Here is a 56,690-nt window from a genome sequence, read left to right as displayed (position 1 = left end):
GACTCCCTCGCGCTGCTGACCCGGAAATGGCTCGACGCCAACGACATCGACATCCGCACGGGCGTGTCGGTGCAGCGCATCGACACCGCGACCCGCACCGTCGAGTTCGACGGCGGCGAGATCGCCGCCGACGCGATCGTCCTCGCGACGGGCGGACGCCCCCGCACCCTCACCACCACCGGATCCCGTCCCGATCTCGTCCACTACCTGCGCACTGTCGACGACGCGACCGCCCTCGCGGCACGCCTGACCCCGGGGTCGAGTCTCGCAATCGTCGGTGGCGGCTTCATCGGACTCGAGATCGCTGCGACGGCACGATCTCTCGGCGTGACGGTGACGGTCCTCGAACAGGCCGAACACCTGCTCGGAGGCATTCTCGGCGAGCGGGTCGGCGGCCACTGCGCCGATCTGCACCGCCGCAACGGCGTCGACCTGCGCACCGGCACGGGTGTCGCCTCGGTGACCACCTCCGACAGCGGCGTACGGATCGAGACCACCACCGGCGGGATCGTCGAGGCCGACGCCGTGGTGGTCGGTATCGGCATCGTGCCCAACACCGACATCGCGGCGGCGAGCGGACTGACCGTCGACGGTGGGGTCGTGGTCGACGCCACCGGACGTACCTCGGTCGAGAACATCTACGCGGCAGGCGACGTCGCGAAGCGCTTCTCACCGAGGGAAGGCCGGCACATCCGCGTCGAGCACTTCGACAACGCGAACCGGCAGGCCGCGGTGGTCGCCGACACGATCGCCGGACGGCAGTCGCTCTCCGACGACCCGCACTGGTTCTGGTCGGATCAATACGACACCAACATCCAGTTCGCCGGATCGGCTTCCGGAACAACCGAACTCGTCGTCCGAGGCGATGCCGGAAGCGGAGAGTTCTCCGTCTTCTATCTCGCGGGAGACGTATTGACCGCCGCCTTCGCGATGGACCGCGGCGAGGACATCATGGCGGCCCGCGAACTCGTCGGACGCCGAGTGGACGCGGCGCTGCTCGCCGACGAGGACACCGATCTGTGGGAGATGTACGAGGAGGTCGAGCCCGCATGACGATCACCGGCCTGAACCACATCGACGGCAACTGGGTACCGGCGGCCTCCGGAGCGGTCTTCGAACGCCGCAACCCGGCCGACGAGACCGATCTGATCGGCACCTTCCCGGATTCCGACAACGTCGACGTCCGCAACGCCGTCGGCGCACTCGACAAGGCCGCGCCCGAATGGGCCGCCACCCCGCCGGAACGCCGCGCCGCGATCCTCGAAGCGGCCGCCGACCACCTCGCCGCGCGCTCGGCCGAACTCGTCGACGAACTGATCCGCGAGGAGGGCAAGACCCGCACCGAAGCGTCGATGGAGGTGAGCCGCACCCCCATGAACCTGCGCTTCTACGCGGGTGAAGCGCTGCGCGCCACCGGTGCGACCTTCCCGGCCCCCGGATCCACGACGATCTACACCGTGCGCGAACCGATCGGGATCGTCGGTGCCATCACACCGTGGAACTTCCCGCTCAACATCCCCTCCCGCAAGCTCGGGCCGGCGCTCGCCGCCGGCAACACGGTGCTGTTCAAGCCGTCCGAGATCACCCCGCTGATGGGGCAGCGACTCGTCGAGGCCCTGCTCGCCGGTGGTCTGCCGCCCGGCGCGATCGCACTCGTCCAGGGCGACGGCAAGGCAGGCGCGGCCGTGTCCGGCGACGAACGGGTCGCGGCCGTGACCTTCACCGGCTCCACCGAGGTCGGACGCGCCATCCACCGCAGCGTCGGCCCCGACCGGCGCGTGCAGCTGGAGATGGGCGGCAAGAACCCCGTCGTCGTGCTGGCCGACGCCGACCTCGACGCCGCAGCCGCACTGATCGTCAAGGGCGCCTTCGGATTGTCGGGCCAGGCGTGCACCGGCACCAGCCGTGTCGTCGCCGTCGACGCAATCCACGACGAGTTGCTCGAGAAGGTCGCCGAACGCACCCGCGCCCTGCGGGTGGGACCGGGTTCGGGTGCCGCCGTCGACCTCGGCCCGCTCGCGAGTCGCGGTCAGCTCGACAAGTTCCTCGAGTACGTCACCATCGGCACGGACGAAGGCGCACGGCTCGTGTGCGGTGGCGCGCGATGCGACGACGATGCGCTGCGAGACGGATTCTTCGTGCGGCCCACAGTGTTCGCGGACACCGCACCGGGGATGCGCCTGCTCACCGACGAGATCTTCGGACCCGTGCTGGCCTTCCAGCGCGCCGGTTCCTTCGACGAAGCCCTCGCCCTGGCGAACGACACCGCCTTCGGGCTCAGCGCCTCCGTCGTCACCCGGAGCCTCTCGGACGCCCAGCGATTCGTCGCCGGATCGAGGACCGGACTCGTGAAGGTCAACCAGCCCACCACGGGAATGGCCATGAACGCACCGTTCGGCGGTTACAAGCAGTCGAGCACGCAGACCTTCAAGGAACAGGCCGGCCCCACGCTCATGCAGTTCTACCAATCCGAGAAGACCGTCTACCTCGCCCCCGACGCCTGACCGGCGAACACCCCTACACATGCCTGGAGGAAAGACCATGGAGTTCAAACGAGTGGCCCGATCCGGGCAGGTGCCCGAAGGCATCGTCCGCCGGTTCTACGCCGACGACTACGAGTTCGCCGTCTCCCGGCTCGACGGCAAGGCGTACGCGACATCCAACTACTGCTCGCATCTCGACTGCCTGCTCTCGTCCGGCAAGCTCGTCCAGGACGGCATCGGGTGCTCCTGCCACGGAAGCGCGTTCGACCTCGCAACCGGTGAGCCGATCTGCCCTCCGGCCACCGAGCCGATCAAGACCTATCCGTGCGAGGAGCGCGACGGGGAGATCTTCGTCGGGATCGACCCCGCCGAGCCGCCGGAAGGACCGCGCCGACGCAGGATGCGGTCGGCATGACCCGGCGCGCTGTACGACCGGCGACGCTCGCTACCGGGGGCATGGTCGCGTCGAGTCATCCGCTCGCGAGTCGGGCCGGGGTCCGCGTGCTCGAAGACGGTGGTAACGCCGTCGACGCGGCCCTGGCGATGGCGGCGGTCACGTGGCTGACCCTGCCCGGGCAATGCGGCATCGGTGGCGACGCCTTCGCCGTGGTGCGCGAACCGGACGGATCGGTGTGGACGGTCAACGGCAGTGGTTACGGACCCGACGGCGGCACACCGGATTTCTACCGGGAACACGGACTCGGCGCGATCCCGCTCGACGGGGCGCTCGCCGTCGCCGTGCCCGGTGCGCCCGCCGCGCTGGCCGCACTGCACCGGCGGGGAGCGAGCAGGTCGCTGCCCGAACTGTGGGCACCGGCCGCCCGTCTCGCCGGAAGCGGCCTGCCCTGCTCGGCGAAGACCCGGACCGATGTGCAGACCGCCCTCCATGCGATCCGCGGCGACGCCGGACTCGCCTCGGTGTACACCCCGGGCGACCGTTTCCCGCGCGTCGGCGACATACTGCCGCAACCGGATCTGGCCCGCACCATCCGTGCTCTCGCCGACGATCCGGGATCGTTCTACACCGGCGCGCTCGCCGAACGCTGTGTGGCTACGCTGCAGGGGGGCGGAGCACCGTTCACCGGCGACGAATGGCAGGCCGGGGCGACAGTGGACGCGGAAGCACCGCTCACCGCCACCTATGCGGGGCACGTCGTGCACCAGACCCCGCTCCCGACGCCGGGATGGATGGTGCTGCACCAGGCCGCCCTGTGCGACGGCGCACTCGGCACGCATCCCGTGCTCGGGGCGGCATCGATCGACCGGATGGCCCGCGCGGCCACCCTCGCCTTCGAGGACAGACTCCGCTGGTGTTCGTCGGACAACGACGGGGTCGCGCGGGTGCTCGACCCCGCGAATATCGCAGCGGGTCGCGCACGGATCGACGAGCGTGCACCGGCCGGGGCGTTCGCGGTCGCCGCCGGGGACACCACGTCGTTCGTCGCCGTGGACGCCGACGGGCGGGCGGTGTCGTTCATCCATTCGCTGGCGTTCACCTTCGGCGCGAAACTCACCGTGCCCGGCACCGGCATCGTGCTCAACAACCGGCTCGGTCGCGGTGCCTACCTGATCGACGGTCACCCCAACGAGGTTGCACCGCGCCGCAAGCCCCTGCACACACTCAACGCGTGGATCGTCACCGACTCGGCGGGCGAGCTGCGGCACGTCGGCAACACCCCCGGCGGCGACGGTCAGGTGCAGTGGAACATGCAGTTGCTGTCGCACCTGCTCGATCACGGTCTCGATCCCCAGGAGGCGGTCTCGGCGCCGCGCTTCACCGTCTTCCCCGGATCGGACGCCGACGTGCTCGGCGAACCGACCGCGTTGCGGATCGAAGGTGACGTCGCCGACGGTGTGTGCGACGAACTGCGCCGGCTCGGTCACCGGGTGGAGATGCTCGAACCACTGGGCGCCGACGGAAGCGCACAGGTGATCTCGATCGACGACCGCGGAGTGCTGTCCGGCGGCAGCGATCCACGACAGGAGGGGGTGGCGCTCGGTGTCCTCTGACAGTGCTCCGCAACGGGTGTCCTCTGATATTGCTGCTGTCGCACCGCGTCCGCAGGGCCGGTACGTCCCCGCCGTACTGGCCGGCGACACCGTCCGCACGGCAGGCATGACGCCCCGGCGCGACGGCGAACTGATACTCACCGGGCGGGTCGGTGCGGAGGTCACCGTCGACGAGGCACGTGCCGCCGCGATCGTCGCGGTGGGCAACGCGCTGGCGGCGATCCGTGCGGCGCTGCCGGAGGGCACACCGTTCCGGCCGGTCGAGATGGTCGTCTACGTCGCGACCGCGCCCGGGTTCACCGACCTGTCGGTGGTCGCGGACGGCGCGTCGAACGTGATCGAACGCCAACTCGGTGTCGCCGCACTACCGGCACGCACCGCCGTCGGCGTCCACACCCTGCCCGGTGGAGCGCCGCTCGAGATCGCACTGACCGCCGTGCGCGGATAAACGGAGGCCACAACCGGGAAACGAGGCTCACAACCCCGGTGGTCGGCCATCAGGGTTGCGAGCCTCGACTGTGGGTGGTCCACCTCGGCGACGAGCGCTCACCTCTTCGCGCCGATGTCCTCGAGTTCGGCTGCGAGATCGACACTCTCGGACGGTCGCTGCCACCGATACACTCCCCCGCCCTGGGCGTAGGAGAGGTGACCGCCGAGCGCGCCGCCGACACTTACGGCGCCGAGACCGACCAGGGTCCACACCGTCCCCGTCCGGTTGTGCCGTGCGCGACGCGCGCGATAGGACGTCGCCATGCAGATCGCCCCGATCGCATTGGATACAGCATGCACCGCGCCGACCCTGCGCTGGGGAACATCGAGGGTGGAGAAGTCGGCGTATCCGGTGATCACGGTCGGAACGGCCGCGGCCAGTCCGAGGGCGACGAGTTTCCGGGACGCGTCCCGCTGACCGGGCAGCGCATCCAACACGGCAGCGGAGATCCACGATCCGATCGGGACGGTGACGAGGAGAGGATGGACGGGGTGTCCGAGCCAGGAACCTCGGAGCAGGTCGTCGACGACGGAACCGTCGAGGACTCGCCGTATGCGCTGCGCGATGCGCTCGGCGGGCCGATCCACAGCGTCGAAGGATTCGACGGCGCGCAGGAGTTCGTGCAGGTTCATGATGGGGCGATACCCGTCGGCAGCAGATACGAATCGCCGGGTGACCGCGATGCGACGGCACCCTTCGATCGCCGGCCATGACGAGGGCGGCATTCGTATTTCTGTCGTATCCCGAGGGCACCATGTGGCCGTGACCGAAAGACCGTCGGGCTTCCCGAGGACTATCCGCAATTCCTGGACGAACTCGAAGCACAGGTTCGTCGAGCGCGTCTACGGGCTACACGCGCCGCGAATACCGAACTGCTGATCCTGTATTGGACGCTCGGGCACTCCCTTCTCGAGCGTCAACGTGTACACGGCTGGGGATCGAAGGTCGTCGACCAACTGGCCAGGGACCTGCGCTCCGAGTTTCCACACATGCGCGGTCTCTCGCGCCGCAATCTCTTCTACATGCGGTCCTTCGCGGACGCCTGGCCCCAGGAAACAGTGCAACAGCCTGTTGCACAATTGCCATGGGGACATGTGACGGTCCTTCTCGACAAGCTCGACAACCGAGAGCTTCGCGACTGGTACGCAGCTCGCGCAGCAGAACACGGGTGGTCGCGTCACGTTCTGACCCATCAGATCGCCGGGCAGTTACATCGCCGTGTAGGTGCCGCACCGTCGAATTTTCCGGACCATCTTCCTCCACAGGACTCCGACCTCGCACAGCAACTCGTCCGCGACCCGTACATCTTCGATTTCCTCGATCTCGACGAGCGGGCCGCGGAACGAGAACTCGAAGCGGCACTGATGACACGCCTCGAACAGGTACTCCTCGAACTGGGGCACGGGTTCGCGTTCATCGGCCGCCAGTACCACTTCACCGTCGACCACGACGACTTCTACATCGACCTGCTCTTCTTCAACTGGATTCAGTCGCGCTTCGTGGTGGTCGAGCTGAAGATCGGCCGGTTCGAGCCCGAATACGCCGGCAAACTCGGTTTCTACGTCTCCTGGGTGGACGAGAACCTGCGAGTCGCGGACCGGCACGCACCGACCATCGGGATCCTGCTGTGCGCGGGGCGCAACGACAACGTCGTGCGCTATTCGCTCGCGGGCACGACCGCTCCCTCGGCGGTTGCGAACTACACCTACGACACCCTGCCCGAACCCATCCGCGAACTCGTGCCTACCGACAGCGAACTCGCCGACACGGTCGATGCGACCTGGGACGAGCTCACGCCGGACCGCACCGACGGAGACGATCCGCAGAGCTGACACCGTTCGTCGGCAGCTCCGGACGCGGTACGACTATTTCTCGTCGAGCGGTTTCGCTCCCAGTACGTCCTTGAGCAGTTCGATGGCGACTTCCTCCGGATCGCGACGCGTCGACGGATCGCCGGGTGTGGCGGCCTCGGCGAACATCTCCTCGACGTCCGCCTCCGTCATCTGCGACGGGTCGGGCGGCGGCGCGTCGTAGCCCGGCCCCGGATCGTCGGGGAGATCGGGGGCTTCGGGCGGCGGGATGTCGTCGACGTTCTCGACGGACGGACGTGTGAAGGTCGGGGCTGCGGAAGCGGAAGCGGTGGCCACCGGCCGCTGCGGTGCGGCGGAGGCTTCGGCGGGCACAGCCGGCGCGGCGTTCTTCGCCTGACTCGGCCGGGAGAAACGGGGCTGACCTGCGGGGCGCGAATTCTTCTCGGGCGCCTGGGTTCTGACGGGCACCTCCGCAGCCGAACCGTGTACGCAGGTGACCTCGAACTCCCCACCGAAGACCTCGTGCAGCGCATCGGCGATGACTGCAGCGTTGCGCGGGTCGGCGAGTCGCTTCGCGAGCGGAGCGGAGTCGTGCACGAGCACGACGCGCGTGCCGTCGACCGAGCGCACGGTGGCGCCCGAGAGCATCACCTCGACGGTGCGGCTCCGTTCGCGGACCTTCGCGCGCACCTCCGACCACACGCCCCGCATCTGGGCTGCATCGGGACCGCTGGTCGCGCGGACAGGTTCGGGCTCGGGTTCGGGAGCAACCGGCTCCTCGATCTCGGGTGCAGGCGCGGGCGACGGAATCTCCTGCCCGACACCCTCGTCGGGCACACTCTGCGGCTGCGACACCTCCGGAACGACGGGAGGCGGCACCGCAGCGGGAGGCGGCGTCGGGGCAGATACCGACTGGGCCGGTTCAGGCTGCATCGGTGCCTGCGGGGCGGGGGCCTGCTGGACAGGGGTCTGCTGGACAGAGGCTTCCGGTTGCGGCCGAGTGGCCTCGCGAGGCGGCGCGGCAGGCGGCACCTCGCTCACTCGGCGCTGGGAGGGTCGCTGGAAACGCGCTGCGGGCTCGTCGGGCGAGAGGGGCGGTGTGGCAGGGGCGGACACGGGCCTCGGTGCAGCATCTCCGGCCGGAGGCGCGACGATACCCTGTTCGAGACGTTCGAGCCGTTGCAGCACAGCGGTTTCCGCATCGGATGCCGCGGGGAGCAGCATGCGCGCACACATCACCTCGAGCAGCAGTCGCGGCGACGTCGCCCCACGCATCTCGCCGAGCCCGGCGTGCACGATCTCGGCGTAGCGCGTGAGGGTGGCCGGACCCAGACGGGTCGCTTCGTCGCGCATCCGCTCGAGGACGTCGCCGGGTGCGTCGACGAGCCCACGCTCGGCGGCATCGGGCACCGACTTCATGAGAATGAGGTCGCGGAGGCGTTCGAGCAGGTCGACGGCGAAGCGACGCGGGTCGTGTCCGGCGTCCATGACCTTCTCGACGGTGCCGAACAGCCCCGCGCCGTCACCGGCCGCGAGCGAATCGACGGCCTCGTCGATGAGCGCCACGTCGGTGACGCCGAGCAGCGACAGGGCGCGGTCGTAGGTAACGCCTTCGGGTCCGGCGCCGGCGAGGAGCTGGTCCATCACCGACAGCGAGTCGCGAGGGGATCCGCCACCGGCGCGGATGACCAGCGGGTAGACCGCATCCTCGACCGGAATGTTCTCCTGGCCGCAGATCTGTTCGAGCAGCCCCCGCATCGCGGTGGGGGCGAGCAGCCGGAACGGGTAGTGGTGCGTGCGCGACCGGATGGTCGGCAGCACTTTCTCGGGCTCGGTGGTCGCGAAGACGAAGATCAGGTGCTCCGGCGGCTCTTCCACGATCTTGAGCAGGGCATTGAAGCCCTGCGTGGTGACCATGTGCGCCTCGTCGATGATGAAGATGCGGTAGCGCGACTCGGCGGGAGCGTAGAAGGCGCGGTCGCGGAGTTCGCGGGTGTCGTCGACACCGCCGTGGCTCGCGGCATCGAGTTCGGTGACGTCGAGATTGCCGCCGCCACCCGGCCCGAGCGACACGCACGACCGGCACGTACCGCAGGGCGTCGAGGTGGGGCCCGTCTCGCAGTTGAGCGAGCGGGCGAGGATACGGGCCGAGGACGTCTTGCCGCATCCACGAGGACCCGAGAACAGGTAGGCGTGGTTGATGCGGCCTGTGTCGAGCGCCGTGCTGATGGGCACGGTGACGTGCTCCTGCCCCACCACCTCCGCGAAGGTCGCAGGTCGATACTTCCGGTACAGAGCCACGCGCCGAGCGTACCGGCGGCGGCCGACACGCACGGAGGTCGGTCCGCCACCCTCTGTGGCCGAGACCACTCCTGCGTCGGGCGTATACCGAGATCCATCGCGCCTGACGCCCCGGCCCGGGCACGATCCACCCTGGCGATCCCCGAGCTCGAGGACGAAGGAGTCGTCACGGTCGAGGAGGAGGGCGGGCTCAGCCGCGAGCGAAGAGGCGGATGCGCTGCTCGCGGCTGCGCTCGAGATGAGCACGCATGTGCTCACGGGCCGCGGACTCGTTCCGCGCCCGCAACGCGCCGAGGATCTGCGCGTGCTCCCGGTTGAGCAGATCGGGTTCGCCGTAGTTGGACGGCGGCCCGGAGTCGTAGATCCGCAGCTGGGTGGTCAGTCGCACGAGCAACGTCGTGATCGTCGTGTTGTGCGCGGCCTGCCACAGCGCCTCGTGGAACCGGAAGTTCCCGATGCGCACCGCGGCATCGTCGGTGGCGGAGCAGCACGAATCGTGCAGCCGCTCGAGCCGGGCCATGTCGAGATCGGTGTGCCGGACCGCCGCGGCGCCGGCCGCCTCGGATTCGAGCGCGACGCGCGCCGCATAGATCTCGATGACGTCCTCGGGAGTACCGGAACGCACCCGGAAGCCGCGGCTCGCCCGTTCGAGCAGACCGTCGTGCGCGAGCCAGTTGAGCGCCTCGCGGATGGGGGTGCGGGAGGCCCCGTAGGTCTCGCTGAGCTGGGTCTCGTGCAGAGCGGCGCCGCGCGGGAACTTCCCGGCGAGGATGTCCGAGCGCAGGCGCAGGTACTGCCTGGAGGTCTGGTCGTCGCGCCCGGTGGGCGGTTCGACGAGAAGCGAGCTCTCCAGCTCGGCCGTCGCGTCCTGCTCGGTCATCTACACCCTCCGTAGGCATGCCGGTTACGTGCGCCGATTATGCCACTGTCAACGTGCGAATACTTGCGTATACGCTATCCGTCGTTTAGCGTCGGTCGGGCGAACACGACGAGAGGACCGAACGCGTGACCGAGGCGAGTTTTCGAGACGAGCAGGTGCTGATCAGCGCCGACGAGCTCTCGAACGATCCCGGTGCATACACCGTCCTGCACGCCACGGTCACCTTTCCGAAGCCCCGATTCGACGGCGACTACCGGCCGGAATCCGGCTACGCGACCTGGCGCGCCGCACACATCCCCGGGTCCCTGCACGCCGACCTGCTCGGTGGATTCAGCGCCCCGGACCCCGACCTGCACTTCACCCGTCCCACTCCGGACGCCCTCGCGGCAGCCCTGGCCGAACTCGGCGTGGCCCCCGAGGCCGACCTCGTCGTCTACGACGACGGTGGCATGACCTGGGCGTCCCGGCTGTGGTGGATGCTGCGCAACATCGGCGTCTCCGCCCGCGTCCTCGACGGCGGCTTCGCCCGCTGGACCGCACTCGACCTGCCCGTGGAGGCCGGCGACGCCGCCGAACGCCACCCCGCCACGCCTCGGACCGCGCGGACCGACCGCGGCCTGTGGCGCGACCGCGACGACGTGCTCGCCGTGGTGTCCGGCGACGCACCGGGCACCCTCGTCTGCGCGCTCGACGCCGCGCAGTTCGCGGGCACCGTCACCACCCGTTACGCACGCCGCGGGCACATCGACGGGAGCCGGAACCTGCCGGCCAAGAGCCTGCTCACCGACGGGATCCTGCGGAGCACCGATCGGATCGGCGAGCTGACCGAGCAGGTTCTCACCGACACGTCCCGGCCGCTGATCCTGTACTGCGGTGGCGGCGTCTCGGCCTGCCTGCTGGCGCTCGCCCTGGTACGGACGGGACACGACGACGTCGCCGTCTACGACGGCTCGCTCGAGGAGTGGACGGCCGACCCCGCCCTCCCCATGCGGACCCTCGGAGAAGAGAAGGGCGGCGCATGATGCGATGTCCGCGATCCTGACCGCTTCGTCCTCTCCCCTCCCCCGACAGGATCTTCCGTGACCACGATCCCCACCATCGACGATCTCGCCGCCACCCTCGACGCTCTGCGCGCGCGGACTCCGCTCGTACACTCGCTGACCAACATCGTCTCGGCCAACTTCCTCACCAACGTGCTGCTCGCCGCGGGCGCCAGCAACGCGCACATCGACAATGCCCATGAGGCAGGCGATTTTGCACGCATCGCCGGTGGAGTGCTCGTCAACCTCGGCACGCCCTTCGACGAAACCTCGGTGGCCTTCACCCGCGCGGCCGAGGCGGCGCACGAGGCCGGCACCCCCTGGGTCCTCGACCCCGTCGGTGTGGGCGGACTCGCGTGGCGCACCTCGCTCGCCGCCGACCTGCTGAAGTTCCGTCCCACCGCGATCCGCGGCAACGCCTCCGAGATCATCGCGCTGGCCGGTCCGGGTGGCGACACGCGCGGCGTCGACAGCGCCGACGAGGCCGCTGCCGCCGTGCCCGCCGCCCTGACCCTGCTCGATCACGCCGACGCCGTGTCGGCCTCCGGTCCCGTCGACCATCTCGTCGGCCGCGACCGCGAAGGCTCGATCGTCGGGCTACGCATCGCCGGTGGCAGCGCGATGCTGCCGCGCGTGACCTCCACGGGATGCTCTCTCGGTGGTCTCGTCGCCGCCTACCTCGCGGTCGCGGAGACCCCGCTCGCCGGCCTCGCGGCAGCACACACGCACGTCGCGGTGGCTTCCGAGATCGCCGAGGAGAACTCCACCGGCCCAGGCTCGTTCGCCGTCGCCTACCTCGACGCCCTGTTCACCGTGGACGCCGACACGGTGCGCGCCCGCGCCCGCGTCGAGCCGTTCGAACTCCCCTCGAAGGACACGAAGTAATGCCTGTCAAGACCTTCTGGTATCTCACCCAGGCCGACGGCGACTACCCCTGGAGCCCCGGCGGGTTGTACCCGGTGGACGGGCAGCGGCAGATCGAACTCGCGAAGACCATCGACGACGGCGGCTTCGAGGGCGCGCTCGTCGCCACCTGGCCGAACGATCCGTTCATCTCGGCGACGTGGGCGGCCGCGCACACCAGCCGGATGAAGTTCCTCGTCGCGATCTACGCGAACATGATGCCCGCGCGACTGCTCGCCGAGAAGGCCCTGACCTTCGACGCGTTCAGCGGTGGCCGCCTGATGATCAACTCGGTCAACGGCCGGGAGAACATCCTCACCAAGTACGACATGAACGTCGAGCACGACCGGCGGTACGAGCTCGGCGAGAAGTACTGGGACGAATTCCGCCGGATCTACGCCGAGGGCACCGAGTCGAACTTCCCGAACACCCCGTTGCGTATCGACGCGCCGGCCGACCGTGCGGTGCCGCTGTGGGGCACGGGCGACTCCCCCGCCGGCCTGCAGAACGCCGGCAAGATCCTCGACGCCTATCTGATCATGCTGCGCGAGACCTCGTTCGTCACGCAGAAGTTCACCGCTGCCCGCGCATCCGCTGCTGCGGAGGGACGCGAGTACACCGACTTCGGCGCACTGTCCGGTGTGATCGTGCGCCCGAGCCGGGACGAAGCGATCGAGCGGTTCCGGTCGCTGTTCGAGAAGGCCGGCATCGAGCAGATCCAGGACGTGCTCGACAAGGCGGTCCGCCGCCGCACCCACGGCAAGCAGGACCTGAAGACCTTCACCGCGCGCGACGCGCAGCGGCAGGGCTGGGTCGACTCCATCAACGCCGGCACGCTGCCCGAACCCGAGGACCTGTATCTCGGCGACGGCCTCTACGCGGGCATCACCGCGTGGTCACCGCTGGACATCTTTGCCACGGGTTCGTCGGCGGTCTACTACGTCGGCGCCCCGGACGAGATCACCGGCCACGTGCGCACCCTGCGCGACGCGACCGGACCGACCTCCCTGATCCTCGCCGGATGGCCGCTCATCGAAGAAGCGAAGAACGTTGCGGAGCACCTGATTCCGCGTTTCGAGAAGCTCTGACGGTAACGCCGGCGGGATCGGTCAGGGGGTGTCGACGAGACGGAACCCCGACCCGATCCCGTCGCGCGCGTCGATCTCGGCGAGGATCCGGTCGGCCCGCTGGTAGGCGGCGAATCTCGTATCGGGAACCTGCCGGTCGCCGGAGACCCGGGTCGGCGGGAACCGGTATCCCACGGACAGTCCCAGCCACTCACCCGTCTCGGCACGTACGAGCGGACCCCCGGAGTCGCCCGGTCGCATGAGCAACGGCGACGACATCAGGTTCTCGTCCACCCGCACCTCGCCGGTCGCGCAGGCCACCGACGTGCTTCGCCCTGCCGCGCAGTGTGTCCCGACCGGCAGCTCGCCCTCGTCGAACGCCGCCACCGACTCGAGCACCACACGTTCTCCGCGGTCGTTCGGCGCCGACGTGTTCGACCCCCGTACGCGGGTCTCGTCGAGGACGACCACCGCGTAATCGGCGATCTCGTCGGTGGGGAATCCGAGCGGATCGATCGAACCCGTACTCGCGACATCCGTTTCGGCACCGATGGCACCTCGATGCTGTTCGTCGACCTTCCAGACCGGCGACGATCCCGTTCGATAGCAGTGCCCCGCCGTGATGGCGACCAGACGACCCGCGTCGTCGTGCCCGACCGCCGCGACCGAACACCAGCCCGGTGTCGGCTCCGGCGAGAACGAGATCCCGTCGCCGGGCCGGAGGACGACCCGGTCGTCTCCCCCGCCCGCCGAAGCCACGCCCGACGCTCCGGAAGCGAATGCGGCAGCGGCACAACACACTGCGAATGCGCGTCTCACGACTTCTTCGCAGCCTTCATCGACTTCTTGAACTCGCGCACCTCACGCAACGACTGCTCGTCGACGACGTCGGCGATCGACCGGCGCGCGCCTTCGTGCCCGTAGTCGCCGGCAGCTTCCCGCCACCCTTCGGGCCGCACGCCGATCTGCTTGCCGAGCAGTGCCAGGAAGATGCGTGCCTTCTGGTCGCCGTAACCCGGCAGCTTCTTCAGCCTCCGCAGAACTTCCTTGCCGTCCGGGTGGCCGGACGTCCACAATGCTGCGGCGTCGCCGTCGTAGTCCTCGACGATCGCCGCGCACAGCGCCTGGATCCGCTGACCCATCGACGTGGGGAACCGGTGTACGGCCGGTTGCTGCGCACACACCGCGACGAACTCGTCGGGATCCGCCGACGCGATGCGGTGCACGTCGAGACCACCGAGACGGTCGGCGAGCTTCTTCGGTCCCGCGAACGCGACCTCCATCGGCACCTGCTGGTCGAGCAGCATGCCGATGAGAAGGGCCAGCGGATCCTCGGCCAGCAGTGCGTCGGCGTCGGGATCTCCGACCAGGTTCAGCGTCGATGACATGACGACGATCATGCCCTGCGCGTCAGGGCCGGCGCCACACGACCACCGCGATCACGATGCCCAGGGTGAGGGCGATCGACGTGGTCAGCGCATGCAACCAGTGCGGGAAGAGAGTCGGTTGCGACGTTGCCGGAACGGCGGCCAGCGCAGCGAACAACGCCACGACGGCGATGACCGACGCGGCCGCGGACCACCCCTGGGCGAGGCGGGTGTGCCTCGCCCCGCGCAGCTCCGCACTGTGCAGCAACGCGTGCTCGACGACTTCCACGATCTCGGACAGTTCCGCGTCGAGTTCCGCCATCTCGGCGGCGACCCGGCCGGCCATGAGGGCGCGCAGCTGGGTGGGGTGCGTCCACGAGTGGAACCGGTCGTCGTGGAGCGATTCCTTGCGCAGGAGAAGGCGGTCCATCCGGCGGGCCTGCATGATCGCGATGTCGTCGAGAACGGTGGCCAGCCGATCCCCGCGGAGCCCGTCGGGGTGGCGCAGACGGTCCATGATCGTCCAGTAGTCGGCCGAGGCCCGCGCTCGCACCGCCACCCACGGGATGAGCCCGTAGATCATCTCGCGAGTGCCGTGCCCGACATAGTCGCTGCCGAGAGAGGTGGCCTCGAGGTCGAACAGCACCGCACCGGAATCCTCCCGCACAGCGAGGGCGGCGCCCGGCTGCACGGGCCGGTCCACCAGCGGCACGCGGTCCCATCCCCACAGCACACCCCAGGACCGTGCCGCGGCGCGAGCCTCCGGACCGATACGCGGTCCGTCGACGAGAGAACGGACGCGCTCGCCACCGCTGGAGAGCACTTCCACGACCATCCCCTCGACGACCTCCCGATCACCTACTCCCCGGTGGCGGTGGACGACGAGTTCGTGGAGGGGACGGAACGTCGTCGGCGCGCACAACCGCCTGTTCAGACCCGGGAACACATCGTTCAGGCAATCGTCGGCCGTCAGCTCGAAGGGTGCGAGGAACTCGCCGAGCACGGGACGCAGACCGGCTCCGTCGCGGTCCTGCAGCGGGTCGCTCCGCCAGTCGATCAGCGGGGAGCCGTTGTCCGTCAGCGATTCCAGCGCCAGCACGAGGCCGTGACCCGGAACGTCCCACAGCGACACGCACGTCGCGGGGTGACCCACATACGGCCGGGTCGCATCCGGGGCCTCCCGCAGCGAACCCGTCGACGCGCCGAACGAGACGACCGGCCGTGCCGGGTCGACGATGTGCCGGAAGGCGAGCAGGCACGGCGGACGCACACCGTGGTCGGTATCGGGGTGATCGGCGATGCGTGCGGGAAGGAAGGGCTCCATCTTCTCGACGGGCGGAACTCGCGGCGGCGTCTCGGGCGCCGCCTCGATGTCGAGCGCCAGGAGGAACACCTTCAGTACGCCGACACACCCCGTGACAGATCCGACGGCCGATACGCCGACTCCGGAATCCACGAGCGCGCGGTTTTCCATCACACTCACCACTTCCGAACCCGCCGCACGGTATGCGGCGACCCTGACCCGCGAGTATGTCAGGTCGGGAGGGGAAAGCAAGTCGGTGTGACGCCGGGTCACGAAAACGCTCCGAACAGGGTGGTTCGGGGTTGTCCACCGCCCATCCACGTGTTGTCCACAACTTTATCCACAGGCTGGGAACAAACTCACAGACTCTGCCGCCGGGGAGGTACGCAACACAGAAAAGAGGCTCGCAACACCGGCAGTCACTGCTGGTGTTGCGAGCCTCGTCCTCGCGTTGCGGGCCTGTCGGCGCACTACTTACGGGCGAGCGCCTTCTCTGCTGCGGCGAGCAGCACGCAGGTCGCGACACCGTCCATGGCCTTCTCCAGCTCACCGAGCGAAGGGAAGCTCGGGGCGAGACGGATGTTCTTGTTCTCGGGGTCCTTCTTGTACGGGAACGCCGAACCGGCACCCGTCAGCGCGATCCCCGCTTCCTTCGCCAGGGCGATGACACGGGCTGCCGTGCCCTCGACGACGTCGAGGCTGATGAAGTATCCACCCTCGGGCTCGGTCCACGACGCGACCTTCGACGCACCCAGGCGTTCCTCCAGGACGCGGCGGACCAGCGCGAACTTCGGCGCGAGGATCTCGCGGTGCTTCGCCATGTGGGCGCGCACACCCTCGGCGTCGCGGAAGAAGCGCAGGTGGCGCAGCTGGTTGACCTTGTCGGGGCCGATGGACTTGATGCCCAGGTACTTCTGGTACCAGGCGAGGTTCTCGGTGGAGCTGCCGAAGAAACTCACGCCTGCGCCGGCGAAGGTGATCTTCGAGGTGGACGCCAGCGCGAACACGCGATTGGGGTGACCGGCCTGCGCGGCCAGGCCGAGGATGTCGATCGCGGGCGCGAGGTGCTCGGTGAGCGGATGCACCGCGTAGGCGTTGTCCCAGAAGATCCGGAAGTCGGGAGCGGCCGCCGGCATCGACACCAGCTCGCGGGCGACCTCCTCGGAGTACACCGCTCCGGTCGGATTCGAGTAGGTGGGCACCGTCCACATGCCCTTGATCTGTGGATCGTTCGCGACGAGATCGGCGACGAACCGCACGTCGGGGCCGTCCTCGCGCAGCGGCACGGGGATCATCTCGATGCCGAGCGACTCGGTGATCGCGAAGTGCCGGTCGTAGCCGGGTGCCGGGCACAGGAACTTGACGACCGACTCCTGCGACCACGGGCGCGGCGAGTCGACCGTGCCGTGCAGCAACGACCAGACGACGAGATCGTGCATGATCTCGAGGCTCGCGTTGTTGCCCGCGATGAGGTTCTCGGCGGGGATGTTCAGTAACTCGGCGAAGATCGCGCGGAGCTCGGGCAGGCCCGTCAGACCACCGTAGTTACGGGTGTCGGTGCCGTTACCGTCGCGGAAATCGTCGGCACCGGGCAGCGACAGCAACTTTGCGGAGAGGTCGAGCTGCTCGGGCGAGGGCTTGCCGCGGGTCAGGTCCAGCGTCAGCTTCTCCGACTTCAACCGTTCGTAGTTGGCGGACTGGCGCTCGTGCTCTGCAACGAGTTCCTCATGGCTCATCAACCCGAACTGGGTCTGCGTAGGCATGCGGAGGGACCTTTCACCGTGCACGGCGACACGGGCATCGGCGGAAATTAAGAGGACCCCGCGCACCCGGCAGAGCCCGTTGACCCTTGCTGCCTTCCGGCCCTGGGGGAGTTCACAGGATGCGCGCCGCGCGGGATCCATCGGCAAGTGTAGAGGAACGTGTGCCCCGCGGCGAACCAGCCCCCGCAGAGCCCTCGGATTCCGGGTGCGACGTGCCCGTTTGGCAACTTGGGGTCACCATTCGGTATGCTTCCCCACGGAGGATTCGCCTAGTGGCCTATGGCGCTCGCCTGGAACGCGGGTTGGGTTAACGCCCTCAGGGGTTCAAATCCCCTATCCTCCGCCACGGAACCCCGTGGGACGCACAGCGTCCCACGGGGTTTCTGCTTTTTCACCCCCTGTGTTCGCGTGCCCGGCCGATCTCGGGCACGATGCGTCTCGTGACCGCGGACGACAATTTCCCGCTCTCCGGCGACGCCGACCACGAGCAGGCTTCGGTCTGGGTGGAGATGTTGGACCGCGAGATCGACGAGCTGTCCACGACCATCGAGAGGACCGGGCAGAAGGCCCGTGCCGAGCATCGGGTGGGCGCCGTGGACCGGGCGCGCCGGTTCGACGCGGAGGTCGAGCGGCTGGCCGCCCAACTCCGCGATCTCCACCGCATGCGCCGCAATCTCACCGACCGCTTCAGCTGATCGGGAGATCGCGGCGGTGCGCTACTCGCAGGCGCTGCGGTGCGCTACTCGCAGGCCACGCCGTCGCCGTCGCGGTCCATCTTCGGGCGGTAGCCGGGCTGCCCCGCGTACAGCGGCGCCGCTCCCGCGGCCCGGGCAGCCGAACAGTTCTCGAAGTACACACTCGCCGGAGCGGCGGGCTGCGCAGGCGCCACCGGTGCGGGCTCTGCGGGAGCGGGTGCCGGTGCCGGAGCAGGGGCGGGTGCCGGAGCAGGGGCGGGTGCCGGAGCAGGGGCCGGGGCCGTCGTGGTCGTGGGCACGACGGCGGGCGCTGCGCCGGCAGGAATTCCTCCTCCGCATTCGGTGAGGACCCGTGCCATCGCATCGTGCTCGGCCTGCGTCACCCACAACCCGTAGATCGCCTTGACCTCGATCTGCCGCGCGACGTACGTGCAGCGGTAGGCGCGGTTCGGCGGCAGCCAGGTGGCGGCGTCGCCGTCGCTCTTCTGCTGGTTGGTCGGCCCGTCCACCGCCTGGAGATTGCGCGGATCGTTGGCGAAATCGGCCCGGGTGCCTGCGTCGAGTTGCTGCGCGCCCTTCTGCCACGCGTCGGACAGCGCGACGACGTGGTCGATCTGCACCGCGGTGGAGGTGTCCTGTCCGCGCGTGAACGCGATCGTCGTCCCGGTGTACACGTCGTTCAGGGTTCCCGACGCCACGACGCAGTCGCGGGTGCCGGACTTGTAGACGATGTCGACGAGGTCGCGTCGCAGGATGTCGTTGCGGGTGTCGCAACCGTTGCGCCCGAACTCCACCGACACGTCGTCGCTCCACGCCTGACCGAACAGGTCGCGGCTGTAGCCGGTCTTGGGTGCGCGGCCCTTGATCGGCAGGGTCGCCAGCCGGGCCAGGGCATCCGACGAGGCCGCCGGGACGGCCGGGCTCCGGTCAGCGGGGCTCGGGGCGCTCGCGGACGTGGGGCGTGTCGTGCCGGACGGCGTCGTCGTGGAGGTCTCCGAACTCGGTGCCGGGGATTGTTCGGAGGTCGCCGCCGGCGCGACGGCGGTGTCTTCGACGGTCGAGTCGCAACCGGAGAGGGTCAGACCCACGACCGTCGCGACGACGAGAAGGGACAGCCGGAACGACAAGCGGGGCAAGGACATCGGGAGAACTCCTGAGAACGACGGTGCCGGACGGCTCCGCCTTGTCCATCGCGTTCACGGCGCCCGGTCGTTACAGCACGTAAGTGTCTCGGTAACTGCTGCCGACGTCGTCCCGGTCGACACGGTTCCTACTATCGTCCTGTGGTCGGTTACGGCAGGCAGTTGCAGGGACTCGCGATCGCATTGTCCTCTCTCGCAGGGTTCATCGACGCCCTCGGTTTCATCACCCTCGGCGGTGTCTTCGTGTCGTTCATGAGCGGGAACTCCACCCGTCTCGCGGTCGGCACGGCAGACGGCACGTGGAAGACGGTGGCCCTCATCGGCGGTGTGCTCGCGCTCTTCGTGCTCGGGGTGATCCTCGGCAGCGTCGTGGCGGAATCGACCGACCGCGACCGGCGGACGCGCAAGACCGCGGTCCTCGCGACGGTGACGGTGTTGCTGACGATCGGAGCCGCCGCCGTGTTCGCAGGCCGGACGCCGGTCGCCGTGATCGCGATGACGCTGGCCATGGGAACGGAGAACTCGGTGTTCCGCCGTCACGGGGAGACGACCGTCGCGCTCACCTACATGACGGGCGCGCTGGTCAAGATCGGGCAGCGGATCGCGGCGGCGTTCTTCGGTGGTCCGCGCTGGAGCTGGCTGCCCTATCTGGGTCTGTGGGGCGGCCTGGTGACGGGCGCGGTTCTCGGCGCGCTCGCCCACAGGGTGCTGGGGCTGCACGCCCTGTGGATCGCAGCGGCGTTCGCGGCCGCGTTGACGCTCTCGGTCCGTTTCCTCTCCGATCACGAACTCACCGGCGGGGTGTGATTCCCGCCCCCCGTACGTTCGTACGGTGGAGAGCTCGGTTACGGTGCTCCCCATGCGCACGCGCCCCTACGTCACCACCAGCCCCACAAGGCTCGCCGCGGCCCTGCTCGACGTGGCCGCGCGCAATGGTCTCGACGCGGCGAGCGTGCGGGAGGTGGCCAACGAGGCAGGGGTCTCGATCGGGGCGGTGCAACACCATTTCCCGACCAAGGACGAGATGCTCGCGTACTCGTTCCGCACCCTCTCGGACCGGGTGCTGAACCGGTTGACGAACGTCGATCCCGACATCGATCCGGCGCGCACCCTGTTCTCCGCGCTGAGCCAGCTGCTCCCGCTCGACGAGGAACGCGACAGCGAGGTCCACGTGATGTCGGCGTTCGCCGTGCGGGCGGTCACCTCCCCCACGCTGAGCGCCATCCGCACCGCCACCCTGTTCACGATCCGGACGGGCATAGCGCGCGTATTGATCCGCGCGGGAACACCCGACCCGGAGACCCGGGCCGCCCTGTTGCTCTCGGCCGCGAACGGGCTCGCGCTCGACGCGGCGGCCGGCCCCGATCTCTACCCGCGGGAGTATCTGACCCACGCTCTGCACGCCCAGGTCCAGCTCGTCCTCGACGGCGCCGACGCGCACTGACCCGCGCCCCGGATTCCGGGACGCGGGTCGGGAATACGGTCGCGCAGCGGGTCGGGAATCGACCGACCGCCCCGCGGTCAGTGATCGACCGACCGCCCCGCGGTCAGTGATCGACCGACCGCCCCGCGGTCAGTGGGCCGACCAGCCGCCGTCCATCGTGTACGACGCGCCGGTGACCATCCCGGCCTCGTCGGAGACCAGCCACGACACGAGCGAGGCCACCTCCTCCGGCTCGACCAGCCGGGGCACCGCCTGATCGGTGAGCAGCACCTCGGAGAGCACGCGATCCTCCGGAATGTCGTGTGCACGGGCCTGTTCCGAGATCTGCTTCTCCACCAGCGGGGTACGGACGTAACCCGGATTGACGCAGTTGCTCGTCACACCGCGGGGACCACCCTCGAGCGCGACGACCTTGGAGAACCCTTCGAGGCCGTGTTTGGCGGTGACGTACCCGGCCTTGAAGGCCGAGGCACGCAGCCCGTGGACCGATGAGATGTTCACGATCCGGCCGAAGCCCCGCTCGTACATGCCGGGCAGCGCGGCCTTCACGAGCAGGAAGGGCGCCTCGACCATGAGCGTCTGGATGCGGCGGAAGTCGGTGAGGGCGAAGTCCTCCACCGGCCGAACGACCTGGATGCCGGCGTTGTTGACGAGGATGTCGACGTCGAGACGGAGACCGTCGAGGCCGTCGGTGTCGAGCAGGTCGACGCCCCACGCCTCTCCCCCGATCTCGTGGGCGAGCGTCTTCGCGGCGACCTCGTCGACGTCGGCGACGGTCACTCGGACTCCCCGACCGGCGAGGGCTCGGGCGCAGGCCGCCCCGATCCCGCCGGCACCGCCGGTCACGAGTGCGGTGCGGGCCCTCATGCGGAGACCCCGGCGTTCTCGGCGGCCTTCTCCTGGGCCACCGTTTCCGCGTCCGCGGCGTCGATGTCGCGCAGCGAGATGCCCTTCGTCTCACGTGCCACGATCACCGCGACGATCGTGATCAGCGACGAGCCGAGCAGGTAGAAGGAGATCGGGACCGACGAGTCGAAGCGGCTGAGGAGGCTCGCGGCGATGATCGGGGCGAGCGACCCGGCGACGATCGAGGTGACCTGGTAGCCGAGCGAGACACCCGAGTAGCGCATGCGGGTCGGGAACATCTCCGCCATGATCGCGGGCTGCCCCGCATACATGAACGAGTGGAAGACGAGTCCGATGACGATCGCCGAGACGATCCACGCGCTGTTGCCGGTGTCCATCATCGGGAAGGCGAGGAAGCCCCAGGCACCGGCGGTGACGGCACCGATCATGTAGACGGGGCGTCGCCCCAGCGTGTCCGACAGGCGTCCGACCACCGGGATGACCACGAAGTGCACGGCGTGGGCGGCGAGCATCCACCACAGGATGTGGCTGGTGTCGGCACCGACGACGACCTTCAGGTAGGTGATCGAGAAGGTGACGACGAGGTAGTACATGACGTTCTCGGCGAACCGCAGGCCCATGGCCGTGAAGACGCCACGCGGGTAACGCTGGAGCACCTCGAAGACGTTGAACGAGGTCTCCTTCAGCTGCTCGGCCTCCTGCTGCGCCTCGAGAAAGATCGGGGCGTCGGTGACCTTGGTGCGGATGTAGTAACCGATCAGGACGATGACGGCGGAGAGCCAGAACGCGACGCGCCAGCCCCACGACAGGAAGGCCGACTCGGGCAGCGTCGTGGTGAGGACGAGCAGGACGATCGTCGCGAGGAGGTTGCCCATCGGCACGCCGGCCTGCGGCCAGGAGGCCCAGAACCCGCGCGACCGGTCGGGGCTGTGTTCGGCGACCAGCAGCACTGCGCCGCCCCACTCACCGCCGACTGCGAAGCCCTGGATGAACCGGAGCGTCACGAGCAGCGCCGGGGCCCAGTAGCCGATGGCACCGAAGGTCGGCAGGCAACCCATGAGGAAGGTCGCGACGCCGACCATGATGATGCTGGTCTGCAGCAGTTGCTTGCGCCCGAACCGGTCGCCGAAATGACCGAAGACGATTCCGCCGAGCGGCCGCGCGACGAAACCCACCGCATAGGTGACGAACGCCGCGATGATCGCGTCGAGTTCGTTGCCGCCGTCGGGGAAGAAGACCTTGGCGAAGACGAGGGTGGCGGCGGTTCCGTAGAGGAAGAACTCGTACCACTCGACGACGGTGCCCGCCATGGACGCACCGACGACCCTCCGCAATGCCGACGGTGAACTCTCCGGCCCACCCGTTCGTGCCTGTTCGACGCTCATTGCTGCACCCTCCCGGGACGATCTGTGACGGGGAACACTTCCACACGCATATGCCGAGTATCGATACGCACATATGCATTCACAATGACGCGATTCGCAGACACAATCTGCAAAACTGCACATATGAGCGTGCCCTCGGCCGATGACCTCCTCGTCCTGCTCGCCGTCGGGCGCAGCGGAAGGTTCACCAGCGCGGCCGACGACCTGGGCGTCAATCACACGACGATCTCCCGCCGGATCGCTGCACTGGAGCGAAGCCTCGGCGGTCGCGTGCTCACCCGGTCGGCGGCGGGCTGGGAACTGACCGATCTCGGCCGCGAGGCCCTCGACGCCGCCGAACGCATCGAAGCCGCGGTCGGGCGACTGCGGAACCCGAGCGGCGAGCGCCGACTCGAAGGCGTCGTGCGCATCTCCGCCACCGACGGTTTCAGCGCGTACATCGCAGCCCCGGCCGGCGCGCTCGTCCGGCAACGCCACCCGGGTATCTCCGTCGAGATCGTCGCCACCACCCGTCGCGCCTCGCAGCAACGATCCGGGATGGACGTCGAGGTGGTCGTGGGACGGCCACAGGTGCACCGCGCCGAAGCGCACCGTCTCGCCGACTACACCCTGGGTCTGTACGCCTCGCGCGACTATCTCGCCGCGCACGGCTCCCCGTCGTCGGTCCGCGACCTGCGCGAACACACCCTCGTGTACTTCATCGACTCGATGCTGCAGGTCGACGACCTCGACGTGGCGCGACGTATCGCCCCCGACATGCAGGATTCGATCAGCTCGACGAACGTGTTCGTGCACGTCGAGGCGACCCGTGCTGCCGGAGGCCTCGGTCTGCTGCCGTGCTTCATGGCCGACCGGCACCCCGACCTCGTCCGGATCCTGCCCGGCGAGGTCGAGGCACGTCTGGCCTACTGGCTCGTCGCACGCTCGGAGACGTTGCGCCGGCCGGAGGTCGCGGCGGCGGTTGCGGCGATCCGGGAGGTCGCCCATGCCCAGCGAGCGGTGCTCCTGGGTGTCGCTCGCTAGAGTGCACGGGTGTCACTTTCGGGCGAGGACGAGGCAGGAGCGGGCCGCTTCGCCCCGAGCCCCTCGGGCGACCTGCACCTCGGCAACCTGCGTACCGCCGTCCTGGCGTGGTTGTTCGCGCGGTCGACGAACCGCCGGTTCCTGGTACGCGTCGAGGATCTCGACCGGGTGCGTCCCGGTGCGGAGCAACGTCAACTCGCGGACCTCGCGGCGATCGGCCTCGACTGGGACGGCCGGGTGGTCCACCAATCCCGTCGCCTGCGTCTGTACGACGAGGCGATCGCGCGGCTCGAGCAGGCCGGCCTGACCTACGAGTGCTACTGCACCCGACGCGAGATCCTCGAGGCCACCTCCGCGCCCCACGCTCCTGCGGGCGCCTATCCGGGCACCTGCCGCGGCCTCACCGACGAGCAGCGCGCCGAACGCCGGGCCTCCGGCCGTGCCCCCGCGATCCGGTTGCGGGCGTCCGAGGAGTGGTTCACGGTCCACGACCTGCTGCACGGGGATTTCACGGGCATCGTCGACGATCTCGTCCTGCGCCGCAACGACGGAACCCCCGCCTACAACCTCGCCGTGGTGGTGGACGACGCCGACCAGGGCATCGACCAGGTGGTGCGCGGCGACGACCTGCTCACCTCCGCCCCCCGACAGGCCTGTCTCGCACACCTGCTCGGATTGCCGGAGCCCGTCTACGCGCACGTGCCGCTCGCGCTCAACGAGGAGGGCAAGCGACTGGCCAAGAGGGACGGTGCGGTGACGCTGGGCGATCAGCTCGCGCTCGGCCACACGGCCGCCGACGTGCTGGGCACGATCGCCGTGTCGCTGCGTCTTGCGGACCCCGGCGAGCCCGTGTCGCCGGAACTGTTGCTGGACCGCTGGAATCCCGCGCGACTTCCCCGTGATCCGTGGGTCTTCACGCCGGCGGGGGAAGGCATCCGACAGGACACGACGCGGACATAGCGGATGCAGATCCCGTGTGATGTACGTACTCTCTCGGAAGTGTCCGAACCCGGAGACGAGAGGCAGCGATGACCACCGGTGGTTACGACCCGAATCAGGATCCGCAGAAGCCGGGTGGTTATCCGCCGCCCGGCGGCTATCCGCCGCCGTCGGGCGGTGGCACTCCCCCGCCGGGTGGGAACTATCCGCCGCCCGGAAATTACCCGCCGCCCGGTGACTACCCGCCGCCGGGTAACTATCCCCCACCCTCGGGTGGCAACTACCCACCGCCGGGTGGGTCCTACCCGCCGCCGGGGAATTATCCGCCCCCACCGTCAGGGGGCAATTATCCGCCTCCGCCGGGCGCGTACGGCGCCGGGAACTTCGGTGGGCCGCCCACGAACCAGTTGAGTGTCGGCGACGCGATCTCCTACGGCTGGTCCAAGTTCAGTGGCAACGCGGGCGTGTGGATCATTTTCATGCTCGTCGCGTTCGTCATCCAGGGCCTGATCAGCGGCATCTTCAACGGATTCGACTTCACCGGCGACACGACCGAGTTCTCCGCCCTGAGCATCGTCGGCAGCATCGTCTCCGCGATCGTCGGTTACCTGATCCAGGCCGCTTTCGTGCGCGGGGCACTGGCCGAAACGGACGGGCAACGGCCCGCATTCGGCACGTTCCTGCAGATCGGCCCGATCGCCGCGGTCATCGTCGCGGGCCTGCTCGTGGGCATCGGCACGACGATCGGTCTCGTGCTGTGCATCATTCCGGGCCTGGTGTTCGCGTTCTTCGCGTGGTGGACGATGCAGTTCGTCATCGATCGCAACCAGGACGCGGTCACCGCGATCAAGTCGAGTGTCAACGCCGTGAAATCGAATGCGGGGACGTTGTTCCTGCTCGCACTCGCACTGTTCGGCCTCAACCTTCTCGGTGCTCTGCTGTGCCTGATCGGCCTGCTGGTCACGGTGCCGGTGTCGATCATCGCCGTCACGTACGCCTACCGGGTCACCACGGGTGGTCCCGTAGCGGCCTGACCCGGCTCGACGGCGCCCTCCCGTCGCACACCCCCCGAGGCATCTACCGACGCGCCACGGCACGCTGTACCGTGGCGCGTTGCCATGCCGATCGCGACAAGGGAGACATTTTGACGACAGGCGGATACCCACCACCTCCGCAGGACCCCCACGTTCCGGGTGGATACCCCGGTGGCGGTTCCCCCTCGTACGGTGGCACACCGTCCGACTACACCCAGCAGTTCCCGCAGTACGGTGCGCCCCAGAACGGGGCCCCGCAATACGGCGCACCCCAGTACGGCGCACCCCAGTACGGAACACCGCAGAACGGAGCTCCTCGGTACGACGCACCCCAGTACGGCGCACCTCAGTACGGGGCGCCGGCGGGCGACCAGTTCGGTGGAGGCCCGGGATTCCCCGGCCCGAACTTCGGCACCGGCACCCCGGGGCAGCTGTTGCCGCGTTTCGGCGCCCGCATCATCGACGGCCTCATCGTCGGCATCCCCATGGGGATCCTGAGCGTGGTCATGCTCCTCGCGAGCGGCGGAAGCGGCTTCGTGAACTTCTTCATGACGGTCGTCAGCGGTGTCGTCGCCTTCGGCTACTGGACCTACATGGAGTCCACCCAGGGCGCGACCCTCGGCAAGAAGCTCCTCGGACTGTCGGTCGCCGGTCCCGCGGGCGGCAACCCCACCCTCGAGCAGGCCGCCAAGCGCAACGCCTTCGTCGCGCTGCAGATCCTCACCGGCATCCCGTTGCTCGGCTTCCTCGTCGGTCTGCTGTCGTTCGCCGCATACATCGGTATCGCGGTCACCATCGAGCAGGACGGCAACAAGCAGGGCTTCCACGACAAGTTCGCCGGCGGCACCCAGGTCCGCAAGTCCTGATCTCACGCGTGTCACGGGCCCCGTCCTCGAGCGGACGGGGCCCGTTCGTCACATTTGGGGTGTTCGCGCACGTACAGACGGTCCGCAACTTCGTGATCGGCACGTCGTGATGCTTGGATGTGCGGGTGACCGAGCACGGACCGAACACCTCCCCCGCCCTCTTCGACCACGCCGCCTTCGCACGCGTGAGCCGCAGCCCGTACACGGGAATCGTCGTGCTGTTCACCGCGGTGCTGATGATCTCCAACATCTCCGCGACGAAGGGCATCGCTTTCTTCACCGACTCCGAACTCGGGTTCGGTCCGCTGCAGATCCTGCCGATCATCACCGACGGCGGATTCTTCCTGTTCCCCCTCGCCTACATCCTCGGCGACGTACTCAGCGAGGTGTACGGCTTCGCAGCCACCCGCCGCGCGGTGTTCTACGGATTCGGGGCGGTCGCGCTGTCCGCGCTGTGCTTCTGGCTCACGCAGCAGCTTCCGCCCGCCGACTTCTATGCCGGGCAGGAATCCTTCGAGAACGTGCTCGGGGTGGTGCCCCGGATGTTGATCGCCGGACTCGCCGGATACGCGGTCGGGCAGCTGCTCAACTCGTACGTCCTGGTCCTGATCAAGGAGCGCACGCGGGAGAAGTACCTGTGGGCGCGTCTGATCGGGTCGACCGTCGTCGGCGAGTTCGCCGACACCCTGATCTTCTGCTCGATCGCCGCGGGCGTCATCGGCATCACGACCTGGGGCGATTTCGTCAACTTCGTGGTCGTCGGGTTCCTGTGGAAGACGCTGGTCGAGATCATCGTGCTTCCGGTGACCTACCGCGCGATCGCGTACGTCAAGAAGCGCGAACCGTCCTACGCGTGACGGGTTACGCCCGATGACTCACGCCTGACGCCGGCTCGCGTAGAACCGGCCCAGGGTCTCGGTCTTGAACTCGGCGAAGGTGCCGTTCTCGATGCTCGTCCGGATGTCGTCGACGAGCCGCACCGTGAACCGCTCGTTGTGGATCGTGCACAACGTCGAGGCGAGCATCTCCTTCGCCTTGAACAGGTGGTGGATGTACGCGCGCGTGTAGTTCCGGCAGGTGTAGCAGTCGCAGTTCTCGTCGATCGGCGTGAAGTCGCGCCGGTGGCGACTCGTGTTGATGTTGAATCGGCCGTCCGGGTGGTAGATCGCGGCGTTGCGCGCGACCCGCGAAGGATTGACGCAGTCGAAGGTGTCGACACCGTGTTCGACGGCGACGAACACGTCGTCGGGTTCGCTGATGCCCAGCAGGTGCCGCGGCTTGTGCTCGGGCAGTTCCTCGGTGCACCAGCGCACGATCGTGCCGAGGTTGTGCTTCTCGAGCGCACCGCCGATGCCGTAGCCGTCGAACCCGCGGCCGGTCTCACCGACGATGGATTCGAGGCCCCGGCAGGCCTGTCGGCGCAGGTCCTCGTACTGCGCGCCCTGCACGACCCCGAACAACGCCTGATAGGGACGGTGGGCACGCTCGGCGGTGAGCTTCTCGTGCTCGGCGATGCACCGCACCGCCCACGCCTGGGTACGTTCGAGGGAGCGTTCCTGATAGCCGCGCGTGTTCATCAGTGTCGTGAGCTCGTCGAAGGCGAACATGATGTCGGCACCGAGTTCGTGCTGGATGCGCATCGACACCTCGGGGGTGAACCGGTGCCGCGACCCGTCGAGGTGCGATTTGAAGGTCACCCCGTCGTTGTCGACGTGCGCGAGCCGTTCCTTGCCCTTGGCGATGACCTCGTCGTTCTGGACGCCCACGGACTCCATCGCGATGACCTTCTTGAAACCGGCACCGAGCGACATGACCTGGAAACCGCCGCTGTCGGTGAAGGTCGGGCCGGGCCAGTTCATGAACTGTCCCAGCCCGCCCGCCTCGTCGACGATGTCGGAACCGGGCTGCAGATAGAGGTGGTAGGCGTTGGCGAGCAGCGCCTGGGAGCCGAGCTCGGCCATCGTCTCGGGCAGCACCGCCTTGACGGTCGCCTTCGTGCCCACCGGGATGAACGCCGGCGTCCGGATGTCCCCGTGCGGGGTGTGGATCGTGCCGGTGCGGCCGAGTCCGTTGTCGAGACGCGCTCCGACGGTGAAGAAAGGATCGGACGGGGTCGGAATGCTGGGATCGGTCACTTCCGTATCCAATCATGTCGCCACACCGAGACCGCGAACACGGCGACGCCGGCCAGCGCCAGCAGCACGCCGACCGCGGCAGGAGCGGTGTAGCCGAATCCGGCGGCGATCACGACCCCGCCGATCCACGCCCCGAACGCGTTGGCGAGGTTGAACGCCGCGTGGTGGAGCGACGCCGCGAGCGTCTGGGCGTCCTCCGCGACATCCATCAACCGCACCTGCAGGGCCGGACCCACCGCGGCACATCCGACACCCAGACCGAAGACCATCACGAAGGCGGTCCAGGGGTTGTGGGCTGCGGCGACGAACAGCGCGAGCAGCACCGCGAGCGAGGTGATCGACGCGAAGACGCCGGGGATCACCCCGCGGTCGGCGACCCGGCCGCCGACGGCGTTGCCGACGACCATGCCCACTCCGAAGAGCATCAGCGCGACCGGCACGAGCGATCTCGACACTCCGGCGACGTCGGTCAGCGTCGTGCTGATGTAGGTGTACACGGCGAACACGCCACCGAAGCCGATGACGGCCACCGCGAGGGTGAGCCAGACGGTGCTGCTCTTCAGCGCGCCGAGTTCGACCCGCACGCTGGTGGTCGGTATCGACAGCGACGGCACCCAGGCCGCGAGAGCAGCGACGGTGCCCACTCCGATCACCGCGACCAGCACGAACGCCGCGCGCCACCCGAACGCCATCCCGAGCCACGAGGCGGCGGGCACACCGACGACGTTCGCGACCGACAGCCCCATCATCACCAGCGAGACCGCCCGTGCACGGCGACCGGGACCGGCGAGATGCGCCGCGACCAGCGCGGCGACCCCGAAGTACGCACCGTGCGGCAGGCCGGCGACGAACCGGGAGGCGACGAGCAAGCCGTAGTTCGGGGCCAGCACCGTTGCGGCGTTACCGAGGGTGAACGCGACCATCAGCGCGACCAGCAGTGTCTTGCGTGGGACGCGTGCGGCGATCGTGGCGATCAGCGGGGCACCGACGACGACACCGGCCGCGTAGGCGGAGACGACGTGACCCGCGGTCGGTTCGGAGACGCCGACACTCGTCGCGATCTCGGGGAGCAGCCCCATGGCGACGAACTCGGTGGTTCCGATACCGAACCCGCCGAGAGCGAGCGCCCACATCACCGGCGTGCGCGCAGGATGTCCGGAGTCGGCGTGGGCAGGATCGTCGATGGGGCGGCCGGAAGCCGTGGTGGTCATCGGTGAGGAAACCTTCGATCGTCGATGGCCCCGGAGTCGGACGTCGTGCGGCCCGGGACGAGGGCGCCCTCGGGGAGCGGCGCATGGGCAGCTTCCATTCTGGGGCAGTCCGGCCACTCACTTCTTCTCGCGACGACGTGAGTTGCGCCATCTCGGGACCGTCAGGTGAGGAAGGTCGTATCCGCCCGTTCGGCTCTGCGCGCCTCGAGCCTCCTCGCGACGAACTTGCCGGCCTCGTCCACCCACAGCACCGTCGAGCCGACGGCCACCGCGAGCAGCCATTGCTCGGAGGTGAGCGAGGTGGTGTCCATGAATCCCTGCAGGGCGTCGAGTTGCACCACGCAGATCTGCAGGACGACGACGGCGATGATCGCGATCCAGATGGTGTGGTTGGTGAACGTCTGCGCCGAGAACACCGATCCGAGATCCGAGCGCACGTTGAACAGGTTGAAGATCTGGTAGAAGACGAACGTGGTGAACGCCAGGGTGGTCGCGAACAGCGGGTCGGATGCGCTGTCGGGGAACAGTTCCGGGCCGAAATGCAGAACCGCGACGGTGCCGGCCGTCATGACGATGCCGAGCCCGAGGATGCGCTGTACCCGGGAGCGTTCGAGCAGGGCCTCGTGGGCGGGGCGCGGGCGTCGCCTCATCGCGTCCGGGGCGGTCGGATCGACACCGAGCGCGAGGGCCGGCGGTCCGTCCATGATGATGTTCACCCACAGGATCTGCAGGGCACTGAAGGGTGCCCCGCCCGCGAGGCCGAGTACACCGGCCGTCAGGAAGATCAGGACGAAACCCCACGCCGTGGTGAGCTGGAACTTCACGAATTTGATGATGTTGTCGTAGATTCCGCGTCCTTCGGCGACCGCGGCGACGATGGTCGCGAAGTTGTCGTCGGTGAGGATCATGTCCGCGGCGCCCTTGGAGACGTCGGTGCCGGTGATACCCATCGCGACACCGATGTCCGACTGTTCGAGCGCCGGAGCGTCGTTGACCCCGTCGCCCGTCATCGCGACGATCTGCCCGTCGGCTTGCAGCGCCTCGACGAACCTGATCTTGTGTTCGGGTGCCACGCGAGCGAGGACACCGAATTCCTGTGCTCTGTCCCGCAGTTCGTCGTCCGTGAGTGTGTCGAGGTCGGCGCCGGAGGCCGCCGACCCGCGGATCCCGAGTTCCTCGGCGATCGCGGAGGCCGTCACCAGATGGTCGCCGGTGATCATGTGCACCGCGATGCCCGCCTCGTGGGCCACGGCGATGGCATCCTCGGCCTCGGTTCGCGGCGGATCGACGATGCCGACGACCGCGTGGACGGTCAGGCCGGACACCTTCTCCTGCAGTGCATCCGTGTCGCCGCGCGGGACGGCATCGAGATTGCGACCTGCGATCATGAGGGTGCGCAGGCCTTCCGACGCCAGTGACTCCACAGCCCGGCGGATCCTCGCGCGACCGTCGTCGTCGAGCGGCATCGGACCGGCGGAACCGGCGATCGACACGGCCCGGTCGAGCAGCACGCCCGGGGCCCCCTTCACGAAACAGCGGTATCCGCCGCCCGGCAGGGTGTGGAAGGTGGCCATGTACTTGTAATCCGAGTCGAACGGCACCTCCGCGATGCGGTTCAGCGCGGCGCGCGCACCCTCGACGTCGATCCCCCCCTTCTCGGCGAGCACCACGAGAGCGCCCTCGGTGGGATCGCCGACGAGCACTCCGTTCCTCACCGTCGCGTCGTTGCACAGACCCATACCGAGCAGTGCGTCCGTGAAATCCGGTGCGGGCAGGCCGTCGCCGACGAGGATCTTGCCGTCGGTTCCGTAACCGGTGCCGGTGACACGGAAAGCGCGACCGGCGACGAGCAGACGCTGCACCGTCATCTCGTTGAGCGTGAGGGTGCCGGTCTTGTCGGTGCAGATGTGGGTGGTGCTGCCCAGCGTCTCGACCGCGGCGAGCCGTTTGACGATGGCACCGCGGGCGGCGAGGCGTGAGGCACCCATCGCGAGGGTGAATGCGACCACGGCCGTGAGCCCTTCGGGAATCGTCGCGACCGCGAGCGACACGGCGGTGACGAGGAGGTCCGACCACGACTGTCCCCGCAGCAGACCGAGGACGAACACCAGCGCCACCGTCACGATCGCAATGATCGTCAAGGTCTGGGCGAGCTGACCGATGCGTCGTTGCAGTGGTGTCTGTTCGGTGCCGGCCGACCCGAGAAGGGTTGCGATGGAACCCATCTCGGTACGCATACCCGTGCCGGTGACGATCATCGCGGCGCGTCCCCGCGTGACCTCGGTGTTCATGAACAGCATGTCGGTGCGGTCGCCGAGCGGCGCATCGGGATCGTCGACGACATCGACCTGCTTGTCGACCGGCTGGGATTCGCCGGTGAGCGCGGCCTCGGCGACCTGCAACCGGACGGCGGTGACGAGACGGCCGTCGGCCGGGACGGTGTCGCCGGCCTCGAGAAGCACCACGTCGCCGGGGACGAGTTCGGCGCGGGGCACCTCCGTCCCGCGACCGTCGCGCAGCACCCGGCTGGTGGACACCGACATCTTCTTCAGCGCCGCGAGACTGCTCTCGGCCCGCGATTCCTGCACATCGTTCAGCACGGTGTTGAGCGCGATCACCGCGAAGATGACGACGGAGGTCTCCCATTCACGGGAGACAGTGGCGCTGACCACCGCCGCCACCACCAGTACCAGCGTCATCTTGTCGGCGAGCAGCGACAGCACCCGCCGCCAGGTCGGAACCCGTTTCGCCTCGTCGAGCAGATTCGGGCCGTGCTCGTCGCGGCGCCGCTCGACCTCCTCCGCGTTCAGTCCGCGTTGCGGGTCGACCGCGAACGCCTCGGCCACGTCGGCCGCGTCGCGGGTGTGCCAACTCGAGGTGGTCGCGGGAGCCTGTGCGGGCATCGGCACTCCTCATTCGGGGCTGCTCTCGGCGGATCGGGCGAACGCGGTCCTGACGGCCGGTCTCACCGTAACCGCCGGAGCGTTCCACTGCGCCGGAAGCCGGTTCGTGATGTGCTGGATACGGCAGCGGAACCGGAGGAGTGAACGCGATGAGCGACAACCCGAACACCGACGATCCCGTCGTCCCGCTCGACGAGGACCAGTGCTGGGACCTGCTCGCGACGGGCAAGGTGGGCCGGCTCGTCACCGTCGTGGACGGGCGGCCGGAGATCTATCCCGTCAACTACGTCGTCGACGAGCGCACGGTGTACTTCCGCAGCGGTGAGGGCAGCAAGCTCTCCGAACTGGCGGTGTACTCGCAGGTCGCGTTCGAGGTCGACGAGATCCACGAGGACTCGGCGTGGAGCGTGGTGCTGCACGGACACGCCCGGGTCCTGCGCAGTTTCGAGGATGCGGCGAGGATCGACGCCCTCGGACTGACCCCGTGGGTTCCCACCCCGAAATACGACTACGTCGCGTTGAAGGCCACCGATCTCACCGGGATGCGGCTCACGCTCGTCCAGCGCTGAGCAGTGGCACCCTCTGTGCAGCAGCACCGACTGCTGATGCGGTTCATGCTGCTCTCGGTGGCGACCGCGCTCGCGACGATGCTGCTGAAGGCGTCCGCGGCATGGATCACCGGATCGGTGGGTCTGCTGTCGGACGCGCTCGAATCCGGGGTCAACCTCGTGGCGGCGCTCGTCGGCCTCGCGGCGCTGCGCCTCGCCGCGAAACCCGCCGACGAGAACCACGACTTCGGGCACGGAAAAGCCGAATACCTCTCCGCCGCGGTGGAGGGCACCATGGTCTTCGCTGCCGCGACAGCGATTCTGTGGACGTCGGTGGAGCGCCTGATCTCACCGCAGCCGGTGACCGAGGTCGGCATCGGCCTCGTCCTGTCGGCCGCATCCTCGGCGCTCAATCTCGTGGTGGGTCTGCTGCTGATCCGACAGGGACGCGCACACCGGTCGATCACGCTGGTCGCGGACGGAAAGCACCTGCTGACGGACGTGTGGACCTCGGCGGGCGTGCTCGTCGGCGTCGCGCTCGTCGCATTGTCGGGCTGGGACGTGCTCGACCCGATCGTGGCGATCCTCGTCGCGCTGAACATCCTGCGGATCGGATTCGGGCTGGTGCGACAGGCCGTTGTCGGCATGCTCGACACGGTCCTGCCGCCGGAGGACGTGACGGCGGTGAACGCCGTCCTCGACCGCTACCGCGAACCGGGACGGGTGACGATCCTGCCCCCGCGGACCCGCGAATCGGGACGCCAGCGCTTCGTCTACCTCACGGTGCGGGTGCCGGGCGAATGGACGGTGCGGGCCGGGCACGACCTGCTCGACCGCATCGAGGCGGACCTCGCCGAAGCGCTGCCCGGCATCGTCGTGTTCAGCCATCTCGAACCCACCCGGGCACCGATCGAGCCCGGGCGGCCGGGCGGGATCACGCGGACGTGATCAAGCCCGCGCCGAGACCGAGCATGAGTACCGCCACGCCGCCGTCGAGGATGCGCCACGAGGCAGGCTTGGCGAACCAGGCGCGCAGATAACGGGCCCCGTAGCCGAGGGCGGCGAACCACACGACGCTCGCGGTGATCGCCCCGGCACCGAACCACCAGCGTCCGGGATTGCCGTAGTGGTTGGCCACCGATCCGAGCATGAGCACGGTGTCGAGATAGGTGTGGGGATTGAGCCAGGTCAGCGCCAGGCAGGTCAGCAGGGCCGCGCCGATGGTCACGGCGCCGCCCGGAGCGGCGGACAACGCGGACGGCTTCAGCGCGCGACGTGCCGCGAAGAGTCCGTAGCAGATGAGGAAAGCGGCACCTCCCCAACGGATCACGTCGATCGCGCCGGGTGCGCGGTCGAGGATCGTCGCGATCCCGGCGATACCCGCGGTGATGAGCAGCGCGTCGGATATCGCGCACACCGCGATCACAGGCAGTACATGTCGTCGCGCGATGGCCATGCGCAGGACGAAGGCGTTCTGCGCGCCGATGGCGACGATGAGGGACAGACCTGTGACGAATCCGGCGGCGACGAGTGACATGGCATCGACGCTAGGAATCCTGCCGAGATAAGAACAATTGATTTTGCTGTAGCTACATTAGAGTTCCTTCATATGGATCTCGACTTCGCTCAACTTCGCACTTTTGCAGCGGTATTGGACGAGGGCACCTTCGACGGTGCGGCGGCTGTTCTTCGCGTCACACCCTCCGCGGTGAGTCAGCGCATCAAGTCACTGGAGCAACACGTCGGTCGGGTGCTGCTGCGGCGGACCCGCCCGGTGACCGCGACCTCGGCCGGCGAGGTGGTGATGCGGCTCGCCCGGCAGGTCGCACGACTCGAACAGGATGCTTCCGAAGAACTCGGATTCGGAGCCGACGCCGGGAGTTACGCCACGATCCCCCTCGTCGTCAATGCCGATTCCATGTCCACCTGGCTGCTTCGGGCCCTCGCCCGGATGCCCGTGCGATATCGCGCCCTCTTCGAACTGCACCGGGAGGACGAGTTCCATTCGACGAATCTCCTGCGCGACGGCACCGCCATGGCCGCGGTCACCTCCGTCCCCGAACCCGTGCAGGGATGCACGTCCGAGAAGCTCGGCGCCATGCGTTATCACGCGATGGCCAGCGTCGACTTCGCCGAACGCTGGTTTTCCGGAGGCATGACCCCCGCCGCACTGCGCGAGGCCCCGATGCTCGCCTTCGACCGCAAGGACGACATGCAGGATCGGTTCGTGCGCACACGGACCCGCCGGAAGACGAACCCTCCCCGCACCTACGTTCCGGGCGCCCTCGAATTCGTCGACGCGGCGCGGCTGGGCCTGGGCTGGGCCATGCTTCCCGATGCGATGGTCACCGACACGACCGATCTCGTGAGCCTGGCACCGGACGACCCGATCGACGTGCCGCTGTACTGGCAGCGGTGGCGGTTGGACTCACCGGTGCTCGACGCACTGACCGATACGGTGCGGCGCACCGCACTCGAAGTGCTGCACTGAAATTCGGCAGACGCGGTTCCGGTCGCGCGGCCGTCCACGAAGCACACCACCGGGATCGTCTGCCCCGCACAGGGATATCGCCCGTTGCCGGAACGCCGCCGAAACCTGCCGCGGTCACTCCACGAGTGCTTTGAACTGCGCGTCGTACAGCCGCGCGTACGCGCCGGACGCCTCGAGCAACCCCTCGTGCGTGCCCTGCTCGACGATCCGTCCGTCCTCCATCACCACGATGCGGTCGGCGTTGCGGATGGTCGACAGGCGGTGGGCGATGACGAAACTGGTGCGGTCGTCGCGCAACCGCGCGGTGGCCTGCTGGACGAGCAGTTCGGTGCGGGTGTCGACGGAACTCGTCGCCTCGTCGAGGATGAGGATCGACGGCTTGGACACGAACGCCCGCGCGATCGTGATGAGCTGACGCTCACCGGCACTGAGGTTGCCGTCGTTCTCCTCGTCGATGACGGTGTCGTAGCCGTCGGGCAGGGCCCGCACGAAACGGTCGACGTAACTCATCCGGGCCGCCGACATGATCTGGTTCTCGGTGGCGTACGGATTGCCGTAGGCGATGTTCTCGCGGATGGTGCCGCCGAACAGCCAGGTGTCCTGCAGGACGATGCCGATGCGCGAGCGCAGCTCGTCGCGGGACATCGAGCGGATGTCGACACCGTCGACGAGGATCCGTCCCGCGTCGACCTCGTAGAACCGCAGGATCAGGTTGATGAGGGTGGTCTTGCCGGCGCCCGTCGGGCCGACGATCGCGATCATCTGGCCCGGCTCGGCCCGCAACGACAGGTTCTCGATGAGCGGCCGGTCGGGGGTGTACGAGAACGCAACGTTCTCGAACTCGACGAGGCCGTGCCGGCTCCACGGCATCGTCGGCGCCGCGACCTCCGGTTCCTCCTCCGGTTCGTCGAGCACGGCGAACACCCGCTCGGCCGACGCGGACGCCGACTGCAGCAGGTTGACCATCGCGCCGATCTGCGCGAGCGGCTGCACGAGCTGTCGCGAGTACTGGATCATCGCCTGGATCTCACCGAGCGACGCGGTGCCCGACGCGATCCGCAGACCACCGAGCACCGCGATGACGACGTAGCCGATGTTGCCGAGGAAGGTCACGAACGGCATCACCAGACCGGACACGAACTGCGCCCGATAGGAGGCCTGGTACAGCGATTCGTTGGTGTCTGTGAAGCGCCGCTGCACTTCTTCCGTCCGGCCGTAGGCGGTGATGAGCTCGTGTCCGGTGAACGCTTCCTCGATCTGACCGTTGAGCTTGCCGGTCGTCTCCCACTGCGCTGCGAAGTGCTTGCGCGAGCGCCTCGCGATGATCACCGTCGCCACCACCGACGCCGGGACGGTCAGGATCGCGACCACCGCCAGCATCGGCGAGATGTACAGCATCATCACCACGAGGCCGAACAGGGTCAGGACCGCGAGGACGAGCTGGGAGATGGACTCCTGCATGCCCGCCGAGACGTTGTCGATGTCGTTGGTGACGCGGCTGAGCAGGTCGCCGCGCGAATGCGTGTCGAAATAGCGCAGCGGAAGCCGGTGGATCTTGCGTTCGACCCGCGACCGCATGTCGCGCACGACGCGCTGCACGATCTCGTTGAGGCCGTAGGCGGCGACCCAGATCAGGCCGGACGAGAGCAGGTACAGCGCGAGCACGATGACGAGGATCCGGCCGAGGGCCGGGAAGTCGATGCCGAGCCCGGGCACCACATCCATACCCGAGACCATGTCGGCGAACTGGTCGCGCCCTTCGGCGCGCAGACCGGCGACGGCCTCCTCCTTGGACCGGCCGGCGGGCAGTTGCATGCCCACCACCCCGTCGAAGATGACGTCGGTGCCGCGGCCGAGGACGAAGGGCGCCACCGACATGCTCACGACCCCGAGGAAGGCGGAGAACAGGACCGAGTAGACGGCGTAACGCTGCGGGTGGAGCAGACCGAGCACCCGGCTGACGGTGCGCACACGCGACGGCGCCGCGGCTTCCGGAGTCGTCATACCGTGGCCATCCTCTGCGACTCGACGATCTCCGAGTACGTCCGGCACCGGCCGAGCAGCCCCAGATGCGTCCCGGAATCGACCATGACGCCGTTGTCGAGGACGACGATGCGATCGGCGTCCTGCACCGTGGAGACCCGCTGCGCGACGATGAGCACGCATGCATCGCGCGTCTCGGGCTCGAGCGCGGCCCGCAACCGGGCGTCGGTCGCCGGGTCGAGTGCGGAGAAGGCGTCGTCGAACAGGTAGACGGAGGGCCGGCGGACGAGGGCCCGGGCGATCGCGAGTCGCTGGCGTTGCCCGCCGGAGACGGTCGTGCCGCCCTGGGCCAGGACCGTGTTCAGCCCGTCCTCGCTCTGGTGGACGAAGTCCGCCGCTTGCGCGACCTCGAGGGCGTGCCACAGTTCGTCGTCGGTGGCGTCGGCGCGCCCGTACCGGAGGTTGTCGGCAATGGTCCCGGAGAACAGGTACGCCTTCTGTGGCACCACGGCGATGCGTGAGCGCAGCACGGTGGTGTCGAGCGCCCGGACATCGACACCCGCGACGAGCACCTGCCCGGCGGTGACGTCGATCAGGCGCGGCACGAGCCGCATCAGGGTGCTCTTGCCCGAGCCGGTGCCGCCGATGATCGCGGTCGTGGAACCGGGATCGGCGCGGAACGACACCCCGCTCAGCACGGGGGCGTCGGCGCCCGGATAGGAGAAGCCCGCGCCTCGCAGTTCGAGGGTGACGCGGGGCGGGAGTTCACGGACGGGTTCGGCGGGCGACGTGACCGTCGGTTCCGTGTCGAGGACGTCGAGGATGCGTTCGGCGCAGACCGTGGCGCGCGGCGCCATGATCGCGACGAACGACGTCATGAGCACGGCCATGAGAATCTGGGCGATGTAGGTGATCATCGCGGTGATGGAGCCGACCTGCATCGCACCGGCGTCGATACGGTGAGCGCCGACCCACAGCACGGCCACGGTGCTCACGTTCGAGATCAGCAGCACCGCCGGGTACAGCACGGAGTTCACCCGTCCGACGCGCAGGGCGGTCGCGGTGAGGTCGTCGTTGGCACCGTCGAAGCGGGCCTTCTCGGTCTCGTCGCGCACGAACGCCCGGATCACCCGGATGCCGGTGATCTGCTCACGCAGCACCCGGTTCACCGAGTCGATGCGTTTCTGCATCACCCGGAAGCCGGGAAGCATGAGGGCGATGAGGGTGATCATCGTGAAGATCAGCACCGGCACGGCGACGACCAGCACCAGCGAGGTGCCGGGGTCCTGACGGATCGCCATGATCACGCCGCCGATTCCCATGATCGGGGAGGTCACCACGATGGTGCAGGTCATGAGCACGAGCATCTGGACCTGTTGCACGTCGTTGGTGTTGCGGGTGATCAGCGACGGGGCACCGAACGTTCCGAACTCGCGCGCCGAGAACTGCCCGACGCTGCGGACCAGCGCGAGTCGCACGTCGCGGCCGAAGCCCATGGCGGCACGCGCCGCGAAGTAGACGGCACCGATCGCAGCCCCGATCTCGACGGCGCCGATGCCGAGCATCACCAGACCGGTGCGCACGATGTAATCGATGTCCCCGGTCGCCACGCCGTTGTCGATGATGTCGGCGTTGAGACTCGGGAGCAGCAACATGCCCCCGGTGGCGATCAGCTGCAGGAGCACGACCCCCGCGAGGGCACCCCGGTAGGGCGCCATGAAGCGGCGCAACAGCCGTAGCAACATGGGCATCACGCTACCCGCGCCTTCCTGCGACGATCTCCACGGACGGACGGGCGGCCACGTACCGCTGCGGGTACGCGGCCGCCCGGTGGTTCGTCACAGTCGTGCGGATTCCGGGGTGGACTCGGTCGCGGCGAGCTCGCGGGTGAGCTTCTCACCTTCGACGTCGACGTTCGGAAGGATCTTGTCGAGCCACTTCGGCAGCCACCACGCCTTGTCGCCGAGCAGCGCCATCACCGACGGGATGATGACCATGCGGACGATGAAGGCGTCGAAGAAGACCGCCGCCGCGAGCGCGAACCCGATCGACTTGATCAGCGAGTCCGGCTCCGCGATGAACGCCGCGAACACCGAGATCATGATGATCGCCGCTGCGCTCACCACGCGGGCGCCGTGGGCGAAGCCGCTGCGGACCGCGTCCAGCGCGCTCGCGCCGTGCACGTAGTCCTCGCGCATCCGAGTCACCAGGAACACCTGGTAGTCCATCGCGAGACCGAAGACGACACCGATGAGGATGATCGGCATGAAGCTCACGATGGGCTGCGGGTTGGAGATCAGACCGCCCCAGCCCTCCTGGAACACCGCGACGGTGGCGCCGAAGGTCGCCAGAACGCTGAGCAGGAAGCCCAGGGTGGCGGTGAGCGGAACCAGGATCGAGCGGAACACCAGCATCAGCAGGATGAAGGCGAGGCCGACGACCACGGCGAGGTACGGGGCGAGAGCGCTCTGGAGGCTGTCGGAGACGTCGCCCTCGAGCGCGGTCTGGCCGGTCACGCCGTAGGACAGGCCGAATTCCTCGTGCAGCTCGGCCTCGCCGTCGCGGATGCTCTGGACGAGGTCCATCGTCGTGGGATCGGTCGGGCCGCTGCGCGGGGTGACGAGGATCTGGGCGGTGTCGCCCGCCTCGTTCACCGCGACGATCTGGGCGTTGGCGACCTCGTCGTGTTCGTAGAGGGCACCGACGACGGCACCGAACGCGGCCGGGGGCTCCACTTCGGCGCCCTGGGTGTCGACGACGACGACCAGCGGGCCGTTGCGCCCGGGGCCGAATCCGTCGTCGATCAGGTCGTAGGCCTTGCGGGCGCTGGTGGCGGGATCCGCGGTGGCCTCCGACGGCAGCGCGAGATTCAGTCCGGTGGCGGGCAGGGCGAGCGCACCGAGGAGGACCACACCGGCGATCAGCGGGATGGCGGGGCGGCGGGTGATCAGGCCGACGAACTTGGCGCCCGCCTTGGGGGTGTCCTCGTCGGACTCACGCTTGTTCAGGAACGGGACGCGACCCGCGAAGACCTTCTCGCCGAACAGTCCGAGCACGGCGGGCAGCAACGACACGGCGATCAGCACGGCCATGAGCACCGTGAACGCGGCGGCATAACCCATGACCGACAGGAACGGGATGCCGACGACGCTCAGTGCCATGAGGGCGATGATCACCGTCAGGCCTGCGAAGACGACTGCGGAACCGGCGGTGCCCACTGCGCGTCCGGCGGCCTCGCCACGATCGGAGGTGATGGTGAGTTCGTGCCGGAAACGCGAGACGATGAACAGCGAGTAGTCGATGGCCACAGCGAGGCCGATCATCACCGCGAGCGTCGGGGTCATCGAGCTGAGATCGGCGAAGCCGGTGGCGATGGTGATGCCGAGGCTGCCGATGCCGACGCCGACGAGCGCGGTGATCAGCGGGAGTCCGGCGGCGACGAGCGAGCCGAAGGTGAGCGTGAGCACGATCGCGGCGATGCCGATGCCGATGAGTTCGGCGGTGCCGCCGGGCATGCCCATCTCGGCGGCGGCCGTGCCGCTGACCTCCACGGTCAGACCGGCGTCACGGCCGATCTCGGCAGCATCGAAGATCTGGTCGCGCAGCGCCTGGTCGACGTCGGTGATCTCGCCCTCGAACGGGACGGTGACGAAGCCGACGGTGCGGTCGGCGCTCAGCGGCGACAGGGCCTGGGCGTCGGACAGCGCAGCCTCTTCGGGGGTGCCCTTCTGCGCGGCGACGGCCTTCATCTGCTCGACGAGACCGGCATCGGCGAGGACCGGGCCGACCAGGGCGCCGGCCTGCTCCTCCGGAGTTGCGGTGGCGGGGTCGACCTTCGCGGCCGGCGAGACCCGGTCGATGCCGCGGATCGCGGCGAGGACCTCGTCGACGGCGGCCAGATTGCCGGGCTCGTCGAGCGTCTGCCCGTCGGGTGCCGCGAACACGTAGCGCGCGCTGAGCCCGTTCATGGGGTCCTCGGCCGAGGGGAACCGCTCGGCCATGAGGTCCTGGGTCTTCTGCGCGGGGGTGCCCGGAAGCGTGAACGCGTCCGTGGTGGGCCCGGACAGAGTTGCCGCACCGACCCCGAAGAGGACGAGCAGCGCGATCCAGAAGGACAGCACTGCGCCCTTCCGTCTGTGGGCGAACTTGCCCAGCCGGTACAGGTAGGTCGCCACGGGGCACCCTTTCTATGTCGGAAGATCCTGGTGGAGGGCCGGATGGTGGGGCGGATTCCGCGGTCGGGCGGAGCGGGAGTCAGGGAAGACCACCGCTACGGAAAACCACGTCGGAGCCGGTCGAACGCCTCGCGGATGAGTTCTTCGACCGACCGGTCCGCCGTCCCGGCCGCATGCGTCTCCATGGCTGCCCGCACGGCACCCATGGCGGCGTAGTTCAGCAGCGACGGATACAGGTCCGAGGCGGGGTCGGTGCCGGTGCGCTCGGCGATGATCTCGACGAGCAACTGCGACGAGCGGCGCTCGACCTCGATCTGCCGGGACAACAGCACGTTGCTCTCCTCGAGCAGGGTGATGCATGCGACGATCTCGTCGAACGGCCAATCGGCGTTCTGCACGACGTCCAGGGCCACCGTCAGCAACGAGTCCATGATGTCCTCGTCGGCGGGACGATCGCGCAGCAGATCGATCCACTCCTCGACCCTGGTCTCGAGGTACGCGAGGACGGCGTCTTCCTTGCTCGCGAAGTAGTTGTGGAAGGTGCGGGTCGAGACACCCGCGCGCGCTGCGATCGCGTCGGCCGTCACGGCGGACAGACCGTGCTCACGGGCGAGTTCGGCCGCGGCGGTCGCGAGAGCCGCACGAGTGGCTGCCTTCTTGCGGTCGCGCAGGCCGGGAGTGATGGTCACTCCATCCACGGTACCGATTTTGCAGAGCTCTGTAAGTTTGCAGAGTCGTGCAAATTTATGACATCGCCCACAGGCGATTCCGCTCTATTGCGGGCTTCACACCCGGCGACGCTCCCAGGCGCCCGGATCCTTCGTGAGATCCTCCACGAACCCGGGGAGGCCGCCCGTGACGACGTCCGCGAGCGATACCTCTTCGAGCACGGCGCGCAGGTTCACACGCACTGCGATCCACACGTCCTGCAACCGCTCGGCCGCCCCGCTGTAGGCGACATCCTCGGGCCGCTCGCCGCGCACCGACGCGAGCGGGCCCTCGACCGTGCGGATGATGTCGGCGATGGAGATCTCGGTCGCGGGCCGCGCGAGCGAATAACCACCCTCGGGTCCCCGCCTGCTGTTCACCAGCCCGCCCCGCCGCAGATCGGCGAGCACCGCCTCGAGGAACTTGTGCGGGATGTTCTGCGCCGTCGCGAGGGTCTCCGCCTTCGTCAGGCGACCGCCCTCGATCGCCGCGAGTTCGAGGAGGGTCCGCACGGCGTAGTCGACCCTCGCGGTGATGTGCATGCCATGCCTCTCGCGCTGCCTGATGTCCTCGGCGTGCCCGTCTCGACGGGGACGGTCAATTCCTACCAGCAATACCGAACCGCCCGGCATCACGCGGGTGCGAGTCACCGTTCCATGCCCCTGGTGATCCATGCCACAGCGGCGGTAATGTGGACGGTTGTTCACAGCTATCGGAGGCCGTTGCGATGTGGGAAACCTTGCAGGAATCGTGGGGGTCGCTGCTCGACCCTCTCCACGATCCGGTGACTCTGGCGATTCCCGCCTTCCTCACCTTCCTGATCCTCGAGTGGGTCGCCGCGCGCACCCTCGAACACGTCGAACCCGGACCCGACGGACGCACCCGTCCCCCGCGCGGCGGCTACGAGAAGCGGGACGCCCGCGCGAGCATCTCGATGGGCCTCGTCTCCGTCGTCACGAGTGCCGCGTGGAAGGTCCTGGCGCTCGTCGGATATGCGGCATTGTGGGTCTACGTCGCACCTTGGCACCTGCCGGCCGACGCCTGGTACACGTGGGTGATCCTGCTCGTGGGCATCGATGTCCTCTGGTACTGGTACCACCGGATGGCCCATCGCGTCCGCCTGGTCTGGGCGACCCATCAGGCCCACCACTCGAGCGAGTACTTCAACTACGCGACGGCCCTGCGCCAGAAGTGGAACAACAGCGGCGAGATCATCATGTGGCTGCCGTTGCCCCTGATCGGCATCCCACCGTGGATGGTCTTCGTCGGTTTCTCCGTCAGCCTCGTCTACCAGTTCTTCGTGCACACCGAGCGGGTCGGCAGGCTCCCCCGCCCGATCGAGTTCGTGTTCAACACGCCCTCGCACCACCGGGTCCATCACGGCTCCGACCCCGACTATCTCGACCGCAACTACGCCGGCATCCTCATCGTCTGGGACCGGATGTTCGGCACCTTCAAGGCCGAGGAACACCGCCCGACCTACGGCCTGACCAAGCCCGTCGGCACGTACAACATCTGGGATCTGCAGACCCACGAGTACCGTGCGATCGCCCGCGACTGGCGCACGGCCGGCAAGTTCCGCGACAGGCTCGGCTACGTCTTCGGCCCGCCCGGCTGGGCGCCGCGGCCGACGCCCGCGGAGGAGACCGAGACCGTCAGTTCTGCTCGAGCGTGACGAGGAAGTCGACGCTGCCCGCGTCGTCGACCGTCACGAATCCGAGGTTCGGCGGTTCGACGCCGTAGTCCGACCAGGTCGCCGGGATGCTTCCCGACGCCACGAGGCGTTCGCCCGTACGCAGGACGTCGACGTCGACGGTCACGGGCCGTTCAGCACCGCGGAGGGTGAGCGTGCCGGTCGCGGTCACGGACCCGATGCTGCCGTCGCCGGGCACGGACGAGAGATCCACAGGCTCGGTGAGCGTGAACGTCGCCGTCGGATGGGTGGCGGTATCCATCACCCGCGTGCGGAACTGGCCGTCGCGCTGACCGCTGTCGGTGGTGATGCCGTCCACCTGCACGACGACCTCCGCGGCGTCGAGGGTGCCGTCGGTGACTGTCGCCGACCCGGAGACCTGATCGGTGCTGCCCACCACGGTGACGTCGGCGCCGCGCAGGATCTCGTGCACGGTGTACCCCGCGGCGGTGCGGTTGGGTTCGGTTCCCGCGACGACGGTCCACTCACCGTCGAGCCCGCCGGTCGCGGCTTCGGCGCCCTCGGTCGAGACGGAAGCCGCGGGTGCGTCGTCCTCGGCGATGAAAGTCCCGTATACCCATGGCGCGACGAAGAAGCCGAGGACCGCCACGACCACGACGGCGACGAGGGCCCACACCAGTTTCCGCATCCTGCAAATTTAAACGATGTCGGGTTCCGTGTGAGGTGCTACGTCACGGCGCGGACGCAACGTGAACCACGCGACTCCGGCGGAGACGATCATGAGGACCACCCCGATCCCGGAGGTGATCGTGACTCCGCTGTCGAACGCCGATCCTGCTGCGGCGAGCAGCGCGTCGGCCCGGTCGGCCGGCAGCGTCTCGGCCACGGCGTGGGCGCCGCCGAGCGTCTCCCGGGCGGCTTCCGCCTGCTCCGCGCTCAACCCGGCAGGAAGCAGGAGGTGCGCGGTGTAGGACGCGGAGAGCACCGAACCGAGGATCGCCGTACCGAGCACGGCACCCATCTCGTAGGCCGTCTCCGACACCGCCGACGCGGCACCGGCCTTCGCGGGCGGAACGCTCGACACGATGAGGTCGTTCGACAGCGTCTCCGCCGCACCGATACCCGCGCCGAGGACCGCGAACGCGACGATGATCGGTGTGAGCGCCGACGGTGAGGCGAGCAGGAAGACCAGTGCGTAACCGATCGCCGAGAGCAGCAGCGCCGAGACGATGATCGACGACGGCCGCACCCACCGCACGATCGCGACCACCGACATCCCGGCGACGACCATCACGGCCATTCCCGGAACCAGACTCAGGCCGGCCTGCATGGGGCTCTGCCCGATCACCAGTTGCAGATGCTGGGACACGAAGAACAGGAAGCCCACGAGGGAGACGACGGACAGAAGGTTCACCGCGACGGCACCGGAGAAGGTGGGAACACGGAACAGGCGGACGTCGAGCATGGGGTTCGGGCGCCGCAACTGCCGGCGCACGAACGCGACGAGCGCCGCCACACCGACCACGGCCGCAACGACGGCGACGGTACCGAGGCCACTGTCGGCGATCTTCTTGATGGCGAAGACGATCGGCGCGAGGGCCAGTAGCGACAGTGCGATGCTCACGACGTCGATGCGGCCCGGGTTCGGATCCTTCGACTCGGGGACGAAGATCGGCGCGAGCACCAGCAGCGGGATCAGCACCGGCACGGCCAGCAGGAAGACCGAACCCCACCAGGCATGTTCGAGCAGGAATCCGCCGACGATCGGCCCGAGTGCAGCTCCCGCCGCGAAGCACGAGGCCCAGATCGCGATGGCGAGGCGACGCTGGGCGGCGTCGAGGAAGATGTTGCGCAGCAACGACAATGTGGACGGCATGAGCATGGCCCCGAAGAAGCCGAGCACACCGCGTGCCGTCACGAGCAGTTCCGCGGAGGGCGCATAGGCCGCCGCGACCGAGACGGCGGCGAATCCGGTCGCGCCGACGAGCAACAGCCGGCGTCGCCCGATGCGGTCGCCGAGACTGCCCATCGCCACCAGCAGACCTGCGAGCACCAGCGGGTAGATGTCGATGATCCACAGCTGTTGCGCGGCGGTGGGCTGTAACGCCGAGGAGATCCCGGGCAGCGCGAAGGCCAGGACGGTGTTGTCGACCGACACGAGCAGCACCGGAAGCATCAGTACCGCGAGGGCGACCCAGTCCCGGGCAGCCGCCTTCGTCACGGTGGGTTCCGAAACAGGCACAGATGTCGCCACGATTATCGAACTTTCGCGAGGGGGGATTCGAACCCTCGTTACTGTACCATCTGGACGGTACAGTAACGACGTCGTACGATCAGGCCGTGCCACCCGCCCCCGCCGCCCGCGCCAAACTCCTCGACGCCTTCGTGACGATCCTGCTCGAGCAAGGCGAGCGCGCCGCGACCCTCGAGGCCGTCGCCGCCACCGCCGGTGTCTCGAAAGGTGGTCTGCTATACCACTTCCCGTCGAAGGATGCTCTGGTCGAGGGTCTCGCCGAGCACCTCGAAACGCTTGCGGCAGAAGATGTGGAGGTGATGAATGCGGCCCCGGAAGGACCCGCGGCGTACTACATCCGCACCTCGGTCTACGCCGACACTCCGCTCGACCGGGCCATCGTCGCCCTGACCCGCCTGAGCCAGACCGCGAACCCGCGCGCCCAGCAGGCGCTGCGCCGCATCCACCAGGGCTGGTTCGAGGCCCTGTCCGAGGAGGTCAGCGATCCCGCAGCAGCGCGAGCGGTGATGCTCATCGGAGACGGGCTCTACTACGGGGCCGCGATGTCGGGCGAGACGAGCGAGACGCCGCCCGAGGACGTCGACGAACTCCTCGACCTCGTGCGGAAGCTGATCGGCCCGAGCGACTGACTTCGGGGAGGTCGCCCTCACCCGAGCCGATGCAGTTCGACGTCGCGCAGCGTGCCGTCCTCGATGGTGGCGGTCATGTACGTGCAGTGCGGCTGACGACGCCGGTCGGTGGGCGAACCCGGGTTGAGCAGGCGCAATCCACTCGGTGCCGTCGTGTCCCAGGGAATGTGCGAATGACCGAAGACGAGAACGTCGGTGTCGGGACAGGCGACGGCCATCCGCTTGTCGCGGCCCGTCGACGCCCCGGTCTCGTGCACCACCGCCACCCGCACCCCGTCGAGGGTCACGCGTGCGACCTCCGGCAACCGTTCCCGCAGGATCGGACCGTCGTTGTTGCCCCAGCACGCAACCAGCAGCTGCGACCGTTCCTCCAGAGCATCGAGCAACGACACGTCCATCCAGTCGCCCGCGTGGATCACCACGTCTGCGCGATCCACTTCGTCCCACACCTGCGACGGCAGGTCGCGGGCGCGCGTCGGCACATGGGTATCGGCAAGCAGCAACAGACGCATGGCCCTCAGTCTGCCGCGGGTTCGCTGTGTGCCGCAGACACTCACGGGTAACCACGACGCATGACCACTCCAGCTCACGACAGACTCGCCATCGTCACCGGCGCCGACTCGGGCATGGGCAAGGCGACCGCCGAACTGCTCGCCGCCGAGGGTTTCGACGTCGGCATCACCTTCCACACCGACGAGGCCGGGGCGGAGGACACCCGTGCCGCGGTCGAGCAGCGCGGACAACGATGCTTCGTGGCCCGGCAGGACCTGACCAGCCCGGACACCGCCGACGTGATCGACGAACTCGCCGGCGAACTCGGCGGTCTCGGAGTGCTCGTCAACAACGCCGGCACCGGGCACCGCGACGAAGTACTCGACCTGTCCTTCGACCGGTGGCGGGAGATGCTCGCCACCGACCTCGACGGCCCGTTCCTGTGTGCACAGCGCGCCGCGCGGCACATGATCGGCTCCGGTAAAGGCGGCCGGATCGTCAACATCACGAGCGTCCACGAGCACATTCCCCGCTTCGGCGCGTCCGCCTACTGCACGGCGAAGGCCGGACTCGGCATGCTCACGCAATGTCTGGCGCTGGAATGGGCCCGGTACGGCATCACGGTCAACTCGGTGGCTCCAGGTGAGATCTCCACGCCCATGACCGGCATGGACGAATCCGAGGCCTTCCACGAGGAGCGACCGGGCAACCCCACCGGACGACCCGGGCACGTCGACGAGGTCGCGTCCGTCGTCGCGTTCCTTGCGTCCCCTCGCTCGTCGTACCTGACGGGCCGCTCCATTCCCGTCGACGGCGGCCTCATGCTGATGGCCGCACACGGGCACGACATGAACGACGGGAGTTGGCGACGAGCTTCGGCCACGACGCCGTGACGATCGGCTCGAGACGAATGTCGGCATCCCAGCACGGTCGTTGCCGACCGAAACCGTAGGTCTCGTCGACTCCGCAGTTCACTCGCGATCAAGTTCGCCATCCGCTACAGCAACTGCCGCGGCGGATAGCTAAAGCAGTAGCGAATGATCCGGGCGCCCCGAGATAAGCGACGCCGAGATCAGGGAGGGTCAGAGACCGGCCTGTTCGACCCCGTACTGCGCCTGTGCGGTGGTGAATCCCTCATAGATCAACTGGTCGATCAAGCCTTGCCGTGAGAACGCCGAGAACTCGAGGTAGGACTCGGCCGACTCGGCTGCCTGCTCGTTCCAATCCGGAGCCACATAGTCCACGGCGAAAGCGGCATCTGCAGTGGAGTAGTCCTCATACTCCAGCTGCTCGATCAAGCCCTGACGCGAGAAGGATGCAAAGTCGAGATAGCTCTGCGCGGACCGCACAGCGTTCCGCTGGCCTGCTGTCATGCCGGAGTCCGGTCCGGCCTGAGTAGGAGCTTCCCGTGCGACCGTCGCGGACGGTGTCAGCGTCACTGTTTCGGTGAGCGTCACCGGCGTCGGTGAAGGCAACGGGACCTCGGTCGTGGTCGAGAGCGTCGTTGTCGTGGGCGAAGTCGTCGTGGCCCGAGTGGTTGTGACCGCACTCGACTCCGTGGTGGTCGCCTGGGCAGCCGATGTCCCCTCGGACGATTCACCGGAGGAACCGAGAACTCCGATGACGGCGAAGAGCACGACCGCGGCACCGACGACCCACGGCCACTTCTTACGACCGGGCTTGCCCGGCTCCGGGGCAGGCTGCGTTTCTTCCGTTTGTTCGGCGGGAGTCGCACCGGTCGCCGGTTGAAGTGCCGAAGTCCACTGCTGCCCGTCCCACCATCGCAGTTGTCCGGAGCCTTCAGGGTCTGGGTGCCATCCGGCAGGTGTCGTCATGTCGCTCTTTACTTCTCGATTGATCGTTTGTTACCACTCCTATCGACGGTCGTGCACGGGGAGTTACGTCGCGTGCCCGATGTGCGCCCGAAGCCAACCCTTCAGGTGACGCTACGGACAAGAAAAAGCCCCTCACCTGTGCGAACAGGTGAGGGGCTCTCTGGCGGTGGCGGTGGGATTTGAACCCACGGACGGGGGTTACCCGTCACACGCTTTCGAGGCGTGCTCCTTAGGCCGCTCGGACACGCCACCGCTAGAAGACTTTACCGGATCGAGCGCCTCAGCCGAAATCCCCTGGTCACAGCTCCGATGCCGGACCACGATGTTCGCGGAAGAACTCCTCGAGCACCGCAGCGCACTCGGCTTCGAGCACACCACCGCGCACTTCCGGACGGTGCGTGAGACGCCGATCGCGCACGACGTCCCACAGCGACCCGACGGCGCCCGTCTTCGGTTCCCACGCCCCGAAGACCACACGCGACACTCGGGACAGAACCAGCGCACCCGCGCACATCGTGCAGGGCTCGAGAGTCACGGCGAGGGTCGCGCCCTCGAGACGCCATCCGTCGCCGTAGACCTGTGCTGCCGCGCGCAGGGCGAGCACTTCGGCGTGCGCTGTGGGGTCTCCGGTGGCCTCGCGGGAATTCGCGGCTCTCGCGATCTCGGTGCCGTCCGGCCCGAACACCACCGCGCCCACCGGCACATCACCGGCGGGCGCGGCAGCGGCGGTCTCCAGCGCGACCCGGATCAGTGCCTCGTCGTCGCGCAGACCCATCTAACGGAGCTTGTCCAGGGTGTTACCCAGGACGTCGTCGAAACCGAGTCGCTGCGCGATCTCGTCGAGCTGCTCATCGGGGTACAGGTCGGTCTCCGACAGGATCACCGAGAGCACAGGCTCGGGCAGACCCATGTCGGCGAGGATGCCGAGGTCGCCTTCCTCCCACGGTTCGATGTCGTCGAGTTCGTCGGGATCGATGTCGGGGATCTCGACGTTCAGCGCATCGAGGACGTCGGCGGCGATGTCGTAGTCGACAGCCATCGTCGCGTCGGACAGCAACAGTCTCGTTCCCGACGGTGCGGGACGCACGATGACGAAGAATTCGTCGTCCACGTTGATCAGACCGAACACCGCGCCGGAACTTCTCAGCTCCCTCAATTCGGTCACCGCAGCGTCGAGACTCGTCAGTGCAGCACCGGCCAACGCCCGGCACTTCCAACGACCCTCCTCACGCGTCACGGCAACGGCGAAACCGTCGAGGTCGTCGTTCGAATTCCCCGTGGGGTTCCCACTCGGGGTAACGGAAGGGCTCTTGTTCCCTACACGCTGTGCAGCCATGGGCGCAACGGTAGTCTGCCGCGTCCGGTGAATGAAGCCCAGCACGCGATATGCCAACCTGAGAAGGTGTCCTCAGCCGTGTCCTCCCCGCCCGTCTGTGTCCTCGGTCTCGGCCTGATCGGTGGTTCGCTGTTGCGCGCCGCCGCGACGACGGGCCGACAGGCATGGGGCTACAACCGCTCCGCGCAGGTCGTCGATGCTGCTGTCGCCGACGGCTTCGACGCCTCCACCGACCTCACCGCCACGTTGCGTCGCGCAGCCCACGCCGACGCCCTGGTGGTGATCGCGGTGCCGATGCCGGCGGTGGGCAGCATCCTCGAGGCGGTGGCCGAACATGCACCCGATGTCGCACTCACCGACGTGGTGAGCGTCAAGGCCGAAGTGGCTGCTGCCGTCGCCGCACACGGCCTGTCGCGACGTTTCGTGGGCGGACACCCCATGGCAGGAACGGCCGAGTCCGGATGGACCGCAGGCACCGCCGAGCTGTTCCGCGACGCGGTGTGGGTGATCACCGTCGACGACGGCACCGATCCCGAGGTGTGGCGGCAGGTCGCCGACCTCGCGCTCGACTGCGGCTCCGTCGTCGTACCCGCCGAGTCCGGGGAACACGACGCGGCGGTCGCGCGGGTGTCCCATCTCCCCCATCTGCTCGCCGAAGCGCTGGCCCTGTCGGGCGCCGGTGGTGGTGATCTCGCGCTCGGTCTCGCCGCCGGCTCGTTCCGAGACGGCACGCGGGTTGCGGCGACGGCCCCGCCCCTGGTGGACGCGATGTGCGAGGGCAATGCCGAGGCCCTGCTCGTCGCACTCGACGAAACCCTCGACGTGCTGACGACGGCCCGGGAGCAGCTCGCCGACCGCAGCACCTCCGCTCTCACCCGCGCCGGTCACGAGGCCCGGACCCGCTACGAGCAGCGCCGCCGCGACCCCATCGTCGGCACGCAACCCGGCGACGACGGCTGGATCGCAGTATTCCGCGAAGCCGGACGTCGCGGTGGAGTGTGGACGCGATGAACCTCCGCGACACGGCATCGGCCCTGGCCACCGGCAAGACGACCGCCACCGACCACGTCCGCTCGGTCCTTGCAGAACTCGACGCTCTCACCGGCACCCCCTGGGAGAACGCCGTCGCCGCCCGCAACGACGAGGTCGCCCTCGAAGCCGCGGCCCTCGCCGACGAACAGATCGCCGCGGGGAACTGGATCGGCCCCCTGCACGGCGTCGCGGTCGCGGTGAAGGACAACATCGACGTCGCCGGATTCCCCACCCGCTGCGGCAGCGCGGTCCTCGCCGACGCACCGCCGGCCGGGCGCGATGCCCGCATCATCGAGAAACTCCGTGAGGCCGGAGCGATCGTGGTGGCGAAGACCCATCTCCACGAGTTCGCCTACGGACCCACCGGATTGGTCAACGCATCCGGAGCAGCCGCGCATCCGCACGATCCGGATCTGATCAGTGGCGGTTCCTCGTCCGGATCCGCAGTGCTGGTCGCACGGGGCATCGTGCCCGTCGCGCTGGGAACCGACACGGGCTGCAGCGTGCGCACCCCGGCGGCGCTGTGCGGGATCGTGGGCTTCAAGCCGGGCTTCGGGGCGCTGCCCGAGCAGGGCGTGTTCCCGCTGTCGACGACCTTCGACCACATCGGTCTGCTCACAACCGACGCCCTGGACTCGTCGCTCGCATGGGGCGCCCTTCCCGGCATCGCGCACCTGCGCACCCCGGTCTCCGAACTGCGCATCGGACGGCTGCGTGGTGGCATCTGGGATCTGTCGCCCGTCTTCGACGACGCGGTCGAGACTGCGTGTCGCACCCTCACCGATCTGGGTGCCCGCGTCGTCGACGTGGAACTGCCCGAGACCGACGAGATGCTCGAGCTGTATCCCGTGGTCACCGGTTCGGAAGCGTACGAGACGCATCGCGCGTGGTTCGAGGCCGATCCCGGACGCTATCAACCCCCGACGGCCGCTCTGCTGGCCGCGCAACGCGACCGGCCCGCCTACGACTACATCCGGGCGGCCCGAGCGGTGACGCGACTACGTCACGACGTCGTGCATCGCCTCCGCAGCGTGGACAAGCTCGATGCGTTGATCACCGTCACGACCGGTGTACGTTCGGCGCCGCTCACGAGCGATCCCGTGGAGTTGCGCGCGCCGCTGCTGCAGATGTGCATCCCGTTCAGTGTCCTCGGTGTTCCGGCCGTGTCGGTGCCGGCCCCGGATGGGGATTCGACGCCGGTCGGACTCCAGGTCGTCGGGCTTACCGGAGGTACCCGCGGGCACGGCAGCCACCCCGCCGAATCGGCCGCGTTCGCTGTGGCCATGGCGGTGGAGGCGTCGGGACAGCCTTAGATCCGCGAAGCGAGACCCCGATATTCGAGGACGAAGCCGTCCTTGTCGACGGTCACCGACGACGACGATCGCGGCGACAACACGTGGATTCCGTCGGACGCGCTGCTGTAGACGACCGTGGCCTCCTCGATGCTGAGATCGATGAGGTTGACGTACACGACGGGCACCTCCACGTCGGCGGCTCCGGTCTGCAGGTCGTGCCGGCGGATCGGCAGAGCATTGAAGAACGGACTGAACACCACGTCCGCATCCAGTGCCCCACCGAAGGTGGACCGCTGATGGTTGATGCCGTTGTCGGACATCCAGATGCCCTCTTCGGACCTCGTGAGCGACATGTGGCGCTCACCTGCGGCGAGCGTCGTGCGTACCGACAATCTGCGGGTGACACCGTTCTCGTCCGTCACCAGGTCGTAGGACGCACTGAATGCCGGATGATCGGTGCACTCCGCAGCCACGATGCGGCCGGATGCCTTGATGCGGCGGCCGGAGAGCTGTACTCGTACCGACTCCATCCGAGGTACATCGACCGCACGCCACGTGAGTAGCGCGGGCCAGGTAGACGCGGAACCGGTGGCGTCAGAGGCTGGGATGCTCACGGTCTATACGTTATGCGACGAACGGCACACCGTGGGCGGCGGTGTCGTGATTCGTCGGCCCCGACCGCGACAGGATTCCCCCACCGCTACGCCGTGTCCGGCAATGCCTCGTGGCGGGATGCCTGCCGCAGATGGTGTGAGAACACCGACAATGCCGCAGCGCCGACGGCGACGTTGAGCAGAGCTCCGAACTCCTGCACGGCAAACTCCAGGACGTCGACGAAGAAGACGGTGATCAACGCGGCCGTGCGGAGCGCACGAACGGCCCATCTCTGCCGGCGCCAGAGGGCCACCGAACCCACCACGCACAGCAGGACGGTGACGGCGGAGCCGACGAGCTGGATCACGGTCATCACGTCGTTCGTCCGCTCGGCGAGATCCTCCTGCAGCGTGGCCACCGCGTTGACGAGAATGCCGGCGGAGAACAGCGTGAGCAGAGCCGCCGCCACCCGCACGCTCCGGTCGCCCCGCAGACGATCCGGCAACCGGATCGACACCCACGAGAAACGCGACGGCACCTCCCGGCACCGAGTGAGAAGGAGGTCGATATGCTCGACGACCTCGGTATCGACCCCACCCTCCCGAGCGCGTTCGAGCTGTACTCGCGCCTGGTCGCGATCGGTCGGTGTCAGACCGTGGGTGAGCCCGTCCGTCGCAGTGAGCGCCGCGTTGGCGAGATACTCGTCGGCCGAGGGGCCACGACGGAGATGCACCGCCCGATTGGCCACGAGCAACAACACGACGACCACATACATGATGGCCACCGACGGGCGGTAGAAGTAGTCGTTGGTCTTCGTGACGAACTTGCCGACCTCGTCCAGGAACAGACCGAAGCCGATACCGCCGAGCATCACCGCGATGCGATCGGGTGCCCGGCCGATGAAGGTCATCGAGACCATCAACGCGGCGATCATGAGCAGCCCACCCCACAGCACATGCGCGATGTGCAGGACCGACCCGCCGACCTGCGGATAGCCCGTCAGATGGAGGTACAGACGCGTGACGAGGACGGTCGCCACCGCGGTGATCAAGAGCGCTTCGACCTGCGCGGACGACGCGGTGTCCCGCAACAGCCGAGAACGGGAACGGGTCAGCACCGCTGTCATGGCTCGCGAGCTTATCCCGCCCGGGTTCTCCTCGGGTTTCTCCGCCGGATCCGGCGGCGCGGCGCCTGCGCGGAGCGGCTCCCCGATGTGCTGTGTGGCCTAGAGTCGCTCTATGCGCACAGTGTGGACAGTTCCTCCGAACATTGCCCAAACTCTGCTGGAATCTCCCGAGATCCAGATGTTCCTGACCAGCAACGAGTTGCCGGACACAGCGGACGATCCACGCCAGAGACTTGCGGAGTTCACCCACGCGCTCGGCGCATTGAGTCGTCACATCGGGCGCACCTTCGGTTCCGTGGACGTAGCCAACCGCGAACTGTTCGGCGGGTCCGCCGGCAAAGTACCGGTAGCGCTGCGCCTGACCGTCCTGCGTGCCCTCGTGAACCACGTCGACGATCGCGCTCCCAGCCCGAAACTGCTTCCGAAGAACATCTGCGACCAGCTCGGTGCCTACGTCTACGCCCTGCTCGACCCGCGCGACCGCAGCATCTTCTACATCGGTGCCGGACGTGGAAACCGGATCTTCGCCCTGGTGTGGACCGCACTCGGAGAAACCTCGAAGCTCACCGAGTCCGGCGAGAAGGCACCGCTGGCCACACCGGAGACCGAGGCGGCTCTGCGGCGCATCCGAACCGTCTACGAGTCCGGCTACGCAGTGGAGCATTTCGTCGTCGCCGACGCCCTGAACCCCAAGACGGACGGCGACCACACCGCCGCCGTGACGGCCGAAGCGGTCATCGCGGCACTCGGACTGACCGAACCACACCGCGGCGAATGGGTGCTCACCAATCTGGCGGGCTCCACCGAGGAATCCGAAGCAGACCGCACCGCGATTCCGATCGCCGAACTCGTGCGGCAGTACTCGGCCTCGCCCGCTCCCGAACTGCCGACGCCGTGCGTGGTGCTCCGGGTCAACGAAGCGAAGAAGGCCTCCCCCGCGGCGGTGCGCGAACTCGCATCCAAGCCGTGGCCGGCGGGTTCGGCCGCTCGCGGAATCGACGGACTGCCGATCATCGTCGTTGCCGACAACATCGTCCGGGCGGTCTACCGCGCCACAGGCTGGGAGGCGGCCGCTCGCACCGAAGAGAACGGCGGCACGATCCTCTACCGGTTCGTCGGGGAAGCCGACGACGAGCTCGAGAGAAAGTTCGTCAATACTCGTGTCACGCCCGACCGGCTCGGTCTCAAGCGCTGGCCGTCGCACGGGTGGGCGCCTCGTCTGACGCGTGCTCTGCCCCGGCCGGTCGCGCGTCCGAAGGCATCGCGCTCCTGATTCAGAGCTGCTCCCCGGCCCGAGCCGGGGAGCAGCGCCGTTTCGGTTGTCGGCAACCGTTGGGCCGGCATATCTTCCGGCTACAGAAACACGAAAGGGGACCCACTGCTGTGGGTCCCCTTTCGGAACGGGTGTTCGGCGGTGTCCTACTCTCCCACACCCTGTCGAGTGCAGTACCATCGGCGCAGACAGGCTTAGCTTCC

At 68.3% G+C, this 56,690-nt stretch carries 53 protein-coding genes, 2 tRNA genes and 1 other RNA gene (1 of these 56 running past the window's edge); 27 read left to right on the top strand and 29 right to left on the bottom strand.

Features of this window, described 5'->3' with window-relative positions; translation table 11 throughout:
* The 5 genes in view from PV766_RS17600 to PV766_RS17580 are tightly spaced (at most 37 nt apart) and all read left to right on the top strand, a layout consistent with a single transcriptional unit that may run on beyond the window.
* Positions 1-1,053: the 3' portion of an NAD(P)/FAD-dependent oxidoreductase gene (locus tag PV766_RS17600; protein ID WP_129977761.1), read on the top strand. Its footprint begins 174 nt before the window's first position; only the last 1,053 of its 1,227 coding nucleotides appear in the window; the start codon falls outside the window, past its left edge; its stop codon occupies positions 1,051-1,053.
* A complete protein-coding gene (locus tag PV766_RS17595) occupies positions 1,050-2,504 on the top strand; it encodes an aldehyde dehydrogenase family protein (protein ID WP_421097524.1) in 1,455 nt (484 codons plus the stop codon). Before PV766_RS17600 ends, PV766_RS17595 begins: the two co-directional genes overlap by 4 nt.
* 37 nt (positions 2,505-2,541) lie before the next feature.
* The gene (locus PV766_RS17590) at positions 2,542-2,898 is read left to right on the top strand and encodes a Rieske (2Fe-2S) protein (protein ID WP_129977763.1); all 357 of its coding nucleotides are present in this window, start codon (positions 2,542-2,544) and stop codon (positions 2,896-2,898) included.
* Complete coding sequence (locus tag PV766_RS17585) at positions 2,895-4,493, top strand: gamma-glutamyltransferase family protein (RefSeq protein WP_421097523.1); 1,599 nt, start codon at positions 2,895-2,897, stop codon at positions 4,491-4,493. Before PV766_RS17590 ends, PV766_RS17585 begins: the two co-directional genes overlap by 4 nt.
* Before the next feature lie 28 nt (positions 4,494-4,521).
* Positions 4,522-4,941 carry a RidA family protein gene (locus PV766_RS17580; protein WP_421097550.1) on the top strand — a complete coding sequence of 140 codons (420 nt, stop codon included), beginning with the start codon at positions 4,522-4,524 and terminating at the stop codon, positions 4,939-4,941.
* 98 nt (positions 4,942-5,039) lie between these two features.
* On the opposite strand, the gene PV766_RS17575 is transcribed toward PV766_RS17580, so the two are convergent.
* Positions 5,040-5,615 carry a DUF2231 domain-containing protein gene (locus tag PV766_RS17575; RefSeq protein ID WP_421097522.1) on the bottom strand — a complete coding sequence of 192 codons (576 nt, stop codon included), beginning with the start codon at positions 5,613-5,615 and terminating at the stop codon, positions 5,040-5,042.
* Positions 5,616-5,723: 108 nt separating this feature from the next.
* On the opposite strand from PV766_RS17575, the gene PV766_RS17570 reads away from it, so the two are divergent.
* The gene (locus PV766_RS17570) at positions 5,724-6,815 is read left to right on the top strand and encodes a PDDEXK nuclease domain-containing protein (protein ID WP_421097549.1); all 1,092 of its coding nucleotides are present in this window, start codon (positions 5,724-5,726) and stop codon (positions 6,813-6,815) included.
* A 33-nt stretch (positions 6,816-6,848) separates the two neighbouring features.
* Here the strand turns inward: PV766_RS17570 and PV766_RS17565 are convergent, their stop codons facing one another.
* Positions 6,849-9,095 carry a DNA polymerase III subunit gamma and tau gene (locus tag PV766_RS17565; protein ID WP_421097521.1) on the bottom strand — a complete coding sequence of 749 codons (2,247 nt, stop codon included), beginning with the start codon at positions 9,093-9,095 and terminating at the stop codon, positions 6,849-6,851.
* A gap of 190 nt (positions 9,096-9,285) precedes the next feature.
* Positions 9,286-9,975 (bottom strand): GntR family transcriptional regulator, encoded by a 690-nt coding sequence (locus PV766_RS17560; RefSeq protein ID WP_016932250.1) that lies wholly within the window; start codon positions 9,973-9,975, stop codon positions 9,286-9,288.
* A 125-nt stretch (positions 9,976-10,100) separates the two neighbouring features.
* On the opposite strand from PV766_RS17560, the gene PV766_RS17555 reads away from it, so the two are divergent.
* The 3 genes from PV766_RS17555 to PV766_RS17545 are packed head-to-tail and all read left to right on the top strand — an operon-like array spanning position 10,101 to position 13,006.
* Positions 10,101-10,997 (top strand): sulfurtransferase, encoded by an 897-nt coding sequence (locus PV766_RS17555; protein WP_064062855.1) that lies wholly within the window; start codon positions 10,101-10,103, stop codon positions 10,995-10,997.
* A gap of 57 nt (positions 10,998-11,054) precedes the next feature.
* The gene (thiM, locus tag PV766_RS17550; RefSeq protein ID WP_421097520.1) at positions 11,055-11,900 is read left to right on the top strand and encodes a hydroxyethylthiazole kinase; all 846 of its coding nucleotides are present in this window, start codon (positions 11,055-11,057) and stop codon (positions 11,898-11,900) included.
* On the top strand, positions 11,900-13,006 hold the full coding sequence (locus tag PV766_RS17545) for an LLM class flavin-dependent oxidoreductase (protein ID WP_421097519.1): 1,107 nt from the start codon (positions 11,900-11,902) through the stop codon (positions 13,004-13,006). Before thiM ends, PV766_RS17545 begins: the two co-directional genes overlap by 1 nt.
* 21 nt (positions 13,007-13,027) lie before the next feature.
* On the opposite strand, the gene PV766_RS17540 is transcribed toward PV766_RS17545, so the two are convergent.
* From PV766_RS17540 to ffs, 5 genes are all read right to left on the bottom strand, one after another.
* Positions 13,028-13,804: a trypsin-like peptidase domain-containing protein gene (locus PV766_RS17540; RefSeq protein WP_064062858.1), complete on the bottom strand. Its 777-nt coding sequence runs from the start codon at positions 13,802-13,804 to the stop codon at positions 13,028-13,030.
* Positions 13,801-14,373 (bottom strand): HhH-GPD-type base excision DNA repair protein, encoded by a 573-nt coding sequence (locus tag PV766_RS17535; protein ID WP_026002862.1) that lies wholly within the window; start codon positions 14,371-14,373, stop codon positions 13,801-13,803. Before PV766_RS17535 ends, PV766_RS17540 begins: the two co-directional genes overlap by 4 nt.
* A gap of 22 nt (positions 14,374-14,395) precedes the next feature.
* On the bottom strand, positions 14,396-15,826 hold the full coding sequence (locus PV766_RS17530) for a hypothetical protein (protein ID WP_129977810.1): 1,431 nt from the start codon (positions 15,824-15,826) through the stop codon (positions 14,396-14,398).
* Between the two features lie 299 nt (positions 15,827-16,125).
* Entirely contained in the window at positions 16,126-17,418 is a 1,293-nt protein-coding gene (locus tag PV766_RS17525) for an aminotransferase class I/II-fold pyridoxal phosphate-dependent enzyme (protein WP_421097518.1), read from the bottom strand.
* A 47-nt stretch (positions 17,419-17,465) separates the two neighbouring features.
* Positions 17,466-17,560, bottom strand: an RNA gene (gene ffs / locus PV766_RS17520) — signal recognition particle sRNA small type.
* Between the two features lie 116 nt (positions 17,561-17,676).
* On the opposite strand from ffs, the gene PV766_RS17515 reads away from it, so the two are divergent.
* Positions 17,677-17,764 (top strand) — tRNA-Ser (locus tag PV766_RS17515).
* A gap of 85 nt (positions 17,765-17,849) precedes the next feature.
* Positions 17,850-18,113 carry a hypothetical protein gene (locus PV766_RS17510; RefSeq protein WP_016932882.1) on the top strand — a complete coding sequence of 88 codons (264 nt, stop codon included), beginning with the start codon at positions 17,850-17,852 and terminating at the stop codon, positions 18,111-18,113.
* Positions 18,114-18,157: 44 nt separating this feature from the next.
* Here PV766_RS17510 and PV766_RS17505 read toward each other — a convergent pair whose 3' ends face one another.
* Positions 18,158-19,255 (bottom strand): GmrSD restriction endonuclease domain-containing protein, encoded by a 1,098-nt coding sequence (locus tag PV766_RS17505; protein ID WP_421097517.1) that lies wholly within the window; start codon positions 19,253-19,255, stop codon positions 18,158-18,160.
* Between the two features lie 141 nt (positions 19,256-19,396).
* Between PV766_RS17505 and PV766_RS17500 the strand changes: the two genes are divergently transcribed.
* On the top strand, positions 19,397-20,062 hold the full coding sequence (locus PV766_RS17500) for a YoaK family protein (protein WP_421097516.1): 666 nt from the start codon (positions 19,397-19,399) through the stop codon (positions 20,060-20,062).
* A 52-nt stretch (positions 20,063-20,114) separates the two neighbouring features.
* The gene (locus tag PV766_RS17495; protein WP_129977774.1) at positions 20,115-20,699 is read left to right on the top strand and encodes a TetR/AcrR family transcriptional regulator; all 585 of its coding nucleotides are present in this window, start codon (positions 20,115-20,117) and stop codon (positions 20,697-20,699) included.
* Between the two features lie 129 nt (positions 20,700-20,828).
* Here PV766_RS17495 and PV766_RS17490 read toward each other — a convergent pair whose 3' ends face one another.
* Together PV766_RS17490 and PV766_RS17485 are read right to left on the bottom strand one after the other, a co-directional pair.
* Positions 20,829-21,566 carry a 3-hydroxybutyrate dehydrogenase gene (locus PV766_RS17490; protein WP_064062864.1) on the bottom strand — a complete coding sequence of 246 codons (738 nt, stop codon included), beginning with the start codon at positions 21,564-21,566 and terminating at the stop codon, positions 20,829-20,831.
* Positions 21,563-22,951 carry an MFS transporter gene (locus tag PV766_RS17485; RefSeq protein ID WP_421097515.1) on the bottom strand — a complete coding sequence of 463 codons (1,389 nt, stop codon included), beginning with the start codon at positions 22,949-22,951 and terminating at the stop codon, positions 21,563-21,565. Before PV766_RS17485 ends, PV766_RS17490 begins: the two co-directional genes overlap by 4 nt.
* Before the next feature lie 123 nt (positions 22,952-23,074).
* On the opposite strand from PV766_RS17485, the gene PV766_RS17480 reads away from it, so the two are divergent.
* From PV766_RS17480 to PV766_RS17460, 5 genes are all read left to right on the top strand, one after another.
* Positions 23,075-23,974 (top strand): LysR family transcriptional regulator, encoded by a 900-nt coding sequence (locus tag PV766_RS17480; protein ID WP_421097514.1) that lies wholly within the window; start codon positions 23,075-23,077, stop codon positions 23,972-23,974.
* 9 nt (positions 23,975-23,983) lie between these two features.
* A complete protein-coding gene (gene gluQRS, locus PV766_RS17475) occupies positions 23,984-24,934 on the top strand; it encodes a tRNA glutamyl-Q(34) synthetase GluQRS (RefSeq protein WP_421097513.1) in 951 nt (316 codons plus the stop codon).
* Positions 24,935-25,002: 68 nt separating this feature from the next.
* Complete coding sequence (locus tag PV766_RS17470) at positions 25,003-25,947, top strand: hypothetical protein (protein ID WP_064062868.1); 945 nt, start codon at positions 25,003-25,005, stop codon at positions 25,945-25,947.
* A gap of 110 nt (positions 25,948-26,057) precedes the next feature.
* Positions 26,058-26,813 (top strand): RDD family protein, encoded by a 756-nt coding sequence (locus tag PV766_RS17465; RefSeq protein WP_064062909.1) that lies wholly within the window; start codon positions 26,058-26,060, stop codon positions 26,811-26,813.
* Between the two features lie 125 nt (positions 26,814-26,938).
* Positions 26,939-27,670, top strand: coding sequence for a queuosine precursor transporter (locus PV766_RS17460; RefSeq protein WP_016932892.1), 732 nt, complete (start codon positions 26,939-26,941; stop codon positions 27,668-27,670).
* A gap of 18 nt (positions 27,671-27,688) precedes the next feature.
* On the opposite strand, the gene tgt is transcribed toward PV766_RS17460, so the two are convergent.
* From tgt to PV766_RS17445, 3 genes are all read right to left on the bottom strand, one after another.
* Positions 27,689-28,948 (bottom strand): tRNA guanosine(34) transglycosylase Tgt, encoded by a 1,260-nt coding sequence (gene tgt / locus PV766_RS17455; RefSeq protein WP_421097512.1) that lies wholly within the window; start codon positions 28,946-28,948, stop codon positions 27,689-27,691.
* Positions 28,945-30,159, bottom strand: coding sequence for an MFS transporter (locus tag PV766_RS17450; protein WP_064062870.1), 1,215 nt, complete (start codon positions 30,157-30,159; stop codon positions 28,945-28,947). Before PV766_RS17450 ends, tgt begins: the two co-directional genes overlap by 4 nt.
* A gap of 161 nt (positions 30,160-30,320) precedes the next feature.
* Complete coding sequence (locus tag PV766_RS17445; RefSeq protein ID WP_371053942.1) at positions 30,321-33,062, bottom strand: calcium-translocating P-type ATPase, PMCA-type; 2,742 nt, start codon at positions 33,060-33,062, stop codon at positions 30,321-30,323.
* Between the two features lie 149 nt (positions 33,063-33,211).
* Between PV766_RS17445 and PV766_RS17440 the strand changes: the two genes are divergently transcribed.
* Positions 33,212-33,631, top strand: a complete 420-nt coding sequence (locus PV766_RS17440; RefSeq protein ID WP_129977781.1) for a pyridoxamine 5'-phosphate oxidase family protein — start codon at positions 33,212-33,214, stop codon at positions 33,629-33,631.
* Positions 33,632-33,667: 36 nt separating this feature from the next.
* Positions 33,668-34,558 (top strand): cation diffusion facilitator family transporter, encoded by an 891-nt coding sequence (locus tag PV766_RS17435; RefSeq protein WP_371053946.1) that lies wholly within the window; start codon positions 33,668-33,670, stop codon positions 34,556-34,558.
* Here PV766_RS17435 and PV766_RS17430 read toward each other — a convergent pair.
* Complete coding sequence (locus PV766_RS17430; protein ID WP_016933907.1) at positions 34,545-35,147, bottom strand: LysE/ArgO family amino acid transporter; 603 nt, start codon at positions 35,145-35,147, stop codon at positions 34,545-34,547. The two genes, PV766_RS17435 and PV766_RS17430, sit on opposite strands and share 14 nt — an antisense overlap.
* 72 nt (positions 35,148-35,219) lie before the next feature.
* On the opposite strand from PV766_RS17430, the gene PV766_RS17425 reads away from it, so the two are divergent.
* Positions 35,220-36,101, top strand: coding sequence for a LysR family transcriptional regulator ArgP (locus PV766_RS17425; RefSeq protein ID WP_064062873.1), 882 nt, complete (start codon positions 35,220-35,222; stop codon positions 36,099-36,101).
* 114 nt (positions 36,102-36,215) lie between these two features.
* Here the strand turns inward: PV766_RS17425 and PV766_RS17420 are convergent, their stop codons facing one another.
* The 5 genes from PV766_RS17420 to PV766_RS17400 all read right to left on the bottom strand — a co-directional run bounded on the left by PV766_RS17420 (position 36,216) and on the right by PV766_RS17400 (position 43,509).
* Positions 36,216-38,105, bottom strand: a complete 1,890-nt coding sequence (locus PV766_RS17420) for an ABC transporter ATP-binding protein (RefSeq protein WP_064062874.1) — start codon at positions 38,103-38,105, stop codon at positions 36,216-36,218.
* Positions 38,102-39,829 carry an ABC transporter ATP-binding protein gene (locus tag PV766_RS17415; RefSeq protein WP_255162064.1) on the bottom strand — a complete coding sequence of 576 codons (1,728 nt, stop codon included), beginning with the start codon at positions 39,827-39,829 and terminating at the stop codon, positions 38,102-38,104. The genes PV766_RS17420 and PV766_RS17415 overlap by 4 nt, the downstream gene beginning before the upstream one ends.
* A 93-nt stretch (positions 39,830-39,922) precedes the next feature.
* On the bottom strand, positions 39,923-42,259 hold the full coding sequence (locus tag PV766_RS17410; protein ID WP_064062875.1) for an MMPL family transporter: 2,337 nt from the start codon (positions 42,257-42,259) through the stop codon (positions 39,923-39,925).
* Positions 42,260-42,354: 95 nt separating this feature from the next.
* Positions 42,355-42,948, bottom strand: coding sequence for a TetR family transcriptional regulator (locus PV766_RS17405; RefSeq protein WP_129977787.1), 594 nt, complete (start codon positions 42,946-42,948; stop codon positions 42,355-42,357).
* A 96-nt stretch (positions 42,949-43,044) separates the two neighbouring features.
* Positions 43,045-43,509, bottom strand: a complete 465-nt coding sequence (locus PV766_RS17400; protein ID WP_064062877.1) for an RrF2 family transcriptional regulator — start codon at positions 43,507-43,509, stop codon at positions 43,045-43,047.
* Positions 43,510-43,694: 185 nt separating this feature from the next.
* Here PV766_RS17400 and PV766_RS17395 point away from each other — a divergent pair, with 185 nt between their 5' ends.
* Positions 43,695-44,642, top strand: a complete 948-nt coding sequence (locus tag PV766_RS17395; RefSeq protein ID WP_064062878.1) for a sterol desaturase family protein — start codon at positions 43,695-43,697, stop codon at positions 44,640-44,642.
* On the opposite strand, the gene PV766_RS17390 is transcribed toward PV766_RS17395, so the two are convergent.
* Complete coding sequence (locus tag PV766_RS17390) at positions 44,623-45,309, bottom strand: YceI family protein (RefSeq protein ID WP_064062879.1); 687 nt, start codon at positions 45,307-45,309, stop codon at positions 44,623-44,625. The genes PV766_RS17395 and PV766_RS17390 overlap by 20 nt on opposite strands.
* A gap of 9 nt (positions 45,310-45,318) precedes the next feature.
* Positions 45,319-46,863: an MFS transporter gene (locus tag PV766_RS17385; RefSeq protein ID WP_421097511.1), complete on the bottom strand. Its 1,545-nt coding sequence runs from the start codon at positions 46,861-46,863 to the stop codon at positions 45,319-45,321.
* Positions 46,864-46,961: 98 nt separating this feature from the next.
* Between PV766_RS17385 and PV766_RS17380 the strand changes: the two genes are divergently transcribed.
* The gene (locus PV766_RS17380) at positions 46,962-47,504 is read left to right on the top strand and encodes a TetR/AcrR family transcriptional regulator (protein ID WP_421097510.1); all 543 of its coding nucleotides are present in this window, start codon (positions 46,962-46,964) and stop codon (positions 47,502-47,504) included.
* A 17-nt stretch (positions 47,505-47,521) separates the two neighbouring features.
* Here PV766_RS17380 and PV766_RS17375 read toward each other — a convergent pair whose 3' ends face one another.
* Positions 47,522-48,016, bottom strand: coding sequence for a metallophosphoesterase family protein (locus PV766_RS17375; protein ID WP_064062882.1), 495 nt, complete (start codon positions 48,014-48,016; stop codon positions 47,522-47,524).
* A gap of 60 nt (positions 48,017-48,076) precedes the next feature.
* On the opposite strand from PV766_RS17375, the gene PV766_RS17370 reads away from it, so the two are divergent.
* A complete protein-coding gene (locus tag PV766_RS17370) occupies positions 48,077-48,889 on the top strand; it encodes an SDR family oxidoreductase (RefSeq protein ID WP_421097509.1) in 813 nt (270 codons plus the stop codon).
* Positions 48,890-49,078: 189 nt separating this feature from the next.
* Here the strand turns inward: PV766_RS17370 and PV766_RS17365 are convergent, their stop codons facing one another.
* The 4 genes from PV766_RS17365 to PV766_RS17350 form a co-directional block, all read right to left on the bottom strand.
* Entirely contained in the window at positions 49,079-49,831 is a 753-nt protein-coding gene (locus PV766_RS17365; RefSeq protein ID WP_421097508.1) for an Ltp family lipoprotein, read from the bottom strand.
* Positions 49,832-49,992: 161 nt separating this feature from the next.
* Positions 49,993-50,083, bottom strand: a tRNA-Ser gene (locus PV766_RS17360).
* 46 nt (positions 50,084-50,129) lie between these two features.
* A complete protein-coding gene (locus tag PV766_RS17355; RefSeq protein WP_064062886.1) occupies positions 50,130-50,606 on the bottom strand; it encodes a nucleoside deaminase in 477 nt (158 codons plus the stop codon).
* Positions 50,607-51,167 (bottom strand): tRNA adenosine deaminase-associated protein, encoded by a 561-nt coding sequence (locus PV766_RS17350; protein ID WP_026002850.1) that lies wholly within the window; start codon positions 51,165-51,167, stop codon positions 50,607-50,609.
* Between the two features lie 48 nt (positions 51,168-51,215).
* Here PV766_RS17350 and PV766_RS17345 point away from each other — a divergent pair, with 48 nt between their 5' ends.
* Positions 51,216-52,178, top strand: coding sequence for a prephenate dehydrogenase (locus PV766_RS17345; protein WP_421097548.1), 963 nt, complete (start codon positions 51,216-51,218; stop codon positions 52,176-52,178).
* Positions 52,166-53,512: an amidase gene (locus tag PV766_RS17340; protein ID WP_421097507.1), complete on the top strand. Its 1,347-nt coding sequence runs from the start codon at positions 52,166-52,168 to the stop codon at positions 53,510-53,512. The genes PV766_RS17345 and PV766_RS17340 overlap by 13 nt, the downstream gene beginning before the upstream one ends.
* Here the strand turns inward: PV766_RS17340 and PV766_RS17335 are convergent.
* Together PV766_RS17335 and PV766_RS17330 are read right to left on the bottom strand one after the other, a co-directional pair.
* Complete coding sequence (locus tag PV766_RS17335; RefSeq protein WP_081494020.1) at positions 53,509-54,108, bottom strand: putative glycolipid-binding domain-containing protein; 600 nt, start codon at positions 54,106-54,108, stop codon at positions 53,509-53,511. The two genes, PV766_RS17340 and PV766_RS17335, sit on opposite strands and share 4 nt — an antisense overlap.
* An 86-nt stretch (positions 54,109-54,194) precedes the next feature.
* Complete coding sequence (locus tag PV766_RS17330; protein WP_064062889.1) at positions 54,195-55,214, bottom strand: hypothetical protein; 1,020 nt, start codon at positions 55,212-55,214, stop codon at positions 54,195-54,197.
* Between the two features lie 112 nt (positions 55,215-55,326).
* Between PV766_RS17330 and PV766_RS17325 the strand changes: the two genes are divergently transcribed.
* Positions 55,327-56,487: a GIY-YIG nuclease family protein gene (locus PV766_RS17325; RefSeq protein ID WP_129977798.1), complete on the top strand. Its 1,161-nt coding sequence runs from the start codon at positions 55,327-55,329 to the stop codon at positions 56,485-56,487.
* Positions 56,488-56,690 lie beyond the last annotated feature (203 nt).

The sequence above is a fragment of the Rhodococcus sp. As11 genome, assembly GCF_048957735.1.
Classification (GTDB): domain Bacteria; phylum Actinomycetota; class Actinomycetes; order Mycobacteriales; family Mycobacteriaceae; genus Rhodococcus; species Rhodococcus gordoniae.
Note: the sequence above shows the minus strand (reverse complement) of the source record. Positions and strands in the feature narration are given on the sequence as shown.

Bases quoted from the DNA above. Each gene is read 5' to 3' on its own strand.
- PV766_RS17595 (WP_421097524.1), top strand. From the start codon at position 1,050: ATGACGATCACCGGCCTGAACCACATCGACGGCAACTGGGTACCGGCG.
- PV766_RS17590 (WP_129977763.1), top strand. From the start codon at position 2,542: ATGGAGTTCAAACGAGTGGCCCGATCCGGGCAGGTGCCCGAAGGCATC.
- PV766_RS17585 (WP_421097523.1), top strand. From the start codon at position 2,895: ATGACCCGGCGCGCTGTACGACCGGCGACGCTCGCTACCGGGGGCATG.
- PV766_RS17575 (WP_421097522.1), bottom strand. From the start codon at position 5,615: ATGAACCTGCACGAACTCCTGCGCGCCGTCGAATCCTTCGACGCTGTG.
- PV766_RS17560 (WP_016932250.1), bottom strand. From the start codon at position 9,975: ATGACCGAGCAGGACGCGACGGCCGAGCTGGAGAGCTCGCTTCTCGTC.
- PV766_RS17545 (WP_421097519.1), top strand. From the start codon at position 11,900: ATGCCTGTCAAGACCTTCTGGTATCTCACCCAGGCCGACGGCGACTAC.
- PV766_RS17535 (WP_026002862.1), bottom strand. From the start codon at position 14,373: ATGTCATCGACGCTGAACCTGGTCGGAGATCCCGACGCCGACGCACTG.
- PV766_RS17530 (WP_129977810.1), bottom strand. From the start codon at position 15,826: ATGGAAAACCGCGCGCTCGTGGATTCCGGAGTCGGCGTATCGGCCGTC.
- PV766_RS17525 (WP_421097518.1), bottom strand. From the start codon at position 17,418: ATGCCTACGCAGACCCAGTTCGGGTTGATGAGCCATGAGGAACTCGTT.
- PV766_RS17510 (WP_016932882.1), top strand. From the start codon at position 17,850: ATGCGTCTCGTGACCGCGGACGACAATTTCCCGCTCTCCGGCGACGCC.
- PV766_RS17505 (WP_421097517.1), bottom strand. From the start codon at position 19,255: ATGTCCTTGCCCCGCTTGTCGTTCCGGCTGTCCCTTCTCGTCGTCGCG.
- PV766_RS17495 (WP_129977774.1), top strand. From the start codon at position 20,115: ATGCGCACGCGCCCCTACGTCACCACCAGCCCCACAAGGCTCGCCGCG.
- PV766_RS17490 (WP_064062864.1), bottom strand. From the start codon at position 21,566: ATGAGGGCCCGCACCGCACTCGTGACCGGCGGTGCCGGCGGGATCGGG.
- PV766_RS17485 (WP_421097515.1), bottom strand. From the start codon at position 22,951: ATGAGCGTCGAACAGGCACGAACGGGTGGGCCGGAGAGTTCACCGTCG.
- PV766_RS17480 (WP_421097514.1), top strand. From the start codon at position 23,075: ATGAGCGTGCCCTCGGCCGATGACCTCCTCGTCCTGCTCGCCGTCGGG.
- PV766_RS17470 (WP_064062868.1), top strand. From the start codon at position 25,003: ATGACCACCGGTGGTTACGACCCGAATCAGGATCCGCAGAAGCCGGGT.
- PV766_RS17450 (WP_064062870.1), bottom strand. From the start codon at position 30,159: ATGACCACCACGGCTTCCGGCCGCCCCATCGACGATCCTGCCCACGCC.
- PV766_RS17445 (WP_371053942.1), bottom strand. From the start codon at position 33,062: ATGCCCGCACAGGCTCCCGCGACCACCTCGAGTTGGCACACCCGCGAC.
- PV766_RS17440 (WP_129977781.1), top strand. From the start codon at position 33,212: ATGAGCGACAACCCGAACACCGACGATCCCGTCGTCCCGCTCGACGAG.
- PV766_RS17435 (WP_371053946.1), top strand. From the start codon at position 33,668: ATGCGGTTCATGCTGCTCTCGGTGGCGACCGCGCTCGCGACGATGCTG.
- PV766_RS17430 (WP_016933907.1), bottom strand. From the start codon at position 35,147: ATGTCACTCGTCGCCGCCGGATTCGTCACAGGTCTGTCCCTCATCGTC.
- PV766_RS17425 (WP_064062873.1), top strand. From the start codon at position 35,220: ATGGATCTCGACTTCGCTCAACTTCGCACTTTTGCAGCGGTATTGGAC.
- PV766_RS17420 (WP_064062874.1), bottom strand. From the start codon at position 38,105: ATGACGACTCCGGAAGCCGCGGCGCCGTCGCGTGTGCGCACCGTCAGC.
- PV766_RS17415 (WP_255162064.1), bottom strand. From the start codon at position 39,829: ATGTTGCTACGGCTGTTGCGCCGCTTCATGGCGCCCTACCGGGGTGCC.
- PV766_RS17400 (WP_064062877.1), bottom strand. From the start codon at position 43,509: ATGCACATCACCGCGAGGGTCGACTACGCCGTGCGGACCCTCCTCGAA.
- PV766_RS17395 (WP_064062878.1), top strand. From the start codon at position 43,695: ATGTGGGAAACCTTGCAGGAATCGTGGGGGTCGCTGCTCGACCCTCTC.
- PV766_RS17390 (WP_064062879.1), bottom strand. From the start codon at position 45,309: ATGCGGAAACTGGTGTGGGCCCTCGTCGCCGTCGTGGTCGTGGCGGTC.
- PV766_RS17375 (WP_064062882.1), bottom strand. From the start codon at position 48,016: ATGCGTCTGTTGCTGCTTGCCGATACCCATGTGCCGACGCGCGCCCGC.
- PV766_RS17370 (WP_421097509.1), top strand. From the start codon at position 48,077: ATGACCACTCCAGCTCACGACAGACTCGCCATCGTCACCGGCGCCGAC.
- PV766_RS17365 (WP_421097508.1), bottom strand. From the start codon at position 49,831: ATGACGACACCTGCCGGATGGCACCCAGACCCTGAAGGCTCCGGACAA.
- PV766_RS17355 (WP_064062886.1), bottom strand. From the start codon at position 50,606: ATGGGTCTGCGCGACGACGAGGCACTGATCCGGGTCGCGCTGGAGACC.
- PV766_RS17350 (WP_026002850.1), bottom strand. From the start codon at position 51,167: ATGGCTGCACAGCGTGTAGGGAACAAGAGCCCTTCCGTTACCCCGAGT.
- PV766_RS17330 (WP_064062889.1), bottom strand. From the start codon at position 55,214: ATGACAGCGGTGCTGACCCGTTCCCGTTCTCGGCTGTTGCGGGACACC.
- PV766_RS17325 (WP_129977798.1), top strand. From the start codon at position 55,327: ATGCGCACAGTGTGGACAGTTCCTCCGAACATTGCCCAAACTCTGCTG.